Origin of the sequence: Nitrospira sp. (assembly GCA_030692565.1) — a bacterium.
GTDB lineage: Bacteria > Nitrospirota > Nitrospiria > Nitrospirales > Nitrospiraceae > Nitrospira_D.
In genome coordinates this window covers 1-57,671 of the sequence record JAUYAO010000041.1, presented here as the reverse complement: position 1 = coordinate 57,671, position 57,671 = coordinate 1, and the positions used below count along the sequence as shown (strand labels likewise).

52 protein-coding genes (1 of these 52 running past the window's edge) are annotated in these 57,671 nt (G+C 55.8%); 12 read left to right on the top strand and 40 right to left on the bottom strand.

Features of this window, described 5'->3' with window-relative positions; translation table 11 throughout:
- The 4 genes from Q8N04_10085 to Q8N04_10070 form a co-directional block, all read right to left on the bottom strand.
- On the bottom strand, positions 1–1,873 hold the 5' portion of the coding sequence (locus Q8N04_10085; protein MDP3091018.1) for a fused MFS/spermidine synthase. The gene continues 383 nt to the left of window position 1, outside the view; 1,873 of the gene's 2,256 nt are visible here — the first part of the coding sequence; its start codon is at positions 1,871–1,873; its stop codon lies off the left edge, out of view.
- 98 nt (positions 1,874–1,971) lie between these two features.
- Positions 1,972–3,408, bottom strand: coding sequence for a class II fumarate hydratase (locus tag Q8N04_10080; protein ID MDP3091017.1), 1,437 nt, complete (start codon positions 3,406–3,408; stop codon positions 1,972–1,974).
- 166 nt (positions 3,409–3,574) lie between these two features.
- On the bottom strand, positions 3,575–4,012 hold the full coding sequence (locus Q8N04_10075) for an Hsp20/alpha crystallin family protein (GenBank protein ID MDP3091016.1): 438 nt from the start codon (positions 4,010–4,012) through the stop codon (positions 3,575–3,577).
- Positions 4,013–4,154: 142 nt separating this feature from the next.
- Complete coding sequence (locus Q8N04_10070; protein ID MDP3091015.1) at positions 4,155–5,288, bottom strand: citrate synthase; 1,134 nt, start codon at positions 5,286–5,288, stop codon at positions 4,155–4,157.
- Between the two features lie 148 nt (positions 5,289–5,436).
- Between Q8N04_10070 and Q8N04_10065 the strand changes: the two genes are divergently transcribed.
- Entirely contained in the window at positions 5,437–5,685 is a 249-nt protein-coding gene (locus tag Q8N04_10065; GenBank protein MDP3091014.1) for a hypothetical protein, read from the top strand.
- A 10-nt stretch (positions 5,686–5,695) separates the two neighbouring features.
- On the top strand, positions 5,696–6,085 hold the full coding sequence (locus tag Q8N04_10060; GenBank protein MDP3091013.1) for a hypothetical protein: 390 nt from the start codon (positions 5,696–5,698) through the stop codon (positions 6,083–6,085).
- Between the two features lie 260 nt (positions 6,086–6,345).
- On the opposite strand, the gene Q8N04_10055 is transcribed toward Q8N04_10060, so the two are convergent.
- Positions 6,346–6,660 (bottom strand): hypothetical protein, encoded by a 315-nt coding sequence (locus Q8N04_10055; protein ID MDP3091012.1) that lies wholly within the window; start codon positions 6,658–6,660, stop codon positions 6,346–6,348.
- A gap of 149 nt (positions 6,661–6,809) precedes the next feature.
- Between Q8N04_10055 and arsC the strand changes: the two genes are divergently transcribed.
- Positions 6,810–7,160 (top strand): arsenate reductase (glutaredoxin), encoded by a 351-nt coding sequence (gene arsC, locus Q8N04_10050; protein ID MDP3091011.1) that lies wholly within the window; start codon positions 6,810–6,812, stop codon positions 7,158–7,160.
- Positions 7,161–7,163: 3 nt separating this feature from the next.
- Here the strand turns inward: arsC and Q8N04_10045 are convergent, their stop codons facing one another.
- The 4 genes from Q8N04_10045 to Q8N04_10030 all read right to left on the bottom strand — a co-directional run bounded on the left by Q8N04_10045 (position 7,164) and on the right by Q8N04_10030 (position 12,076).
- On the bottom strand, positions 7,164–8,480 hold the full coding sequence (locus Q8N04_10045; GenBank protein MDP3091010.1) for a GGDEF domain-containing protein: 1,317 nt from the start codon (positions 8,478–8,480) through the stop codon (positions 7,164–7,166).
- A gap of 212 nt (positions 8,481–8,692) precedes the next feature.
- Positions 8,693–9,871, bottom strand: a complete 1,179-nt coding sequence (gene rnd, locus Q8N04_10040) for a ribonuclease D (protein ID MDP3091009.1) — start codon at positions 9,869–9,871, stop codon at positions 8,693–8,695.
- A 14-nt stretch (positions 9,872–9,885) separates the two neighbouring features.
- Positions 9,886–10,542: a J domain-containing protein gene (locus Q8N04_10035; GenBank protein ID MDP3091008.1), complete on the bottom strand. Its 657-nt coding sequence runs from the start codon at positions 10,540–10,542 to the stop codon at positions 9,886–9,888.
- A 91-nt stretch (positions 10,543–10,633) separates the two neighbouring features.
- Positions 10,634–12,076 carry an NAD-dependent malic enzyme gene (locus Q8N04_10030; GenBank protein MDP3091007.1) on the bottom strand — a complete coding sequence of 481 codons (1,443 nt, stop codon included), beginning with the start codon at positions 12,074–12,076 and terminating at the stop codon, positions 10,634–10,636.
- Between the two features lie 472 nt (positions 12,077–12,548).
- Between Q8N04_10030 and Q8N04_10025 the strand changes: the two genes are divergently transcribed.
- From Q8N04_10025 to Q8N04_10015, 3 genes are all read left to right on the top strand, one after another.
- Positions 12,549–16,241 carry an aldo/keto reductase gene (locus Q8N04_10025; protein ID MDP3091006.1) on the top strand — a complete coding sequence of 1,231 codons (3,693 nt, stop codon included), beginning with the start codon at positions 12,549–12,551 and terminating at the stop codon, positions 16,239–16,241.
- Between the two features lie 142 nt (positions 16,242–16,383).
- Positions 16,384–16,956, top strand: a complete 573-nt coding sequence (locus Q8N04_10020) for an OmpA family protein (protein MDP3091005.1) — start codon at positions 16,384–16,386, stop codon at positions 16,954–16,956.
- 125 nt (positions 16,957–17,081) lie between these two features.
- Positions 17,082–18,638 (top strand): Ppx/GppA phosphatase family protein, encoded by a 1,557-nt coding sequence (locus Q8N04_10015; GenBank protein ID MDP3091004.1) that lies wholly within the window; start codon positions 17,082–17,084, stop codon positions 18,636–18,638.
- Between the two features lie 64 nt (positions 18,639–18,702).
- On the opposite strand, the gene sixA is transcribed toward Q8N04_10015, so the two are convergent.
- The 11 genes from sixA to Q8N04_09960 all read right to left on the bottom strand — a co-directional run bounded on the left by sixA (position 18,703) and on the right by Q8N04_09960 (position 32,909).
- Positions 18,703–19,227 (bottom strand): phosphohistidine phosphatase SixA, encoded by a 525-nt coding sequence (gene sixA, locus Q8N04_10010; GenBank protein MDP3091003.1) that lies wholly within the window; start codon positions 19,225–19,227, stop codon positions 18,703–18,705.
- Positions 19,228–19,310: 83 nt separating this feature from the next.
- Positions 19,311–20,030, bottom strand: a complete 720-nt coding sequence (locus tag Q8N04_10005; protein ID MDP3091002.1) for a response regulator transcription factor — start codon at positions 20,028–20,030, stop codon at positions 19,311–19,313.
- A 105-nt stretch (positions 20,031–20,135) separates the two neighbouring features.
- Complete coding sequence (locus tag Q8N04_10000) at positions 20,136–21,545, bottom strand: AAA family ATPase (protein ID MDP3091001.1); 1,410 nt, start codon at positions 21,543–21,545, stop codon at positions 20,136–20,138.
- A 6-nt stretch (positions 21,546–21,551) separates the two neighbouring features.
- The gene (locus tag Q8N04_09995) at positions 21,552–22,382 is read right to left on the bottom strand and encodes a CpsD/CapB family tyrosine-protein kinase (GenBank protein MDP3091000.1); all 831 of its coding nucleotides are present in this window, start codon (positions 22,380–22,382) and stop codon (positions 21,552–21,554) included.
- A 26-nt stretch (positions 22,383–22,408) separates the two neighbouring features.
- A complete protein-coding gene (locus Q8N04_09990; GenBank protein MDP3090999.1) occupies positions 22,409–24,163 on the bottom strand; it encodes a hypothetical protein in 1,755 nt (584 codons plus the stop codon).
- Between the two features lie 29 nt (positions 24,164–24,192).
- A complete protein-coding gene (locus tag Q8N04_09985) occupies positions 24,193–25,422 on the bottom strand; it encodes a hypothetical protein (GenBank protein MDP3090998.1) in 1,230 nt (409 codons plus the stop codon).
- 56 nt (positions 25,423–25,478) lie between these two features.
- Positions 25,479–26,087 carry a polysaccharide biosynthesis/export family protein gene (locus Q8N04_09980; protein ID MDP3090997.1) on the bottom strand — a complete coding sequence of 203 codons (609 nt, stop codon included), beginning with the start codon at positions 26,085–26,087 and terminating at the stop codon, positions 25,479–25,481.
- 10 nt (positions 26,088–26,097) lie between these two features.
- Entirely contained in the window at positions 26,098–28,479 is a 2,382-nt protein-coding gene (locus Q8N04_09975; GenBank protein ID MDP3090996.1) for a tetratricopeptide repeat protein, read from the bottom strand.
- A 53-nt stretch (positions 28,480–28,532) separates the two neighbouring features.
- A complete protein-coding gene (locus Q8N04_09970; GenBank protein ID MDP3090995.1) occupies positions 28,533–30,167 on the bottom strand; it encodes an MraY family glycosyltransferase in 1,635 nt (544 codons plus the stop codon).
- A 115-nt stretch (positions 30,168–30,282) separates the two neighbouring features.
- Positions 30,283–31,875, bottom strand: coding sequence for a VPLPA-CTERM-specific exosortase XrtD (gene xrtD / locus Q8N04_09965; GenBank protein MDP3090994.1), 1,593 nt, complete (start codon positions 31,873–31,875; stop codon positions 30,283–30,285).
- A gap of 353 nt (positions 31,876–32,228) precedes the next feature.
- Entirely contained in the window at positions 32,229–32,909 is a 681-nt protein-coding gene (locus Q8N04_09960; GenBank protein ID MDP3090993.1) for a hypothetical protein, read from the bottom strand.
- Positions 32,910–33,361: 452 nt separating this feature from the next.
- Between Q8N04_09960 and Q8N04_09955 the strand changes: the two genes are divergently transcribed.
- A complete protein-coding gene (locus Q8N04_09955) occupies positions 33,362–33,583 on the top strand; it encodes a type II toxin-antitoxin system VapB family antitoxin (protein MDP3090992.1) in 222 nt (73 codons plus the stop codon).
- Positions 33,570–33,983, top strand: coding sequence for a PIN domain-containing protein (locus Q8N04_09950; protein MDP3090991.1), 414 nt, complete (start codon positions 33,570–33,572; stop codon positions 33,981–33,983). Before Q8N04_09955 ends, Q8N04_09950 begins: the two co-directional genes overlap by 14 nt.
- 265 nt (positions 33,984–34,248) lie before the next feature.
- Here the strand turns inward: Q8N04_09950 and Q8N04_09945 are convergent, their stop codons facing one another.
- Entirely contained in the window at positions 34,249–34,908 is a 660-nt protein-coding gene (locus Q8N04_09945) for a hypothetical protein (GenBank protein MDP3090990.1), read from the bottom strand.
- Between the two features lie 154 nt (positions 34,909–35,062).
- On the opposite strand from Q8N04_09945, the gene Q8N04_09940 reads away from it, so the two are divergent.
- On the top strand, positions 35,063–35,605 hold the full coding sequence (locus Q8N04_09940) for a hypothetical protein (protein ID MDP3090989.1): 543 nt from the start codon (positions 35,063–35,065) through the stop codon (positions 35,603–35,605).
- Between the two features lie 633 nt (positions 35,606–36,238).
- Here the strand turns inward: Q8N04_09940 and Q8N04_09935 are convergent.
- Both Q8N04_09935 and Q8N04_09930 read right to left on the bottom strand, forming a co-directional pair.
- A complete protein-coding gene (locus tag Q8N04_09935; protein ID MDP3090988.1) occupies positions 36,239–36,556 on the bottom strand; it encodes a nucleotidyltransferase family protein in 318 nt (105 codons plus the stop codon).
- A 295-nt stretch (positions 36,557–36,851) separates the two neighbouring features.
- Positions 36,852–37,085 (bottom strand): hypothetical protein, encoded by a 234-nt coding sequence (locus tag Q8N04_09930; GenBank protein ID MDP3090987.1) that lies wholly within the window; start codon positions 37,083–37,085, stop codon positions 36,852–36,854.
- A gap of 267 nt (positions 37,086–37,352) precedes the next feature.
- On the opposite strand from Q8N04_09930, the gene Q8N04_09925 reads away from it, so the two are divergent.
- Together Q8N04_09925 and Q8N04_09920 are read left to right on the top strand one after the other, a co-directional pair.
- Positions 37,353–37,622: a hypothetical protein gene (locus tag Q8N04_09925; GenBank protein ID MDP3090986.1), complete on the top strand. Its 270-nt coding sequence runs from the start codon at positions 37,353–37,355 to the stop codon at positions 37,620–37,622.
- Positions 37,619–38,062 (top strand): type II toxin-antitoxin system VapC family toxin, encoded by a 444-nt coding sequence (locus Q8N04_09920; protein ID MDP3090985.1) that lies wholly within the window; start codon positions 37,619–37,621, stop codon positions 38,060–38,062. Before Q8N04_09925 ends, Q8N04_09920 begins: the two co-directional genes overlap by 4 nt.
- Before the next feature lie 442 nt (positions 38,063–38,504).
- Here Q8N04_09920 and Q8N04_09915 read toward each other — a convergent pair whose 3' ends face one another.
- From Q8N04_09915 to Q8N04_09905, 3 genes are all read right to left on the bottom strand, one after another.
- Positions 38,505–38,759: a DUF2442 domain-containing protein gene (locus tag Q8N04_09915; GenBank protein ID MDP3090984.1), complete on the bottom strand. Its 255-nt coding sequence runs from the start codon at positions 38,757–38,759 to the stop codon at positions 38,505–38,507.
- On the bottom strand, positions 38,752–39,012 hold the full coding sequence (locus Q8N04_09910; GenBank protein MDP3090983.1) for a DUF4160 domain-containing protein: 261 nt from the start codon (positions 39,010–39,012) through the stop codon (positions 38,752–38,754). The genes Q8N04_09915 and Q8N04_09910 overlap by 8 nt, the downstream gene beginning before the upstream one ends.
- A gap of 255 nt (positions 39,013–39,267) precedes the next feature.
- The gene (locus Q8N04_09905; protein ID MDP3090982.1) at positions 39,268–39,849 is read right to left on the bottom strand and encodes a glycosyltransferase family 4 protein; all 582 of its coding nucleotides are present in this window, start codon (positions 39,847–39,849) and stop codon (positions 39,268–39,270) included.
- Between the two features lie 145 nt (positions 39,850–39,994).
- Here Q8N04_09905 and Q8N04_09900 point away from each other — a divergent pair, with 145 nt between their 5' ends.
- Complete coding sequence (locus Q8N04_09900; protein ID MDP3090981.1) at positions 39,995–40,471, top strand: hypothetical protein; 477 nt, start codon at positions 39,995–39,997, stop codon at positions 40,469–40,471.
- 21 nt (positions 40,472–40,492) lie between these two features.
- Here Q8N04_09900 and Q8N04_09895 read toward each other — a convergent pair whose 3' ends face one another.
- From Q8N04_09895 to Q8N04_09830, 14 genes are all read right to left on the bottom strand, one after another.
- Positions 40,493–41,752 carry a glycosyltransferase family 4 protein gene (locus tag Q8N04_09895; protein MDP3090980.1) on the bottom strand — a complete coding sequence of 420 codons (1,260 nt, stop codon included), beginning with the start codon at positions 41,750–41,752 and terminating at the stop codon, positions 40,493–40,495.
- Positions 41,753–41,767: 15 nt separating this feature from the next.
- Positions 41,768–43,471 (bottom strand): alginate lyase family protein, encoded by a 1,704-nt coding sequence (locus tag Q8N04_09890; protein ID MDP3090979.1) that lies wholly within the window; start codon positions 43,469–43,471, stop codon positions 41,768–41,770.
- 212 nt (positions 43,472–43,683) lie between these two features.
- Positions 43,684–46,071, bottom strand: coding sequence for a hypothetical protein (locus Q8N04_09885; GenBank protein ID MDP3090978.1), 2,388 nt, complete (start codon positions 46,069–46,071; stop codon positions 43,684–43,686).
- 29 nt (positions 46,072–46,100) lie between these two features.
- Positions 46,101–47,468, bottom strand: coding sequence for a hypothetical protein (locus Q8N04_09880; protein MDP3090977.1), 1,368 nt, complete (start codon positions 47,466–47,468; stop codon positions 46,101–46,103).
- Complete coding sequence (locus tag Q8N04_09875; protein ID MDP3090976.1) at positions 47,469–48,515, bottom strand: glycosyltransferase; 1,047 nt, start codon at positions 48,513–48,515, stop codon at positions 47,469–47,471. It lies immediately after the preceding gene.
- 52 nt (positions 48,516–48,567) lie between these two features.
- Positions 48,568–49,044: a serine acetyltransferase gene (locus Q8N04_09870; GenBank protein MDP3090975.1), complete on the bottom strand. Its 477-nt coding sequence runs from the start codon at positions 49,042–49,044 to the stop codon at positions 48,568–48,570.
- 331 nt (positions 49,045–49,375) lie between these two features.
- Positions 49,376–50,455, bottom strand: coding sequence for a glycosyltransferase (locus Q8N04_09865; protein MDP3090974.1), 1,080 nt, complete (start codon positions 50,453–50,455; stop codon positions 49,376–49,378).
- Positions 50,456–50,559: 104 nt separating this feature from the next.
- Positions 50,560–51,777: a hypothetical protein gene (locus tag Q8N04_09860; protein ID MDP3090973.1), complete on the bottom strand. Its 1,218-nt coding sequence runs from the start codon at positions 51,775–51,777 to the stop codon at positions 50,560–50,562.
- Positions 51,778–51,790: 13 nt separating this feature from the next.
- Positions 51,791–52,912: a hypothetical protein gene (locus Q8N04_09855; GenBank protein ID MDP3090972.1), complete on the bottom strand. Its 1,122-nt coding sequence runs from the start codon at positions 52,910–52,912 to the stop codon at positions 51,791–51,793.
- Positions 52,905–54,179: a hypothetical protein gene (locus Q8N04_09850; GenBank protein MDP3090971.1), complete on the bottom strand. Its 1,275-nt coding sequence runs from the start codon at positions 54,177–54,179 to the stop codon at positions 52,905–52,907. The genes Q8N04_09855 and Q8N04_09850 overlap by 8 nt, the downstream gene beginning before the upstream one ends.
- Positions 54,169–55,788: a sugar phosphate nucleotidyltransferase gene (locus Q8N04_09845; GenBank protein ID MDP3090970.1), complete on the bottom strand. Its 1,620-nt coding sequence runs from the start codon at positions 55,786–55,788 to the stop codon at positions 54,169–54,171. Before Q8N04_09845 ends, Q8N04_09850 begins: the two co-directional genes overlap by 11 nt.
- The gene (locus Q8N04_09840; GenBank protein ID MDP3090969.1) at positions 55,785–56,510 is read right to left on the bottom strand and encodes a glycosyltransferase family 2 protein; all 726 of its coding nucleotides are present in this window, start codon (positions 56,508–56,510) and stop codon (positions 55,785–55,787) included. Before Q8N04_09840 ends, Q8N04_09845 begins: the two co-directional genes overlap by 4 nt.
- Complete coding sequence (locus tag Q8N04_09835) at positions 56,504–56,899, bottom strand: hypothetical protein (protein MDP3090968.1); 396 nt, start codon at positions 56,897–56,899, stop codon at positions 56,504–56,506. The genes Q8N04_09840 and Q8N04_09835 overlap by 7 nt, the downstream gene beginning before the upstream one ends.
- A 321-nt stretch (positions 56,900–57,220) precedes the next feature.
- The coding region (locus tag Q8N04_09830) for a UDP-N-acetylglucosamine 2-epimerase (GenBank protein ID MDP3090967.1) at positions 57,221–57,671 on the bottom strand (451 nt) is incomplete at its 5' end.

Sequence of the window (57,671 nt, the reverse complement as noted above, 5' to 3'; positions counted from 1 at the left end):
AGGCGCCGTCCGGAGCTTCCAGCATTTTCAGCCGGGCATCACCCACAACGACCCGCAGATCGACCCCGCGGCGGACGGCGTCGTCGTAATACGTAAACAACCTGGGAGTTTGCGCAATCTCTACCACCGCCGGATCGATTTCGTAAAATGTCAGCGACTGCCCCTGCTCGGCATAATTGGCCAATGCCGCGATGCCGAGGCCCGTGACGGCAATACGCTTCTTGGATTTGGTCCCGCTGAACGCGGCAAACACTTGTCCGTAGGGTCCGGCGGGATGAAAGTAGCTCACCGATTCTCGTCGCATCTCCGGCTGCATACGCTGCATGCCGTGGTTGATAGTGCCGTGCTTCAGCCGATGCACATCTCCATCCGCTTTGACCGTGAGCACGCCGAAGAATGAGCGTGTCCGGTACAGGACTGGATCATCGAACGCGTTACTGATGACGTTGGCGGTAATGAGCACCGCGCCGAGCGCCAATCCAAAGTGAAGCGGTTTCCGGATACAGGCATAACACAGCAGCAACGGAATACCGGCGAGGGCGGCGTCCAGGATGAGCGGCGGTTCATCCAACGAATAGCTGAGGGCCGTACAGAGCGCGGTGGTCAGTCCCGCTCCTGCCATCCACGGCAGATCTCCCGCGTTCCGCACGCGTGCGCCCCACCGGGAAGAGATCCAGTGCGACAGCCACAGCGGATCGGCGCCTTCTAGACGTGGCAGCACACAGGCGGCGAGCACGAGCATGATGTCGTATTCATAGATGTCGCTGAACACAACCGGCGCAATCAGGGCATTGAAGAGGCCTCCGAGCGCCCCGCCAATGGACATGAGTAAATAGAAGATCGTCAGCCGGTCTGTCGCGGGCCTCGTTCTGGCTAGTTCGCCATGACAGACCATCGCCACCAGACTCAACCCCACGAGAGGGAGCAGGAATTGAACGAGATATGTAAGTGATGGGGCAAAGGGGATGGCGTTGAATATCAGGAGCAGCAGTACGACCGGTAAGGTGATGACCATGGCTCGGTGATTGGCCGGAGACCATTTCGCGAACACGAGAATAAAACTCAGCAGATACAGCGCGAGAGGGACGACCCACAGCAATGGAATGGCTGCGACATTGAGCGTGAGGTGGGTCGTGGCCCCCAGTAACAGGCTCGAGGGAATGAAGGCCAGGAGGATCCAGCGCAGGCGAATGAGCATGGGAAGCGGCGAGAGCGGCGCAGTTGTCTGAGCCGTCGACCTGGGGGGCGTTGTCGCCGCTCCGTGCGCGTGTTCGCGCCTGAGGAGCCACGCGCATGTTCCAAGAAGGGCGACAAGGACTCCATACCCGATGCTCCAGAGCATCGTCTGCGACAATCCTTGTGTGCCTCTGAGGGGAACCCAGGGTTCGATCGCGAACGGATAGCCCAGTAATGCCACCATGCTGCCCGCATTACTTGCGGCATACAAGAAATAGGGATCTCGAGCAGACGGATGAGGGGTCCAAGAAAACCACTTCTGTAAGAGCGGGGCCGTCGTGGAGAGCATGAAGAAGGGAAGGCCGATCGACACGGTCAAGAGAAGGAGCACCCAGAGCACAGGGTTGGTCTGGTCGGGAGACGTCCATGCGGCTGGGATGCCGATGGGCAGGAGGAACAGCGGAACAGCCAGCAAGAGCAGATGGACGAATACCTGGCGACGAGGCGCGACCCATGAATTCAGGAGATGGACATACCCGTACCCCGCCAAGAGCGAGGTCTGAAAGAACAACATGCAGGCATTCCAGACCGCCGGGGTCCCCCCCAACATCGGGAGGATCATCTTTGCCATCATGGGCTGGACGAGAAACAGTAAGAAGGCGCTCAGGAAGATCGTCGCCGACCAGACTATGGCCAAGTCATGCTCCGTTGCGTCGTCACAATCGTTCCCCGATTCTCAGCTGGCGATTCTCGCGTGGATGCCGCTGCACCGACAGGATGGTTGACCGTCCGCCCTTATCCCCCCGCACTCCCTACCGGGCCGCCAGGCATGGTCATGCGCCAGGGATCGAGCAATTCGGTGAGGCGTTTGTCGGAGAGCACTTTCTGCTCCTTCGCGACTTCGCGTACGGTCTTGCCGGACTTATAGGCATCTTTGGCCAGCTTGGCGGCCGCCTCGTAACCGATTTCCGGCGCGAGCGCCGTACACATCGCCAGGCTTTCCTCGATCAGACTCTTGCAGCGCTCTTCATTGGCTTTGATGCCGTCGATACATTTAACGGCAAAGTTATTGGAGACGGAGGCGAGCAGCTCGATCGATTGCAGGAGATTGTAGGCCATGACCGGCAGCATGACGATCAATTCGAAGTTGGCCGCCTGTCCGCCGATCGTGACGGTGACATCGTTGCCGATGACCTGGGCGCAGACCATCGTCACGGATTCGGCAATCACGGGGTTCACTTTCCCCGGCATAATCGACGAGCCTGGCTGCGTTTCCGGCAGATTGATTTCTCCCAACCCGCAGCGCGGGCCTGAGCCGAGCCAGCGCACATCATTGGCGATCTTCATCAGGCTCACGGTCACTGTCCGCAACTCCCCGCTGGCTTCAACCAACGAATCCTGAGCCGACTGGGCCTCGAAATGATTCTTGGCTTCTGTGAAGGCGCAGCCGGTTTCTTTGGAAATGATGGCCATGACTTTCGAGGAAAATTTTGGATGACAGTTCAGTCCGGTACCCACCGCGGTGCCGCCGAGGGCGACTTCGCTGAGGGCATCTTGTGCGCGCTTCACGCGCTGAATACCAAGCTCAATCTGGCGCGCATAGCCGCCGAACTCCTGGCCCAGTCGCACCGGTGTGGCATCTTGCAAATGGGTACGGCCGATCTTGACGATCTTGTCGAACTCCTTGGCCTTGCGGTCGAGGGCTTTCTGCAAACGGGTCAGGGCCGGAATGAGCTGTTGCTGCATCAACTCCCCTGCGGCGATGTGAATCGCCGTGGGAATCACGTCGTTGCTGGATTGCCCCAAATTGACGTGATCGTTCGGGTGGACCAATTTGCTCCCGCGTGCGCCGCCGAGAAGCTCGGTGGCCCGGTTCGAAATCACTTCGTTGGTATTCATGTTGGTGGAGGTGCCGGATCCGGTTTGGAAAATGTCGACCGGAAATTCGGCGTCGAGTTTCCCCTCGACCACTTCGGTGGCCGCCGCCTTGATCGCGTCCGCGGGTTTCTTGTCCAGGAGACCCAGCGATTGATTGACACTGGCAGCGGCGCGCTTGATCAGCCCCATGGCCCGGATCACCGACCGCGGCATGCGGAGGGAGCTGATCGGGAAATTCTCGATGGCGCGCGCGGTTTGCACGCCGTAGTAGGCATCCGAGGGGACGGCCAATTCGCCCATCGTGTCGCGTTCAATGCGGGTGTTTGCGGGCTGTGTTCCTGATGACTTCTTCATGCGTGTATCTCCTCGCTAGGCAATCGTGTGGGTAAGGGAGCGCGCATCTTAAACGGTTGCGGCTAAGAAGCTCAAGAGTATGAGGGGAAGAGAATGATGCCGGCTGGTGGAAAAAGAAAGGCCCGCCTGGGCGGGCCTTTCATCTCGGTACGGATACCAGGAAGGGTTATGCGACTTTTACTTCGATGGCCCGCGGCTTAGCCTTTTCCGATTTCGGGATATGCAGATTCAACACCCCGTCTTTGAATTCGGCTTTCACCCCGCTCTCGTTCACTTGGTCCGGCAGTGAGAAGCTCCGGACGAATGTCCCATAGGACCGTTCGATCCGGTGATACTTCGTGGTCTTCTCATCCTTTTCCTGACGGCGTTGCCCTTGAATAGTCAGGACGCCTTCTTCCAGCGTGACTTTCACGTCGTCTTTCTTCACCTCAGGCAACTCTGCCTGGATCACGTATTCCCCGGCGGTTTCGCTGATATCGACGGTCGGCATCCAGTCCGCCACGGTCAACGCTTCCTTCCCGTTGGCTTTGGTTGCAGGACGGGCCACCATCCGATTCAGTCGATCTGACATCTCTTCGAGTTCGCGAAACGGATCCCAACGCATCAGTGCGGTTATGGCATACCTCCATACGGATTATGTGTTGTGTTCGTCGTGCCTGACGCCGGCGCCGCGCCTGTTCTGCTTACAACCACACAGATAATCGCGATGTGCAGGGAGTCAAGGGGGGACGCGCGAAGAGGCTCGATTAGCGTTGGGTCACGGGGGTATAGGGGCGATTGTGTTCCCCCGAGTAAATCTGGTCCGGGCGGAAGAGCTTGTTCTCCCGCAGCTGTTCCAGCCAGTGGGCCAGCCACCCTGACACGCGGGCCATGGCAAAGAGCGGCGTGAACAGATCCGTGTCGATGCTCATCTGGTCGTAGAGGATGCCGGAATAGAAATCGACATTGGGGTAAATGCCTTTCCCCTGCAGGACCTCTCCCGCCGTTCGTTCGACCTCCTGTGCCACGGCATAGAGGGGCGACGGCCCGCCTTCTTTAAAGAGCCGTTCGCAGAGTCCTTGAAGAATCGTGGCGCGAGGATCTTTTACTTTATAGACACGATGGCCGAATCCCATGAGCTTTTGCTTGCCCGCCAGCTTCTGCTTCACGTAGGCCTGCGCGCCTTCGGGGCTGCCGATCTCGCGAAGCATGTGGATCACTTCTTCGTTCGCTCCGCCATGGAGCGGGCCCTTCAGGGCGCCGATCGAGGAGGCAACGACGGTATAAGGATCGGCGAGCGTCGAAGCCGTGACGAGCCCTGTAAAGGTCGACGCGTTCATCGTATGTTCGGCGTGGAGGATGAGACAGTCATCAAAGATGTCTTTCCAGAGCGGATGCGGCGCGCGGTCCGTCAGCATGTACAGAAAGTTCTCGGAGAACTCGAGTGCGTCTTGTGGGGGGATCGGGTCGTTGCCGTGCCGAAGTCTGGCCCAGGCTGCAACGATCGTCGGAAGTTTGGCGATGAGCCGTACTGCCGACCAATAGTTGTTTTCCGCGTCTTTGACCTGACGGCCTGGATAGAACATGCCGAGTGCGGCGACCGCGGCTTGCAGCGCATCCATCGGATGTCCGGTTTCAGGCAGGCACTTCAAGAGGTCGTTGATGCGAAACTTGATGCGGCGGTGATGGGTGATGTCGCTGGTCCAGCGAGCGAGTTCTGTTTGCGTCGGCAGGCGGCCGAAGAGAAGCAGATACGAAGTTTCGAGGAAAGATGACTGGGAACAGAGTGTTTCGATTCTGATGCCGCGGTATTCGAGTATTCCCCGTTGGCCGTCTACGTCGCTGACGGAAGAGGTAGCAGCCGGTACGCCGTCCAGGCCGGGCATGAAATCGTGCGGCATAGTCGATCTCCCTGTTGAATCCGATCCCTCACTTCAAATCATCGTATCATGACCGGACTATCCGAGGGTGGCCATTCTTGAATTGGGAAATGCCGATTGGCATACTGTCGTTGAGTTGTGTGTCGCGCAGGAGGAATGAGGTGCGTTTGTGTTTCGCGTGATGTTGATTTTGGGTTTGTTGGTCCTGGTGCCTGCGGCGATTGTGTTTTGGCGCATGCGGGATCGTGCGGTTGCGGCTCCCCCACCGCCGTCGGTTCCGCAGAAGGTGATCGGCACCAGTACTCTGAATCATGGCGATCCCCGTCAAGAAAATGAGGTGATCGGCGCCAGCATTCTGCATCCTATCGATCCCCGTCCGGGGAAAGGGGTGGATCTATCGCCCAACCGGTCGGAATAGGAGGCCTTGCATGACACAGACTGTGGTCATCGCGGCGGTGGTGCTCATGGGAGTGATCGTGACGGGCGTCGGGAGCGTGCAGGCTCAGGAGGATCAGCTGGCCTACGCGGTGGTGAGCGAAGCGCCCAGAGACAAGTCGAGAATCTCGGCAAAGATTGCGATCGATGGGACCGTCACCGATACCAAACTGCTGGCCTCAGAGGCCATCGTCGGCAATCTGATTTGGAAGAAGCTTGAAATCTGTCATGCGATGCGACTTGAAGGTCAGCGGTCCGGCGAAGGCTTTCGAGTGACCTCGGTTCGGGTGGTCGACGGGAGTATGTTGCCGATGGTCCTGCAGGGGTTTGCCGGCGACTGCTTGCTCAAAAAGGCGTTGGAGATCGCGCCATTGGTCGATTAGCAGGCTGTTGATAAAGTCCACCAGCGGCGTTCTCGCTTCACTCAAGGGCTCAACGTATACAAGAGTCGACTTGAGGCGAAGGGCCTATCCGCTCGCATGTGATCGAAGCGAGCGGGTCAAGCGAAGCTTGGTATGTACCTCCTCGCCTTATCGCTTGCTGCGGCCTTGCTTGCGGAATAGCGCGTCTTGGCGCGCTGGGGTTGGGTGGGTGAGAAGAGCGGCCTTTCTGAACAGCCTGCGGGGGCAACTGTGAGTCTGACTTAGGTCCGGCAGCCCAGGCAGTCGGTGGGTTCGGTTTCAGCGTCTCGCTCGGCAATCGTCAGCGGAAAGAGAATGCCGCATTGGACACAGGGGCGAATTTCAAAGTAGGCCACACCCTTGTCGTCGATTTCCGTCGGCAGGAGAAGTTCCAGCGGATCGTAGCCGATGACGGCGCCATCCGGGAATTTGACCAGAGCGATCCGGTCATTGAAGACCTCGAAGGTGGCTTCCTGGCCTTTTCTGTCCAGCAGGTGGCCTAAGACGAAAACCGGCTGGCCCTTGCGCTTGGTGCGGAGCTCACGAAGTGTGTGCACAGTGCTCGCGGTGCAGGAGAATTGACCAGAAGAACTTGTTCCGACGAGTGGCATAGTATGGTGTGGTGCAGTGAACGTGTAACAACTCGGAATGGTCTACCATAGCAGAAAAAATGGCGTCAAGGCAGGTTTCTTCATAAGGAGCAAAAATGGCCCACATCACGATTTATCATAAGCCGACATGTACCACGTGCCGACAAGCAGTCCTGCTGTTGAAGGACAGCGGGACGCCGTTTACGGCGGTGAATTACTATGAGCAGACGTTTACGAAAGATCAGTTGAAGAAGATTTTGAAACAGGCCGGGCTTTCTCCGAAGGACGTGCTCAGGACGAAAGAGGATATCTACAAGGAACTGGGCCTGGCTAAGAAGGAACTGTCAGAGGAGGCGCTGCTGGATTTGATGGTCAAGCATCCGGACCTGATCCAGCGTCCTCTTGTGGTCAAAGATGACCGGGCGGTTCTGGCCAGACCGGCGGAGACGGTGAAAACCCTTCTGTGAGGGTCAGGGCTCGAATTCACTATAGGCGACGATGCGGCCGGTCTGGTTTGGAGCGGTGTGAGCCGAATTCATCTGAATGGTCCCGCGTCTGAGCATGTTGCCCCCCTCCCCTTTCGCCTCGTAGAGCGCGCGATAGGCGGCTTTTGTCACCACGGTGAGTGAGAGGTGCGGGGCTGTCGGTTCTGCGACGCCAATACTGAGCGTGACGGGAAGCTCGATGTCCGCCGATCCGGATCTGGACGAGCGGCTGCCTTCCCAGACGCGCGTCTGTTTGCGAAGCCGCAGCGTCGTCTGTGCAACGGCTTTGCGAATCTGTTCAAGCGCGGCGAGGGTGTCCATCGCCGTCCTGGAATAGAACACCACGGTAAACTCGTCGCCGGTAAGCCGAAAGACTTTTCCTCTCCCTGCCGCTGCCATGATCTTCGGGGCCACCAGGCGCAGCACTTGTTCCGAGACGGTCTTCCCGTACTGGTTCCGATACTGTGTGAGTTGATCCACCCCGACGATGGCCACCACGTATTTCCCTCCCAGTCTCGCTACCGTTTCGTCGTAGGCCAGGCGGCCAAGGGCGCCGGTCAGGTCATCGCGATAGGTCCGTTGGTGGGACGCATGCACGAGGGAGAGGAAGAGCGTCAGGCCGGCGGCAGCGAAGAAATTTGTGGGGTTCCACCCATACTGGATGCCGTGAGCGGCGAGGAATGTCGTCAAGATCGCCCAGCCCGCTCCGCCGTCGAGCGGGTCGTGATAGAGCAGGAACTTGACGGTCAATAACAACAGGGCACTGGCGAATGCCAGCACGGCCGGTTGTGACAGCGGTGTCCATTCGGAGGTCGAGAGAGGTAGGAGCGGAAGTTGGAACGGAGTGGTCAGCAGGCTGGTCAGATTCGTTTCCCCGGACAGACAGAGCCACAAGACAAGCAGGGGCTGACACAAAATGAGGAGCAGGCTCACGAGTCCTCTCCAGCTCGAGACACTGCCTTCTTTAACCAGCGAGAGCGCGAGCAAGTTCACCGGTGTCAGGAATGTGGCGACGGCAAATAGGACCGGGCCCGGCACTCCGGGGCTCGCATCGGTTGGCGGAAACCAGAAGATTCCACGGTCGAGGCAGACGAGGACCAAGAGGGACAGGATCAGGCGGCTGCTGGAGAGATACCAGCCGAAGACGATGCCGAATCCCAGCACGATGACGGGAAATGCAGAGATCGGTCCCTGGGCCCATGCCGGGAGGCCGTGCGGCCGAAGAAAGCCGATGGCTAAGAGCAGAACGAGTCCTCCGGGAGCGAGCCATTGCCAGGACCGTTTGAACGTTGAGGTGGCCATTCGGGTGTTCTCACAGCATGAACCCGAACAGGAGTGAGCGAGAATCGTACCAGCGGAGGCCGATGTATGGGTGAGGTCCCCTGAAAAACGTCCGTACTTCTGAGGTTTTAGGAGTACGAGAATTGGCGGGACGCCGTCATCCTCTTTCTCAGCTGGTGACAGCCATCAGGCTGTTCTGAATTGGACGCCGCGGCAGGTCTGAGGCGTTCAGCCTAAGACCAGGTGAGCCTTCCCGAGGTCGAGTCGATTTTTACGGCGACCTCCCCATTCAACACTTGGAGCAACAGATTTCCCAGCAGGGTTCTCCGCCAGCCTCGCAACAGAGGAAGATCAGGCGTGGTGCCCTGAGCCCGCGCGTCGACCAGCGCCTGAATATCGGCAGTCGTCGCGAGCAAGGTGGGGGCGATTTCCTGATCGGCGGATTGGGCCTTCATCACGGCTTGAAGTAACTCCACCAATCCGGTCGATTCCGGTTCAGGCTTGCGGTCCTTGGGGACCTCCGGCCAGGCGGAAGCGGGAAGCGCGTTGGCGGCGTGAATCGTTTTCAGGATCGTCTCGCCGTGCCGGTCTGCTTCCGACCCATGGAGCCCGCGTACGGCGCGCAATTCATCGACCGATCGTGGCGGATGACGGGCGAGCTGCAGGAGGACTTCGTCTCGCATGACGCGGCCGCGGGGCACATTGCGGCGTTTGGCTTCGCTCTCGCGCCAGGCGGCCAGTTCTCGCAAGACGGCGGCAGACTTCGGTTTCAAGCTATCCCAACCGCGGATACGCTGGTAACGCTCTTGCGGCTCGCGGCGTGTATCGCCGACGACCGTTTCCAGTCTGGAAAATTCTTCGTTCGCCCATTCGCTTCGCCCGAGTTTGTCGAGGCGCGTGCGCAGATGGTCGTGAATGGCCAGCAGGAATTCCACATCCTCCAGGGCATAGGCCAGTTGATCGGGCGACAGCGGCCGCGCGCTCCAATTGGTGAAGGTGTGGGCCTTCGCGAGCTTTCTCCCGTGGACGCGCAAGACCAGGTTGGCATAGGCGACTTGCGCGCCGTACCCCACCATGGCGGCGGCGATTTGAGTGTCGAAAAACGGCTTGGGAATCGTGCCTGCGTGGGTGGCAAAGAGATCGAGGTCCTGCCGGCCGGCATGGACGATTTTCTCCACGTCCGGATTGCGAACGATGTCCCAGAACGGTTGAAGTGCCGAAGACTGCTGGATCGCCGGAAAGTCGATGATGGCGGATTGGCTTTCGGTGGCCACCTGAATCAGTTCAAGGCGCGGGACAAAACTTTCCTCTCCCACGAATTCCGTGTCGAGGGCCAGGCGCGAGGCGGTGGCCAGGTGATCGCACAAACGTTCAAGCCCGTCTGCGGTCGTAATATATTGTTGTGAGTCCACGTAGATGTCCTCTCCTACTCGGTCGGACGATAGGGGTGATCGGCTTGGGGCATCGGTTCGACGTTGCTCAAGCTCAGATATTCCTTCAGGAACTGATAGGCCTCCAGCATTCGGCGTAATGCCGGCTCGGAACTTCGATCGCCGTGGTTCGAATCGGGATGGAGCTGCTTCGCTTTCTGTCTGAATGCGGCGGTGACATCCGCGAGGGAACTGCCGAACTCGACGCCCATGATCGCATAAGCGTCCATCGCGTTGTTGACGCCGGTGCCGCCTTGGGAAAGATCCCCGCTCCCGCTGGCGGCTTTCAGCATGTCGGCGAGGCTGACCTTCTTGCGCCGCCGCCGCGGCCGTTCTCGAATCTCACTGTCGAACTCATCCCAGCGGTCTTCGACAAATTCGAGACGAGATTCAAGGCGCATGGCGCCGGAGAGATCGCGGACGACGCCGAGCTCATCGTCGATCTCAATCAGCGACCGAATGACTTCTTCCAGCCCTTGTTCGACCCGGAAGAAACTATCGACGCGCGATTCCATCATGGTATCGACGGCGAGTTCGAGGCTGGTTTCGGTCTTGAGACGCAGCGAATCGATCCGCTGGCGCATTCCCTGCTGAAACTTGATGAATTTGCTTTGTGTAAAGGGCATGGTCGGCCGGTCTACCGGCCGCGGCATTGTAGCACAGTGTGATTCCCGGCCAGTAGAGGGTCCTTCCGGCTCGCGACCGGGTCTCTGTGCGCTGAAGAGGAAGAAGCGAGAGTACGGCCTATTTGGTGAAGGAGTCAGTCGTTCCCTGGGCTCGTCTGCGCGCCACGCCGCTGTCGCGTGCGGCGGCTGCCACAGCCCGGGCGACCTGGGGGACGACGGTTTTATCGAAGAGGCTGGGAATGATGTAGTCCTCGCTGAGCGCGCTTTTAGGAATCACGTCGGCAATCGCCTTGGCGGCGGCCAGTTTCATGGCCTCATTGATCTGGCTGGCTTGAACGTCGAGTGCCCCGCGGAAGAGGCCGGGGAAGGCCAGCGCGTTATTGATCTGATTGGGGAAATCGGATCGCCCGGTGGCAAAGATTCGACAATGGGAGGCGGCGAGTTCCGGCGATACTTCCGGATCCGGGTTCGCCATGGCAAAGACGATACGATCGGGAGCCATCAGCTCAAGGTCTTCGGCGGTCAGAATATTGCCGACCGAGAGCCCGATAAAGACGTCGGCGCCTCTCAGCGCATCGCGCAACGTTCCCGTCGGTGCTTCACGGGTCAGGCAGGTCGCCAGGTCGGTCCGACAGGCACGGAGTTCTTCCGGGTTGCCGGACAGGATAATGCCTTCTTTGTCGCACCCCAGCAGATGCGAGACGCCGGCCGCCAATAACATCCGGCAGCAGGCCGTGCCGGCGGCGCCCAGGCCGTTGACGACGACGCGGATCTCTTCGATCCGTTTTCCTGTGACGAGCAGCGCGTTGGTCAGGGCGGCGAGAATCACGACCGCCGTGCCGTGCTGATCGTCGTGCATCACCGGGATTTCGAGCGACGCCTTCAAGCGGCGCTCGATGTCAAAGCAGCGGGGCGCACCGATGTCTTCCAGATTGATCGCGCCGAATCCCGGCGCAATGCCTTGGACAATGCGGACGATCTCGTCCGGATCCTGCGTATTCAGGCACAGCGGCCAGGCGTCGATCCCGGCCAGTTCCTTGAACAGCATCACTTTGCCTTCCATCACCGGCAAGGCCGCTTCGGGGCCGAGGTTCCCGAGTCCCAACACGGCGGACCCATCCGTCACGACCGCGACGCTATTACTCTTGCTCGTGAACGCATAGACCTTGGACTTATCCCGTGCAATGGCCTGGGAGACTCGCCCGACCCCCGGGGTGTAGACCATCGAGAGGACGTTTCTGGTGTTGATCGGGATTTTGCCTTCGACGCGAATCTTGCCGCCGAGGTGGAGGAGAAATATCCGGTCGGAGGCCGACAGCACGGTCACGTCAGGCAGGGCGCTCAGCCGGGCCAACACCTTCTCGCCATGGGCTTCATTGTGCACATCGAAAGTAACATCCCGAACCATTTGGATTTTGGTCGCTGAGACAATATCGACGGCGCCGAGATTGGCCCCCTCATCGGCCAGCAAGGCGGCCACGCGGGCGAAAATTCCGGGTGTATTGGCCAGTTCCAGTCTGACGGTGAGCCGATAGTTGGAATAGGGGCCGATTTCAGCCATCGAGGCACCTCCGTGAAGTCTCATTGGATAGCCTATCACATCTATTGTTGGACCTCGGAGGGTAAGGCTCATTCGGCCGGCAGTGGACCGGGGGTGACGCGCTCATTTTTTTGACCGAAGGAGTTGACTTTCTCCATATCTTTGGAATACCGTGCACGAAATTTGCCTGATCGTGACAGGCACTCATTCCAAACTTTCAAAACCTTTCAGGGGGAGAACAGTTATGAAGAGCATGTTGATGGCAGTCATGGCAGTCGCAATTGCAGTGACGTTCAGCGCGCCTTCCTTCGCCGGCGAAGAGAAGAAGAAGGAAGAGAAGAAGGGCGGTCACTGATCGACAGACACCATTGAGGTGTCGTCCATGTGTGCCTCCGACTGAATATGTCAAAAGGCCTACGATCTTCATGGTCGTAGGCCTTTTTTCTTTCCCGCGACGTTGACCCTCCTCAAGCGGCGATGCTACGGTGCAATCATGTCATCCACATCTGATCGCCGGCCGAATCGCCTGCATACCGAGACCAGTCCCTATCTTCTGCAGCATGCCTCCAACCCGGTGGATTGGTATCCCTGGGGCCCGGAGGCGCTGACCGCCGCCAGGTCATTGAACAAACCGATCCTCTTGTCGATCGGCTACTCGGCCTGCCACTGGTGCCATGTGATGGAGCGGGAGTCGTTTGAAAACGAGGCGATTGCCGCCGTCATGAATCGCTACTTTATCTGTATCAAAGTGGACCGGGAGGAACGGCCGGATCTCGATGAGATCTACATGGCGGCCACGGTGGCCATGAACAACGGTCAGGGCGGCTGGCCGATGACCGTATTTCTCACGCCGGATCAAGAGCCATTTTTTGCCGGCACCTATTTCCCTCCGGAAGACCGCTGGGGCCGGCCCGGGTTCGGCACGTTGCTGAAGAAGATCGCCGACTACTGGGAGAAGGATGCGGCGGGTGTGCGGACGCAAGCGAAAGACATGACGGAGCGGTTAAAGGGCGAAGGCCGGATCCCCTCCCCGATTTCTGTGAGTGCATCCGTGTTGGATGACGCCGTCACGCAATTCACAGAAGATTTCGATAAGACCTATGGCGGGTTCGGCGGAGCCCCGAAGTTCCCTCCGGCGGCCGGCCTGTCGTTGTTGCTGCGGTGCTATCGGCGAACCGGCGACGCGCACACGTTGGCGATGGTGACGAAGACGCTCGATATGATGGCGGCAGGGGGCATCTATGACCACATCGGCGGCGGATTTGCCCGCTATTCCACCGATGCGCGCTGGCTCGTGCCTCACTTTGAAAAGATGCTCTACGACAATGCGCTGTTGGCCCGCGTCTATGTTGAAGCCTACCAGCTCACCAAGAATCCGGACTATCGGCGCGTGGCCTGCGAGGTGTTGGACTATGTGCTGAGAGAAATGACCGGGCCGACCGGCGGGTTCTATTCCGCGACCGATGCGGACTCCGAAGGTGTCGAAGGGAAATTCTTCGTGTGGCAACCGGCTGAGGTGCGAGCCGCAGCGGGGAATCCGGAAGACGCCCGGCGATATTGCGCGCTCTTCGACATTACGGAGAAAGGCAATTGGGAGCATGCCAGTATTCCGAATCGCCTGCGGCCTTTGTCCGAGGTCGCGATGGAACTCAATCTGACCAGCGACGAGTTGTCGGAGACCGCTGCCCGGGTAACTCCCCTCCTCTATCGCGCGCGCCTGCAACGTGTGCCTCCCGGCCTCGACGATAAAATTCTGACGGCATGGAACGGCATGATGTTGTCGGCGATGGCGGAAGCGGCCCGGGTGTTCGGCGACGCGCGTTATCGCGACGCGGCGATGCAAACGGCTGACTTTCTCCTGAAGACGCATGTGCGCTCCGATGGACGGCTTCTGCGGACGTCGCGCGCAGGCCGGGCTCATCTCGAAGCGTATTTGGAAGATTACGCCTATCTGGCCGAAGGACTGATCGATCTCTACGAGGCCGGGGCTTCCGAGAGCTACCTGCGGGCAGCTGCAGGATTGGCTGATCGGCTCCTGTCCGATTTTATCGATGGCGAAAACGGGGGATTTTTCACCACGGCGAAACACCACGAGGCGCTCATTCTTCGCAGCCGTGAAGGTGCCGATGGGGCGACACCCAGCGGGAATGCCGTGGCGGCGTCGGCCTTGGCACGGTTGGCGTGCCATTTCGACCGGCAGGATTGGCGAGATGCGGCGGTCGGCGCGATCCGGGCCTACGGGAGACAGATCACGCGTTATCCCCGCGCCTTTGCGAAAAGTCTGGCGGTGGTCGATTTCCTGACCGACGGTCCGGTGGAATTAGCCTTCGTCGGCGATAGTCAGCCTGCCGCTACGCGGGCACTCTATCGAGCGGTGGCGGAGGTCTATCTCCCCAATCGGATCATCGCGTGGACCGAGTCGAACGCGGGCTCCGTGCTCCCCTTACTGCGAGGAAAGTCGGTCGTTGCCGGGCAGCCTGCTTTGTATATCTGTCGAAACTTCAGCTGTCAGAGCCCCGTCACTGATCCGCAAGCCGTAGCCGAGGCGCTCCGCGTCCATCGGTCTGGGGCCGGCACAGCCGCCGATCGAACGGAGACGTTGCTGCGCGGCGCGCAGCTCTCCGGTCATGCGACGGTGCAAGGCACGGCGGCCTATGCGGCAAACATGGTGGGGGTGTCCCCGTCCGGTTCTCTCGCCCATGGATACACGGCCGGGGGATCGACCGGGCTCACGGTGTCCCGGCTGGGGTTTGGCACATACCGCGTCGATACCAAAACTCCTGAGCATCGGCAGGCCTTCAAGGAGGCCGTGGCGGCGGGCTGCAATCTCATCGACACGTCGACCAATTATATGGACGGGGACAGCGAACGTCTCGTGGGTGGGGTGTTGTCCGAGCTCGTGAAAGCGGGGCAACTGGCGCGGGAACAGGTCGTGGTCGTCTCCAAAATCGGCTACGTCCAGAGCCAGAATCTGAAGGTTGCGGAGGCCCGGGAGAAATCCGGCCGCCCCTACCCTGACATGGTCAAGTACGGAGACGGGATTTGGCACTGCCTCCACCCGGAATTCCTGGCCGATCAACTCGCGCTGTCGCTCGATCGATTGGAGCTTGCGACGCTCGATGTGTGCTTGCTGCACAATCCGGAATACTTTTTGTCGGAAGCCGCACATCGGAAGGAACGCGATGTGGTGGCCGTGCGCGAGGCCTTCTATGACCGGCTGCAACGCGCGTTCGTGTATTTCGAAACGCAAGTCGCGGCCGGCCGGCTGCAATACTACGGGGTCTCGTCGAATACGGTGACCGCGTCTGCCGATCATCCCGAAGCCACCTCGCTGAGTCGCATGCTCGATGCGGCGAGCGCCGCAGCGCGCGAGGTGAATCAGTCGGCGCATCATTTCCGCTGGTTGCAGTGTCCGATGAATCTCTTCGAGTCCGGTGCGCTGCTGACGGCAAATACCGGAGCCGGCGGCGTCCAGACGGTGCTCGATCTGGCCCGGCGGGAAGGGGTTGCCGTGCTGGTGAATCGTCCGCTCAACGCGATGCCCGGCCAAGGCGGAGGGATCCTTCGTCTTGCCGACTTCCCCTTGGAGGATCAGCCGGTGGATTTTGCCCGGCAACGGGAGCGCGTGGCCGCACTGGAGGAGGAGTATCGCCGCACGATTGCGCCGTCGGTTCCGCAGAGCGGCCAGGGCACAGCCCCGGCTGAATTTTTCAATTGGGCGCACGAGTTGGACCGCGTCAGGCCTCAGCTGCAAGGATTGGAACATTGGGAACAGATCGAACACCAGATGATTGCGCCGCACGTGAATCAGGTAATGCAAGCCTTGTCGCGGACGCTTACGGCGGCGGAGCAATGGGAGGCCTGGCGTGACCGGTATGTGCCTGAATTGCTGACATTGCTGCGGGGATTGCGGCGCGAAGCCACGGAGCGGAGTCGTCGACGGACCGCGGCGGTGGCGAGCGCGCTTGATGCGGCGCTTCCGCAGGGGCGGCGATCCGAATCCCTCTCTCGAAAAGCGCTCTGGGTGTTGACCAGCACGCCAGGCGTCACGAGCGTGCTGAACGGCATGCGGACGCCGGCCTATGTCGAAGACTCAGTAGCGGTACTGCATTGGCCCGCGCTGGAGTCGGTGCGAACGGCCTATGAGATCGCCAAGACTATCGCCTTTCCTAAAGACTTGGGGTAATCTCCCTACAGGCTGTTGAGAAAGTCCATCACCGGCGTTCCCTGCCTTCGCCGAAGCGCCTCGTCTCTGCGCTTGCGGCGGCCTTGCCGGACGGGTTTTCTGAACAGCGTGCGGAAGAATACGAATGGAAGGAGGCGATCTTATGTACACGCCATTACATCGACTCATACCGGGCTGCCTTGCACTGTTGCTGACCATTGGCGCATCGGGGTGCGCCACCAAGTCTGTCTACGGGACAGGCGATGAATTGATTGCCAGTGAAGAGCGGATTCCCGAACCGGCCATCCGCGAGCGCACTCCGCGCGAGCCGGGCACTCCGGTCACGCGCACGAGTCCCGGCATGCGCGCCGAGCTATCCGCCAGAAATGCGACCGGCGCCGAACGTAGCATCCTCCCGGATGTTTTATTTGACTTTGATCGAGCCACGCTCCGGCTCGATGCCTTGCCGATTTTAGATGCCAATGCGAAAAAACTGACGGACGAGGGGACCAAGCGGGTTCTCCTCGAAGGGCGCGGGGATGAAATGGGGACCTCTGCCTACAACTTGGTCCTGGGTGAGCGTCGGGCGAAGGCGGTGCGTTCCTATCTCAAGCAGCTGGGGCTCGACATCGACTTGCGCACGACCAGTTACGGGAAAGATCGTCCGCTCTGTTTTGAGCATCAGCAGGAATGCTGGCAGAAAAACCGCAGTGTCCACTTTGTGGTGAAAGAGTAGTTTCGCACAGGCGCGTTGTTCGGCCATCCCGTCTGGTCCATCCGCAATCTCTGATGTCATGTGATGGCGCAGGGAATCCTGTCGTCGAACCTGCCACGCTTTTGTGCGTCCTGAGGGGCTCTTCCATGGCCAAACTTGCCGTCATTGATATCGGAACCAACTCCATTCATATGGTGCTGGCTGAAATACTGCCCGACGCCAGTTACAAGATTCTGGACCGATTCAAAGACATGACCCGGTTGGGCAATGGGGCCTTCGCCGCGAAGCGACTCTCCGATGAAGCCATCGGCCGCGGGGTCGGTGTGTTGAAGACGCTGGTGACATTGGCGAAGAACAAGGGGTTTGAGCGGATTACCGCCGTGGCGACCAGCGCCGTGCGTGAGGTGAAGAACGGAGGCGATTTCGTCGATCTGGTCGAGGAACAGACCGGCATCAAGATTCGCGTGATCAGTGGGATTGAAGAAGCCCGGCTGATTTTTCTCGGCGTCCGTCACAGCATGGCGTTATCTCAAAAGCCGACGCTGGTGGTGGATGTGGGCGGGGGATCGGTTGAGCTCATCGTCGGGACGCGCGACGGGTTACAACATGCCAAGAGCCTGAGGCTCGGCGCGATTCGCATGTCCGATCAATATGTGACGAAAACCCCGCCCACCGAAGCCATGGTCAAGCAGTTGAACGAGGCCGTCTCGATGGCCTTGAAGGGTGCTCTCGATACATTCAAGGCGAAAAAGTTCGAGGCCGTGGTCGCCACGTCCGGCATGGCCGGCAATGTGGCGGAGATTGTCCATATGCGACAGACCGGCCGGCCGTTGCCGCAGCTTAACTTGGCGAAGGTGCGGCTGAAAGATCTGCGACTGGTCGAGGCCGAACTCAGCAAGTCGTCCGTCAAAGCGCGATTGGGCATTCCCGGGCTCGATCCGAAACGGGTGGATACGCTGTTTCCCGCGGTGGTGGTCTTGCGTCGTCTGTTGGAATTATCCGGCGCCGACGAGATGACGATCTGCGATAAGGCCATTCGTGAAGGGGTGATCTACGATTTCATCGACCGGCATCGCGACGGGCTGAAGGCGGAGCGCGAGATTCCGGATGTCCGGCGACGCAATGTGATCGGATTGGCGCGACGTTGCCAAGTCCCCGAGGTGCATTCCCTGCACGTGGCCGGTCTGGCGCTGAAGCTGTTCGATCAAACGAAGCGCTTGCACCAGCTGGGTGACGTGGAGCGCAGCTGGCTGGAGTATGCCGCGGTGTTGCATGATATCGGCTATCTGATCAATCCGAGGCAGCATCATAAACATGCCTACTATCTGATCAAGAACAGCGACATCGGCGGATTGACGGCGGAAGAAATCGAAGTCGTGGCCAACATTGCGCGCTATCACCGCCGGTCCATGCCGGCAGCCAAGCACGAGGGCTATGCCGATTTGTCCGTGAAGCTCAAACGGACGGTCCGGATCCTGTCGGCCCTTCTGCGGGTGGCCGATGCGTTGGACCGGACGCATTTCTCTGCCGTGCAGACGGTGGATGTGAAGATCGCCCCGACCTTGTTGACGATCGTGGCCACGGTCAGCGGCGATGCGGCGATGGAGATCTGGTCGGCCTCGCAGCGGACGGATTTGCTTGAGCAGGTTTTTCGACGGCGCGTGCAGTTTAGCGAAGTGCCGCAGGAAGCAGAGAAGTCATGACGGGAGCCTTTTCCTCTCGCCAAGGGTCTTCGAGAACGCAGCCGGCCTGACCGCGCTGTCCGGATCATTCTTTATCCTTCTCCTTCTTGAAGTGTCCCAGCGCGCGGAGCTGTGTCGGGGTGCACCACCAATGGAGCAGCCCCTCCCCTGCTCGCGCCGGCCCGGGCAGATGAATCATTCCAGCCCCGGCCTTCTTCATCGGATAATTCCGTGACGCCTCCCCGCTGAGCAGATAACCGCCCATTGCCCCCAGCAGCGGTTCGTGTCCGACACAGAGGACGACGGCGCGATCCGGAAGCGTCCGAAGGAAGGTCGTCAGGAATTGAGGCGTGGATCCCGGTTCCAAGGCCTTGCACAAGGATATCGTGAGGGAAGGACAGAGAATGGCATTGACGATCGCGGCGGTTTCCCTGGCCCTGGTGAGGGGGCTGGTGAAGAGGTGCGTGGGCGCGAGTCCCATTGCGGCGAGGCCTTTGGCCGCCTGGCGGACTTTCTTCTTGCCTTCATCGGTCAAGGGACGGGTCTCGTCAAGGTCGGACCATTCCGCCGTTTCGACAGCGATGCCATGCCGCATCAACAGACAATCCATGCACGAACCTCCTTGGTGCAGGAAGTACGCTAGCATAATTGTGGAGTAGTGTGAACGAATGAGCGCGGGTGTTGTGTGGCCGATCAGGCGCTGAGAGGTAGGGCCTGCTCTTTTCTGAGAAGCCGGTAGCCGGTTTCGGCGACCTTGACAATGAGGGCCGCGCCGCCGTCTCGGGTTGCAAGTTTCTGATTGAGCGAAGCGACGAGTTGATCCAGCTCCCGGTCGTGGGAGAGGGTATCGTCGCCCCACAACAGACTGCGGAGTTCCTCTCGCGGCACCACCTTCCCCGTTGTCTTGGCCAAACGCAGCAGGCTTTGCCATTCCGGCTTGGTCAGGACCAGCTGGCGTCCCCGGAAGGTGGCGACGTATTGGGTGGCGTCGAGTGCGAGATCATCATCGAGATCGTCGAGATTTTCCGGCATGCTGGCGGCGAGGCGCCGCAGCACGGCATGCACCCGAGCAACCAGCTCGCGAGGGCTGTACGGCTTCGTCAGAATATCATCGGCTCCGCTTTCCAGCCCCGCCACACGCGAGTCTTCCGAGGTCACGGCTGTGACGAGAATGATGCCCATCGATTTTGTTTGCGGATCCTCGCGCAGCCGCCGGCACAAGTCTTTGCCGCCGATACCCGGCACCATGAGATCCAGCACGACTAAGGCGGGCCGGTTCTTCCAGATATCCTGAATCCCGGTCGGTCCGTCAAAGGCAATATTGGTGCGAAACGAGGCCTTGCGGAGAACCTGGTCGACAGCCCGGGCCTGGTCTTGATCGGCTTCGATGATTTGGATGACTTCAAGGCTCATAGATGTGCTCGTGTCCTATGTCTATCGGCAGGAACGGAGAAAATCTTGAGCTGGAGAAAACTGTTGGAGGGTGTTGCCTCAAACCTCGAACGGCCTGCCTGGCGGTCAGGGCCGGTGCGTGCCGATCAAGCGATGGAGGCTGTCGAAAGCCTGGCTGACCCAGGAGTCGGAGGTGCCTGGTTTGGGACCGCCGTTCGTCCGTCCGGCGGTGGAAGCGGCCAGCTGTTTGATCCGGCCGGCAACATCGCGATAATCCGGCTGGGTGCGCGCGAGTTGGCGATAGACTGTCAGCGCTTCCTTATTCTGGAGGGAGGATTGGAGCGACCGAGCGAGCATGTATTGCACATCGAGGATTTCTTTGGGCGAGGCTGAGGAATCGTTCAGGGCGACGCGGAAGGCTTGGATGGCTGCCCGCAAGTTCCCCATGGTTCTGCAGCAGATGCCGATTTGAGCGTGGGCTTTCAGCCACAACGCGGGATTCTTGCTCGCCTCTTCGAAGAGGGCCATGGCCTCCTCAAGACGGTTCTCATTTTTCATGCGCAACCCGTCCTGATACAGGGCCTCGGAATTCTGCTCTTTGGAGGCGGTGCGAGGCAGATCCGCTGCCTGGGGGGCGGCCTTGGGTTGGGGGATGGCGGCATCGATCTCGGTCGTATCTTCGGGCGCGGCCGCCAGAACAGCCAGCTCCTCACGTCCCGCGAGCGGCAGAATACCGCCTTTGCTCCGGTCCAGCGCCGCCTGCGCAACCAGCTTGGACGTGATCACTCTCGCCTGTTCGGCAAATCCGTAAGTCAGGGCGATCTCGCAGACTTGATTGATGAGGCGAGGATTGCCCTTCGTCAGCCGATGAATGAGAGCGCAGGACTTGTTCGTGAAGAGCGAGGGAGATCCGCCGGCGACCCGCAACCGGTGGCGAATGCAATGCCCCGTTTCCGTTTCGGTGAGCGGTTCGAGATGATAGTCTACGACGATACGCTGGGCGAACTGCGTCATGTCGATCCGCTGGAGCAGCGCATGAAGGTCAGGCTGGCCGGACAGAATTATCTGCAACTTTAGGATTTTGCCGTCGTTGAGATTGGACAGCAGTCGAAGTTCTTCGAGCAGCTCGACGCCGAGACTTTGCGCTTCATCGACAATAAGGATGACCCGGCGGTGTTGTTTCGACTCTTGTACCAGGAATTGCGTGAAGACGTGATAGGCCTCGACCGGATCGAGTTGCTTGGTGCTCAGCCCGAGGGAGAGCAGAATCCAGGGTAACAGATGCTCAATGTCGTAGCGCGCGTTGGTGATGAGCCCGATCGAATGTTTCTGCCCGTGTTCGGCGATGAGTTTTTGCAACAGCGAGGTTTTGCCCATGCCGGGGTCGCCGGTGAGGACCATGAACGGGGCCTGGCTAAGGATGCCGTATTCCAGCAGGCCATAGGCGGCCCGATGCACCGACCCGGCATAGAGAAAGTCGCTATCCGGAAGGAGCGCGAAGGGCTTGGCGCGAAGATTGTAAAAAGTTTCGTACATAACCCGTTAGTTCCCCAAGAGCTTTCTCATGGTCGCCGGTGTGGCGGCCAGTTGTCCGGCCTTATTGAGGACGGTGCCAAGCACCGGCCGCGAGTCCTTCACCAGTGAGAATGCCCGTTGAACATCTTCTGCGGAGGTCTTTCCTTCTTCCACCACCAGAAGCAGCGCATCGGTATAGGGAGCAAAGGCCAGCACATCGGCGGTCTGCAACAGCGGAGGCAAGTCGAAGATCACAATCCGCGAGGGATAGCGGTGTTTGAATTCCTCGACCAGCGCCAGCATCTTCGGGGATGTCAGGATTTCGGTGGAATTCTGAATCGCCCTTCCTCCTGGGAGCAGCACGAACCGGCCGATTCCTGGATGGACCAGTAGATTTTCGACGGGCACGTCATCGAGAAGATAATCGGCCAGACCGGCGCAGTCCTTCAATCCGAAGACGTCATGGATGCTGGGATTGCGCAGGTTGGCATCGACCAGCAAGACGGTCTGTGTGGATTCCATGGCCAGACTGATAGCCAGATTCACCGCTGTGAGCGTCTTGCCTTCGCCGTCGCCGGGACTCGTGATCCCGAGCACGTTCCAGCCCTTTTCACGGAGCCGGTGCATCACCTGCGTGCGGAGGATCTTGAACGCGTCGACGAAGGGGCCTTTGTCGTAGGCCGCCATGACGCGCCGCTGGCGGAGGACCGAAAGAGGGACATCCAGCGATTTGGTTCTGGTATAGACAATCGGAGGCGGCACCGCTTGAGGGCCGCCGGATCGTCCTCCGGGAGTCTGATTGGAAGACCCGCTCTGTTGGTCCTTATACAGTTGTACCGCAGTGCGAAATCGGTCCATGGGATCTCCTACAACACGTCAATGACTTACTCTATGCCAAATCGCCTAAGGGCTGCAAACCAGAGCACATCGAGCGGCACGACGAACGCATGCAGCAGCAACAGGATCATCGCCAATGCGCCGACGCCGGCTCCCCTGACAAGCCGCCGGCGTTTGACGGCCTTCGAGAGATCCTGCTCGTTGGGCATGAAGGGCACCACGGCCAACGGGAACATGTGAGTCAGTTGCGCGAGCTGTTCCGGTGTGCGGATAGAATGGTCCAGCGATTCCGCCGCAGCGCCCGATCCGAGTCCCCCGCCGACGGCCAGGATGAAGCCGAGCAGCACGATCGCAAGGCGATTGGGTTTATCCGGCTTCTCCGGAAGGCTGGGCGGATCGATGAGCGAGAATCGTTCGCCCTTGCGCTGCACTTCCAAGCCCTCCGATACCTTGGCCTCTAATAGCCTGGAGCGAATGTCCTGATACTTCTGACCTGAGGTGTCCCGGTCCCGAATCAAGACGAGATATTCCGGCTCGAGTTCCGGTGTCTTTTCCAAACGCGTCGCATAGGATTGGAGGCGTTGCTTCACATCGGCTTTAGTTTTGCGAAGCGCATCCAGGGAAGACGTGGCGGAGTTCAGTTGTGCCTGGAGGTTGATATAGGCAGGGTTCTCCGGCCGCTGCATCGGGTTCTTGCGCGGCGGTACAGCCCTGAGCTTCCGTACTTCCTGCTCAAGAGCCGCGATGCGCCGCCTGGCCTGCACCACGTCCGGATGTTCATTGCCCAGTCGCTCTGAAATAGTTGCGAGCGAGGCCCGGGCATCGACGAGTTGTTTCGAGGCCTCCTCGACCTCGGGAAGGTGGCCGGTCTCTTTCTCCAGAGCCTCAATTTCCTGTTTCATCTTCACAATATCGGGATGGTCTGGGGCCAGATTGCCCGAAGCGCCCGCATATTCCGCACGGAGGGCCCGGAGGCGATCGGCTGAGTCTAAAATGCGTTCGCCGCTGGCAGAAATCATCGGGCTGTTCGGCTTGATCGTGGCCAGCTCGCCCTCCAGATAATTCTTGCGCTCCTCGAGCGTGCGGATCTGCTGGTCGACATCCATCAATTCCCGGTCGGATTGATTCATGAGCTGTTGATTGAGCTGCATCAGCTCCGGCAGAGCGCCTTGCGCCCGTTGTTTGAATGCCGCGATTTTGTCGTCGATCTCACCGATATGTTTGGCGAGATTATCGGCTTCCTGTTGGAGAAACGACGTGGCCTCCTGGGCTTGCCGTTCGCGGCTCTTGAGATTCTGTCCAAGGAACAAACTCGTCAGCTCGTTCGCCACCTTTTGCGCAAGGTCTGGAGACTTGCTCTGGTAGGCGACGGTGAAGGCAATGGTAGCCTTGGTGGCATGTTGAGTGCGCTTGTCGACCACGTCGGCGCTGATCACTTCCACCTGGATATCCTTGATGAAGCGCTTGACGACTTCTTCGGCCGGACTGGCCTCGCGCTGTTCCGGATAGAGGTTGAATTGCTCGACGACTTTCCAAAGCGTCGTGCGGCTCATGACCTGCTGTTTGATGGTCTCGATGCGCTGGTCGGCATAACTGGTAATGGTCGATCGAACAAGGTCGGTCGGAATCTCCTGCTCCTCAATCAGAATCGTAGCCATGGACTTGTAGGTCGGCGGCCAGAGGAATGCGGCTGCGAGGCTGAGGAGCAATAGAATTCCCCCCGTTGTCAGAATGAGCGTCCTGCGCCGGGCAAAGACCGCAACATAGTCCTGAAGGCTTTGTGTGGAATCAGTTGAGGTCATGTGAGATTGAGGTCCCATAATCAGTTCGCTCAGTTTGAAAGCGCGAGTTTCGGTGGATAATAGGTCAACATCAGCATCGCGGCGTTGGACGTCGCCGGGGTTAGGAAGTTTTCCACATCTCGCCAGCCGTAGGTATAGGAGGCTTCGAGCCTCCACCATTCGAGAAACTTCCAGGCCAGTTTTGGAGATAAAGAAGCATACCGCTGTTCGGGAAACGAGCCTCCCGATGATCTCTGCGTCGCGCCAGTGACAAGATATCCGTTGGCATCCAGCGAGGCCAGGAGGGTCTCAGAAACCTTGTAGGAACCGGAGAGTGTCACCCGGTCGGTTTGGATCAGCAAGCCGAACCCGCTGGGAATGATATCGCGGGCTACGTTGAGCTGGATAGAGCCGCTCTCGAATTGTCTTGTGAGGCTCGCGCCATAGACCCATACCGTTTCTTTAGCCTTGAGATCCCCGGCTGGTCCCTGAGTCGTCGAGCCGATAAATCGAGGCCCGCCGAATGCGGTGCCAGTGAGAGACTCCGTGAAGGCGTGAGTCACAGTCATCATTGCTCCAGGAAATGTTGCGCGGAAGCCGAACGGAGCGTTTGTCGTATTGAAACTCGTGTAGATCCCTGCCAATTGCACCTGATCCTGCTCGGTGACTTGATACAGCAAGCCGCCGGACCCACCCAAGAGCTGATAGTTCACTAAGCCGAGACGAAGACCACTTTCATAAGTGGTGTCGGAAAACTGAAAGGAGGACTGCAACGATAATTTCTCGGTTAAGCTCCTGGTCCATGTTGGATTGGCATTCCATTGGTTCCGTTGCGTAAATCGCACCACAACTCCGGTCGTCAGAAGTTCGCTCATCAATGTGTTATCACGGGTAAAGCCGCCGGTAAACCCCAGAAGGTCCTTTTCCGTCTTATAGCGCATCGAGAGAGGCAGGAAGATATTCGTAAAAGTCGTCTCCTCGCCTCCATAATATGTGACGAAATCCGCAGCCACTTTGCCGCTCACTTCCAGCCGTTCTGTTTTTCCGGCAAATTCGGCTGCCGGCGAGATCCAGTACCCATAGGTCTCATCGTGCGGCAGCGGAGTGAGAAGCAGGTTGTCGTTGTACACGCCTTTGACTCCGATGGACGGAAGTATCGACCACTCTGCGGCCCAGATCCCTGTTGGCAGCACGGCATAGAACAACACAGCAAGAAGCAGCTTCCCAAGAAGGCCGAGGCTGAGGTTAAGGCTGAGTGAAGAGGAGCGCAAAGCTTGCAACCTGAGCCTCAACCTAGACCTTCACGACAATGCTAGTGTGCCGTTTCAACATAGTCCTACGGCACCATCACGGTGTCGCCGCGTTGGAGGAGAATATTCTGCTCCAGGTCCTGCCCCTTGCGGAGATCGCCGTAGCGCACCGGGAAGACCTGCTGCTGTCCCCTCACCCGCCGGATCACCTTGATGTCGTTTTCCGCGGCGAAGGGCGTCAGCCCTCCAGCCAGACTCAATGCTTGCAGAACATCGGTATAGTGGCCGATCAGGTATTCTCCCGGCTTGTTGACCCGTCCGACGACATAGATCTTGTAGCTGAGCACCTTCATGACTGCGACGGACACATTCGGGTTCGGGATATATTTGACCAGTCGTTTGACTAGATCTGTCCGAATCTCCTCTACCGTCCGGTCCTCGGCCTGGATATCCCCGACTAGAGGAAACGAGAACATACCGTCGGGACGAACCACGACTTCTCGCGTCAGCTGCTCATCCTTCCAGACCGAAATCAGCATGACATCTTCCGCTCCGAGGCGATACCCGGGATCGACTTGAGGCACAACCGGCGGCGCAGCCATGGCGGGCGATCCAATCAACAGTGATTCGATTATCACGATGCCGATCATCGCGAGTGGCCTCAGGTATTGCAAAAGCAAATGATGGTCAAACATACGTCGTCTCCTACCCTTTCATCTGAGACAGGATCTGTTCCGCTTCCTGTCTCCCCTGGAACGATTCAGTGCTCTTCAGTGCCTTGGCGAGGTAGGTCCTGGCTTCGGATGTCTTGCCCGTCTGGAAGTAGGCCATTCCAAGATGATAGTTCAGCGTCGGGACATCCGGGGCTTTCGTGACGGCATCCTTCATGATCCGCAACGCCTCTTCCTGCTGTCCCATCTTGAGACGCACCCATCCCAGCGTATCCAGAAAGAGCGGGTGCGGCGCGTCTTTTTCGAAGTCGCGGCTCAACGCGAAGGCCTTTTGCAAACTCTGAGGGTCCCCTTTGGAATCGACGAGCATCACCGCGAGATTGTTCGCCGCCAGTACGTTGCGAGGATTCAAGCGCAATGCTCCATCGTAGGCCGCGATGGCCGGATCGATCTGCCCCTGGGCTGTATGGGCCAAGGCCAGCAGCATGTATAACTCTTCGCTGTCCTGGTTGGCCGTCAGACCGGCCTGGATGACCTGGACCGCCTGATCCGGCTGCTTCTGGGCGAGCCAGAGGCTTCCCCAATCGAGCCAGGGCGTGATCCACTGGGAGTTGACCCTGGTCGCTTCTTTGAACTGGCTGTCGGCTTCGTTGGGGTGGCCGGTCATGGCGAGGACTTCGCCCAGTAGGCCGTGGCCGAACAAATGATTCGGTTGCGCGGCCACCAGCGTTTCCAGCCGGGCTCTGGTCTTGGCGGTATGGCCTTGCGCGATATCCAGCTTGATGAGCGACAGGAGCGGCTCCGGCTCGTTCGGAACCAGCGCGGTCGCCCGCTCATAGGCCATACCGGCCTGATCGAGCTGTCCCTGCGCCTCCCGCAGCCGGCCTTCTGCCATAGCCGCGACGACGCTGTCCTTGGAAACGGACTTGAGCCGTTCGAGCGTGCGTTCTGCGTCAGTCCAATTTTTCGTCACAAGATCGAGGTTCATCAGCATGTCGAGCGCAGCCAGGTCGTCGGGCCGTTGCTTCAAGAGGTCGTCGAGCCTGGCGCGGGCCTGCTGAGGTCTGCCGCTCTGACTTTCGAGCGCGGCCAGAGAGCGGCGGGCATCCACCTGTCCCGGATAGAGGGCGACTGCCCGTTCGAAACTTTCCTTCGCCAGGTTGATCTCTCCGGTGATCTGATAGGACTGACCGAGCAGAAAATGGACGGTCGCCAATTCAGGCTGGTCGTGCAAGACAGTTCGGAAGGCCTGCACGGCGTCTTTGCCGTTGCGTTTTGCCAGGGCCATGCGTCCGGAGAGCACCAACGCCTCGGTCGATCGAGGATTGATCTTCAAGACTTCTGTGATTTGCCGGCTCGCGTCCACCTGTTTTCCTGCATACAGGTCCAGCTCTGCCAGCTTAACCGTGGCGTCCAAACCGGCCGCCTTGTCCTTATGCTCTTTGATCAGGGCTTGATATTGTTCGCGGGCCTGAGGCTCCTGTCCGTTCTTGAGATAGAACTCCGCCAGGCCGAAGCGAAGTTTAGTCGAATGGGACAAGTGGCTCGCCGCGTCCAGGAGCACCTGCTCCGCAGCGCGAGCGTTCTTCCTGGTCTGGAGAAAATCGGCCAGCAGAAGCCGGCGCTCTTCACTCTGTGGGTCGAGCGCGATCGCCTCGCGCAAGACGGTCTCCGCCTTCTCGGGGGCACCCTGTCCGTCGTAGAGCCGGGCCAGTCTCAACCGGTGATCGAACACCGTCGGTTCTGCATCGATCATGCGGCGGGCCACAGATTCCGCGCCGGCGAGATCCTTGGCCTGGAGCAGAATCGCATTCAAATTATTGAGGAGATCCATGTCCTTCGGATGGGCATCCAACGCCGGCCGAAGAACGGCGACGGCATCCGCAGTTCGCCGTTGCTGGCCATAGAGCGTCGCCAGCAGGATCGCGACGTCCGGCTCTGTGGGAAACTCCTTGGCGAGGGCTTCCCCTTTGAGGGTGGCCTCCGGCAGCGATCCCTCCAGCGCCAGGACGGCGATTTTCAGTGCCTGGGCTTGTGGATTCCGGGGATCGTTTGCGAGAACTTTGTCGGCGGTCGCGACCACCTGGTCGCTCAGACGGGCTTCCAGATAATACTTGGCCAGGGTAATCAGCGCGGCGCTGTGGGTGGGAACGAGTTCGATCACTTCCTGATAAAGACCCACGGCGTTGCGCCAGTTCTTTTCCTTTTCCTCGACTTGCGCAAAGAGGAAGTAGGCATCGGCGTCTTTCGGGTCGATCTTCAGCACATTGCGCAAGGCCACCCGCGCCTTCGGATAGTTCCCGGCCGTGAGATAGTCTTGAGCCTTGGCCCGGTACTTGGCCTTGCGCTCTTCCGGCCCGCCGCAGGCGACGAGGCCGACCGCCACAATCACGATGATGATGTTTCTGTAGTTCATGGTGTTACCTTTGTGTTGCGCGCTTCCCCTAACCTCCAACGGTTTGCCTTCGCTCACAGCCACATTTTGATCCCCAAGCCGAACAGTACCCAGAGGGAGACCAGCCCGAGTTGCTTGACTCGATCAGAAAATGCGTGGAGGAGCAACTCAAAGGAAAAAAACAGCACGATCAGTTTACCTGCGAACAGACCGAGTGACGAGATGTCCGCATGGAGTTCCGGAAGGAACGGGAAAACGACGGCGAGGCAGACCATCAGGTAGTCCAGAGGAGTGGTCTGGAACCGGCTTTGGCTGTCGAAGCGCATGGTCAGCAGGACCATGATCGCCATGGCGCCGAACAGGAGATGATAGGTCGCGGGAATAGGAAACACCGCCTTCAACCAGGAGGCGTCGCTGACATACAGCAGGCAGGTGCTGCCGAGATAGAGCCCTCCGCGCACAAAATAGGGCGCCAGCCGGGGAATGAATGCGAGCCCGAGCAGGACGAGGAGAAACAGTCCGGTCGACAGGTAGCCGATATCGTGCGGGACCTCGGCCGGAAGAAACACCGTCGCAATCAGAAACAGAGGGACTACGATGGCCAGGAAGCGAATGGGCAAATCATGGAGCCAGTGACGATTCAGGACTTCTTCGAGCCATTGCTCGGAACGGACCAGCGCCCCCTCCGGAGCCGGTTTGGCAAAGAAGCCCCGGCCTGCGGCGATAAACAGAGCCAGGACGATGCCGGCCAGTCCGAGGTACAGGGGGATGATCAAGATATCCGATTGCCAGCGCAGGAAATAGGCCGATGCCACCATGAGCCCCTGGATGCCATAAATGGCCGTGACGGCTTCGTAGTGGCGCAGGCCCATCGCCATGAGTTTATGGTGAATATGGGTGCGGTCTCCGACGAACGGCGATCGTCCTTCGGACAACCGTTGCGCCGAGACCCCCAGAGTATCCAGAAACGGCAAGCCCAGCAGAAAGAGCGAGAGAGAAGCGCTGAATGGGCCCCTGGCCGAGTCGGTCAGAAGAATCGCCAGGACTCCCATCATGAATCCGAGCAGTTGGCTGCCGCCGTCTCCCATGAAAATTCTGGCCGGATAGGTGTTGTATCGCAGGAAGCCCAGAAGCCCTCCCATGAAGGGAACGGCCAGCAAGAGCACCAGCGAGTCGTTCGAGAGATGTGCAAGATACGCGATTCCGCAGAGCGTGAGGAAAGACAGTCCCCCGGCCAATCCGTCGAGGCCGTCGGTCAGATTGACGGCGTTTGAGACCGCCGCAAGGAAGAGAATCGTGACGGGGATGCTGACCCACAGCGTGAGATCCGCGTCGAGCAGGAACGGCAGGCTCTCGAAACGGATGCCTCCGATGAGGATGACCGCGAGGGCGGCGAGGATTTGTCCTGCCAGTTTAACGCGGTAGCCCAGATTCACCCGGTCGTCCCAGACGCCGAATCCCAGGATGATCAATCCGCCCAGGAGCACCGACAGTGTGGTGATATCCTTCGGCGCCCACCAGGCAATGCTGGCGCAGGCCCCGAGCGCGAAGGCAATGCCCCCCACTCTGGGGACCGGATGGTGATGTACCTTGCGTTCGCCCGGTTGATCCATGAAATGAAACCGCTCGGCCAGCATCCGCAACGGCGGGATCAGCGCCATGCAAATGAGCAGCGAGGTCATGAAGCTGAAAAATAGTTCGCTCGTCATCGGTGAACTCGTAAATCGTCAATGGTCATTCGTCAACCGTCATAGCTAACACGCGTGAGGTTATAGGTCCGAGGCAACTACCTCGCGCCTCTCACCTCTAGCCTCTTGCCCTGCCTTAGTCAGGCACATACCGGTTCAACTCGGGTTGCAGGGCTGATACGAACTGCCGCATCCGTTGATCGACGAGCTCTTCGGTTTCGCCCGGCCCGACAAGAGAGGCGATACGCACCAGCGCTCCGTCGGTTCGCGCGCGCAGGAGGGCATCCCAGAATAAATAGAATTTCACCAGGTACTCGCTGGTGAGAATGCGGTCCCGCTGTTTAAACCAGTACAGGACGATTTGTTTCTGATTGCCCTTCTCGATGACGGCGCGGTTGGCATGGAGCTGCTGCGCCATGCCGGGCACCGGAGCGAACGCCAAGTTTGTGATCGAGGAGATTTCCCATCCGCCGCCGGGGAGGCAGCTCTGCGGAGAATGGGCCGATTGCCCTTTTCGTTGCGATCGGTAGTAGGCCGAGTAGAACGTCACCGGCTGGCTGCCGCCATGGCGATATTCCGCCAACACGTAGTCGTCGAACCGCAGCGCGTCGATGTACTGCTGCTCCAGCGACAAGGATGTGCCGGTCCATTCTTCGATGTGCATAGGGAAATCGACGAACAACGCTCTGTCAGGCGGAACTTCTACTCTCTGGCCGAGGAAGGAGGAGGCGAATGCCGCGGGAATCAAGAGCGCCACGCTGAAGAGGTAGGCGGGTCCGAGCAATACAGTGTTGGAGGTATAAGGCTGAAGGTTAGAGGCAGTTGCCTCAGACCTCATACCTCTAACCTCAACCGTGTCTGCACTCCACGTGAATCGGTCTTGAAGAGATACGGATCGACCATCCGATCCGATTCTGGTCAGGATCCACATTTCCAGAATCAGCAGGCCAAGACTCGCCATGAACAGGACCCAGCCCTCGAAGAGATGGGCGAAGCCTTCGGATGCCTCCTGCCCGTACCATTCGACGAGGACGCCGATCATGCCGATGCGAAACCCGTTCACCAGGATCGAGATCGGGATCGACGAGAGGACCAGGATGACGCGTTTCCACATCCGGTCCTTGAACAGATAGGCGCAGAGCAAGGCCAGCGAGGTCAGGGGGAGCAGGTAGCGGATTCCGCTGCAGGCCTCCACGACTTGGAGCTGCACCGGGCCCAGATCGATCACATTCCCTTCACGGAAAGCCGTGACGCCGACGAGTTGCAGACAGCCGACCCCGAGCGCCGATGACCACAACTGCAGTTGGCTCGACAGACCGGCGTATAAGAACGTGGGCAGCGGAATACTGGTCAGCAAATAGCCAAGAGGAAAGGCGATCGTACGACTGGCCTGAAGGCCGATCCCGCCGATCACGAGTCCCACGAGCACAATCCAGAGGGAGAAGTGCTGGAGCACATAGAGCGTGGCGAGTTCCCCGGCCAGATAGAGGAAGAGCCCCGCGATGACAATGGCCATGCCCCACCACGAACCGGCGATGCCCGCGGCAGCGATGCGGTGCCGCGATTGCCAGATGAGAAAGAGGCTGATGAAAGGAACGAACATGCCGTGGCTGTAGTCGTCGCTGCCGATCCAATGGCTGAACAGAAACACCAGGCTCTCAAAGTAGAGGTAGCCCAGTGAAACTGTGGCAAGAACTCCGCTGAAGCCTAGTAAAAGCTTGCTGCTCATAACGATGCGCCCGATGTGATGGATCTACAGCAGAGTGACCGCGTAGAGGATATGTATCTGGATACCAGATTGACCGTAGTAAGGCAACCTTCTTACTAGAATTGTATGGGGCATTTACGTAGCCTCACGGTCATGGGTTGTAGCAACGATCAGCAGTGATTCAATGCAACCATTCGCCTGCATAGCTGAAGAGTTGAGGCTGAAGGTTGGAATGACTTGCCCAATCCGGCTCGACCATCTTTGCCTCAAGCCATTCCCCGCCTTCAACCTCGAGCCTGCTTCGGATAGACAAAGGGCTTGGCGTATCCCTGTGACGGGGCGCCAAGCCCATATCTGTGCTCATGGCTGTGAGCCTAGGCCTGCTGAGTGCCGCGGAGGTTTCTTAAGCCTCCTGCACCGAGACCGACCAGCGAGATGAGCCCCGCTCCAAAGAGGAACACAGCGGCCGGCAACGGCACGGCGGTCAGGCTGTTGATCGCACCGCGCACCGTCACGATGTGCCCGTCGGCGTTCTCAAAGATGAGGCGCCATCTGGTGGCCGTGAGGGAGCTCAAACTCGGCGGATTTTGCAGGGTGGTATTGCCGAACAACCCGCCGCCTTCCCGATCCAGATGGAGATCGAAGCTGAGCGGGGTATAGCCGTTCACCGGCAGGCCCATCGCCGCAGTCACGAGCTTCCAACGGTCTCCGGTGAGTCCGCCGCCCAGATTGCCGCTCTGAGAAATGGTGACAGCATTGGCCCCGGGGGCGAACGACGAGCTATAGCCGCCGATGGCGACAGTCATAGCTTTCACGGCGCCGGGATAATTGCCGCTTCCCCCGCCCGTGGCATTGTCGAATTGGAACGATCCGGTCACGGGTGAAGTCAGGTTCATCGTGGGCGAGAGCAGCGCTCCGCTGATGCTGCTGACTCCTCCTGTGAAGGAATAGCTCACCAGCGCTGCTTGAGCCACGTTCCCTGAGAGGACCAGGGAACACAGCGCGATCGCCGGCAGGAAAAGCCCTTTGATCGTCGACTGTTTGTTCTTCTGCATAAAGTCAGACTCCTTGTAGAGGTGGTACATGCGCACAGCCAGGGGGTTCAGCAAGAGCCAGGCCATCGCTGGAAGGAGCTAACGTATTGGAAATGCAGAGGGTGAAAATGAGCCGCTTGGAACCGTTGTGTGCAGAAGCCTACGAGGAGGGTGCAATTCTGAATCAGGCCACAACCGGCACGGAATGTACGCAGATCGACAATGACTATGCACATGTGCGGTGATATCCTCTCACGCGTCTCTGTCTGCGAATCTCAACGATTCCCCTCCTTCGTAAGGAGGGGGCAGGGGAGGTCGAAGCTTGGCTTCTTGCTCGATATCCGGATGCGGCCGTCGCGTGCTTTATTTCTGAAAGTTATCACGCTTTGATATGGGTATTTCTTCAATTGACACCCATATAGGTGCAGGTTAATGTATGGGCAGTCATCGCCTGGGAACGGAGGGACGTCGATATGAAGACCACGGTTGAGATTGATCAGCAACTCTTACGTGAAGCACAGAAGATGCTAGGCACAGATACGATCAAAGGCACGGTGGAGGCGAGTCTTCGCACGGTCATTCAGCGCAGCCAGCTGGAGAAGTTAGCCAATGCGCTGGGCACCATTCCGCTCGACCTGACGCCGGGCCAACTCCGCTCCCAGCGGCATAAACGAACGCCCCATGTATCTCGTTGACAGCTCCATCTGGATCCATGCCCTTCGTCCGGCGGGGAATGCCGAGATCCAGGCCCGACTCAAACCGTTGATCGTCGAGGGGCAGACGGCCGTCACGGAGTGGATCCTTCTTGAACTGATGACAGGGCTGGTCAAGTCCCAGCAGCCCGCTACTCTCCTCCAGTGGTTTGCGCCGGTGCCACGGCTCCCTTTCAACCAGGAGTGGTGGGAGACCGCGTGGGACCTGGCCGGGCGTCTCAGAAGACACGGCGTGTCTCCTTCAGCAGCAGATTGTCTGATCGCGACCATCGCGGTGAAACACGAGGTGACGTTGATTCACTGCGATACGGACTTCGAGGCAATGAAACCGACTCTTCCCTTGAAGACTCTCGATTGGACCAAGTATCTCCGCACATCCTGAGTCGGGATGGTTGGCGCGTACTTCCACCCCTCACTCGCCACTTCCCTAAATGGGAATCTTGAGGCTAAGGCTGAGGTCGGACGACTTGGAACCGTTGTGTGCAGAAGCCTACGAGGAAGGTTCAATCCTGAATCAGGCCACAACCGGCATGGAATGTGCGCAAATCGTCAATAGATATGCACATGTGCGGTGAGATGAGGGGGCGTGAAACAGAACAGCCGGCGCTTTCGCGCCGGCTGTTCCATGAAACCTACCCTGATGCGGTTTAGGCGATGCTGTTCTTCCGTTGCCGCCAACTCCCCGCTCCGAGACCGGCCAAGGCCACCAGCCCGGCTCCGAACAAAACGACCGCCGCCGGCAACGGCACTGCTGTCATGGCCAGTACTGTTCCCGCAACTACTCTTCCCCCAGGCCCAAATACCAGGCGCCACTGATTGAAGTTGCTGAAAGCAGAGATGCTCGGGGAGGTCGTCGGCGTTGGCAGTGCATTGCTGCCAAACACACTTGCAGGCCCGCGAAGTTGAATCTCAAATATGCTTGGGGCCAGTTGATTCACAGTTGAACCAATAGGAGCGTTTACTGTCACGTTCAGTCTGTCTAGGCCGTTTAACCTGTCTCTGATTTCTACTTGGCCGGAAGGTCCCATTGTCGCGGTATACCCGCCGATATTCAGGCTGAAAGTTTCGATCGTATAGATGCCAGTGCCGGGGTGGCTAATCGGGCCTGACGGGTTGACGGTCATGGTGCCGGACATCGTTTGGCCCGTATTAAATTGCGCTGCCAATCTGGGTGCTACGCGATCCACATCGCCGGTGAAATTGAATATGACGGGCGCGGCCGTGGCCGGAGCAGCCGCAATCCCCGTCAAGGCCAGCAGGCCGGCGATGGAAAGAAGCTGACGGAACGATGAGTGGATGTTATTCATGATACCTCCTCTTGTTACTCTATGGATGATCCTGCGCGGTTATATGCTTTAGACCGATTGGCTCGTTCGCTGGCGACGACTCCCCGCTCCAAGGCCTGCCAAGGCTACGAAACCTGCTCCAAAGAGCACGACCGCCGCCGGCAAGGGGACCGCCGTGAGGGAGGTCAATGTCCCGATCACCTTTGGATTTCCGTTCCCACTGAATACGATGCGCCAGTGGTTGGACACAAAGGATCCGATTCCCGGGGGTGAGGACGTGTTTGCATTCCCGTCGAATTCAAAGCTCACGGGGAAGCGGGAATTCACCGATGATCCGGTTAAGGGACCGAGAGCCGTGTACTGTACAAGCGGACCACCCGTGGTCTTCACGGTTAAAGAATTATCTGCGCTCCCGAGTGCGGCGGTCATGACAGCCGGCCCTCCGAGCGGGCCTAAGCTGAGGGTCATGTTCTTAAAGATGTTGGTGTATTGCGTAGTGTTTGCTCCCGCCGGCGTTCCGGAAGTCGTGGACTCAATAGTAAAGAATCCGGAGAGCTTGTGGGTATTATCAAGCGTCGGTTGCAGTGCACCAGCGACAGAGTTTACGGCACCCTCGAATGAGAACTGTAGAAGCGCGGCCGAGGCCGGTGCGCTGGGTAATGAAAACGTAAGGAGGCTCGCTGCGATTACGGCCAGGATAGTCAGTCTCTTGGGGTAATTCATCATGTTCTCCTTACGGTGTTACACAAAAAACAATGCAGTTGCTATGTAATGCGGCCTCTGCGCTGACGCCCTGATGGGGTATCTGAGGAGAGAGACCAGCTATGTAAGTTTTTCTCTGCCGAACGAAGAAGCCGGAAACCCTTGTAGGGGATAAAGCAGCTCACTTCACGACGTTCCTAGGCACCATAGCCTAATAGGGAAAGCTGCGCAAGAAAAAAGTTCGTTTAGCGAAATGCGTGGATTGGAGGAGATTGTAAAGCTGGAGGGAGGAGGAAGGGTTGGGGAAGAGGTTGAGGCGGAAAGCTGAGAAGTGATTTCTCGATGGGCGAATGACAATCGACCATCGGACTGGGGGAGTTTACGCTCAGACGTCGACCCTACGATGTCATAATCCATACCGAAGTAGCCGTGTATCAGGCGATCTCTCATCCCGGCCGCTGATCGCCAATCGACGTCCGGATAACGCTGTGTGACCCAAGGCGGCGCCTTCTTAATCGCTTCTCCTATAATTTCGAGGCTGCGCACGAAGGCCCGCTTCAACGTCTCATCGCGTGTGAACTGTTCCCGACCAACCCCCTGGAGGTGGGCCGCTAGATAATCCGCCTCATCCAATATATGGCGAAGATGCTCAAGCGGCGAGAGCGGCATATTCCACTTCACCCATAATATGCGGACCAATGTAGGGACCGAGCGCGTCTGTTGTCACGAGCTCAACCCGTCTGTGCAAGAGGTCCTCCAGCAAGACAGCGAGGTTCATGAAATGATCGAATGTCTTTTGGCCGGGTTCGAATTCGACGAGAAAATCGATGTCGCTGTCCTCGCGTTGTTCTCCCCTCACGAACGAACCGAAGAGTCCCAGTCGTCGCACACCAAAGGACCTGAGTCGAACGCGGTTATCGCGAAGGATGGCCAGTACGTCTTGTTTAGTTGCGGGTTGCATACTCATCGACTCTTCTCGCCTCCGGCGGCTTGAGGCTGGAGGTTTGTGGTTCGAGGCCTGAGGAGGCTTGAGGCCGGACTAGAATTCAGCCTTCTTCATAGGGTGGAGCCTAGTTGAAAGCGCCTGTGGGGTCAAGCTCTGGCGGCTTGAGGTCCAAGGCGAGAGGCCTGAGGCCGGTCGGAAGGTTCAGGTCGAGGTTAAGGTTGAACGCTGAGACGTGAGAAGTTTGAGGTCAGAGGTCACTGCCTCCAACATGAAACCGGAAACGTGAAACCCGAAACGATCCCTCCACCCTCTCCCCTCAAACCTCCAACGTCCTCTTCCGCTCAGCCCCGGTTGCGCTCACGACTCGCTGCATGACATCGGTCAGCTTCCTCGCCAGGACCTGGCGATCGACGTGCGCCAGCACATAGCGCCTGCCGCTCGCGCCGAGTGCGCGACATCGAGCGGGATCTTGAGACAATTTCAATACCTGGTCCGCGAGGTCTTTCCCGTTCTCCGGTTCGATGCAGACTCCCCCGCCTGACGACATCACGAGTTCGGCGCTCTCCCCTTCGAAGGGGGCAGGGAACGTCGGGAGTCTAGTATCGACAGGCTCCCGGCGCGCGCACGAGAAGTTCCGTTATGGCTCGACGCCTGCAGCCGTGCGGCCGGAGCCCTCGCCTACCATCATGAAAAAAGACCCTTTCCTCTTCTGCCCGATGCGGCATCACCTCGTTTGATATTCTCCGTGAATCTTGATATCTTTCTTGGCATATCTTTCGGTATGTAGCGCTATACTATTTGAAGAATGAGAGGGCGTATGGCACGCACTGTCAAGCAGGACACGAAAGACACGGCAAAACTATTTTTTTCCGGCCGCAGCCAAGCCGTCAGACTGCCCTTGCGATATCGTATTGACAGTGCTGAAGTGTTCATCCGGAGAGATGACAGCACCGGCGATATTATTCTCTCGCGGGTGCCCAAAAATTCGTGGAAAGAATTTTGCGCTCTGGTCGATCGGACTGAACTGCCCGACGACTTTCTGAGCGATCGTGACACCAGGCCGGCAGAAGAACGGGATCGCTCGTGAGTCTGTTCCTGCTTGATACGAACATGGCGAGTTTTGCGATGAAGCGGCACTATCCGCAGGTCCGGACTCACCTTGCGAGAGCGGCCAAGAAACATGGCATCGGTATTTCTGCCGTGACGCAGGGAGAATTAATCTACGGGTTGCATCGAAAGGATGCGCCCAACGAGCTGGTTGAGCTGATCCGAGGCTTTCTCATCCGCGTGGAGGTGTTACCGTGGGATGCGCACGTGGCCGACACCTACGGGCAGGTGCGGGCCTGGTGCGCCAAGAAAGGGATTGTCTTCTCGGCCTTGGATCTGATGATTGCCGCTCATGCCATCCATCTCCGCGCCACGTTGGTCACGAACGATCAGACATTCCATCGGCTCGCGTTCCCCATGCTAAACCACACGCCATTTGAGTTGCGCATTCAAGATTGGACCAACGCGGACATCCTCTGACGAGCGGGATTCCCCCCCCCAGTGAGCCTTGGGGATTTCAGGCGGCTGGTTTCCGGCAGAGAAACCCTCGCCGATCCGGATTGTATCGCTGCGGAGATCAGGAACGAGCCCATGGCATTGAAGTGGTACCCGGGCACCGCGCTCGGGAAGAAACCTGGTCGTGCATCGGGAAGACCGCGCGGATAGATTCGTCAGAGAAAAGAATCCCGACCCCTTCGCTTGCCCCCTTGCCACTGCCCCCTGCCCCCTTACTACTCACCAATTCTAAGCCCTTCGGCCTCAGCGATCATGAGCGGGCGGCGTTGTCCAGCACCGCACACATCATAGAGAGTTCGGTGTGGTCGAAGATTTCAGCGGATCGCGTGGCGAGCGTCATTGCGAGCCAATCGACATCGGCATCGGACAAGGTGGCAGGCGGAAACGAGTGAGCGGGAGCACCTCGTTAGGCACAGGCTTTCTTGCTCGGTTCGTGTCGAATACCCAGCAACCCGTCAACTGATAGATCCTCGTCGATGAGCGGCCAACGAATGCCGTATCCCGATGGACTCACCTCAAATACGTGCTGCTGTTCCGGTGTCGATGCCGCGAGCCGATCCGACAACTCCGTGAGTGGAAAGGAAAGCCGTCTCCCGTCCACTTCAAGGCGCAATCGACCCTCTTCGACGACAACCTCTGTCACATTGTGATAGTTACCCATTCTTCTTCCTCCGCTCAAACTCATCCCACTGTTGGAGAATGTAGTCGAAATGTTCAAACACAATCTTTCTCACCTCACGCGTGTCTCGTGCAGTCATCTGATAAGAAAACGCCTCTTCAAGGTCATACCCATCCCGATCCAGCCAATACTTGCATTCCTTCTCGGCTTTGCGCACATGCACATGCGGAGGCTCATTTCCTTCGTTTGCGTAGAAAAATAAGCGCCAACCGAGAATCTGGAGAATTGTCGGCATAACCGTCCTGCGATCATCTAACGACAATGTGACATCCCCGCCCTTCCTGCAATGCCGTCACGCAACATTCCCATACTCCATGGGATGCGTCAAGCGCGGCCAGTCACGTGAGCAGAGGTTGAGAGGAGAGGTCCAGGTTGAGGGGCAGAGTGCTTGTGGTTGGAGGCCGATGGCGGAAAGCTGAGAAGTGATTTCTCGATGGGCGAATGACAATTGGCTAACGGACCGGGAGAGCTTATGCTCAGACGTCGAACCTCAAACCTCCAACGTCCTTTTCCGCTCAGCCCCGGTTGCGCTCACGACTTGCTGCATGACATCGGTCAGCTTCCTCGCCAGGACCTGGCGGTCGAAATGCGCCAGCACATAGTGTCTGCCGCTCGTGCCGAGTGCGCGACATCGCGCGGGATCTTGAGACAGTTTCAATACCTGGTCCGCGAGGTCTTTCCCATTCTCCGGCTCGATACAGACTCCCCCGCCTGACGACATCACGAGTTCGGCGCTCTCCCCTTCCACTCCCAGGATAATGGGCTTCTCCATCGCCATGCTCTCGAAGATCTTGGAGGGAATGACAGTTTTGAAGAGGTCCGATCTCTTGAGGAGGACAAGGCTCACACTCGACAGAGACCACAAGTCCGGCATGCGCTCTTTCGGCTGCTGATCAAGCATGACCACATTCTGAAGCTTCATCTCATCCCGCATGGCAAGAAGGCGGTTTCGTTCGGCGCCGTCTCCAACGAGCAGAAATACGATGTGCTTCCATTCGGCCAGTTCCCGAGCCGCTTCCAGTACCGTTTCCAGATGGTGCGCCATGCCATGGGTGCCGACGCAGGAGGCCACAAACTTCCCCTCCAGCCCCAGAAGAAAGAGAAAAGACTCCCGACCCCTTTTCTGTTCTCCCGCCTCCGACCTCTCCGAGATCGCATTGACTTCGGTCCCGAACGAACTTAGAATCGCTCACCTTCGGCATATGGAGTACGGCGAAATGGATGCTGAATCGCTCTCGCAGATTGAACGCATCGTCACAGCGGCCACGGATGGCCTGCGCCTGGAAATGGCGAAGAACACCGGTGGCCTGCGCCTGGAAATGGCCGGGATCGCCGACGGGCTGCGCCAGGAGATGGCGGAGAACACTGACGGGCTGCGCCAGGAGATGATCGGGATCGCCGGTGGCCTGCGCCTGGAAATGGGCCAGATCGAATTCCGCCTTGGTGACCGTCTTGAAGAGACCAAGCGCCACATGGGTGTTCTTGCCGAAGGGCTCCGGCACGATGTGCAGCTTGTGGCCGAAGCGGGGCAGCTCCACAGTGAACGTCTTGCAGATATTCGCAGGGAAGTCGAAATGCAGGCTCGCGAAACAAGAGCCCTGCTCCAACTCTCGTATGAGCAAATCCAGCAACGCGTTGAGATTCTGGAACGACGGGTTCAGCTTATTGAGCAGCGCCTCGGACTTTCAGTGTGACCTCTTGCCTCATCTTCGCTGTCAGGCGTTCGGCTGCTGACTGGGCACCTTCCCGGTTGCACTCACGACTTGCTGCATGACATCGGTCAGCTTCCTTGCCAGGACCTGGCGATCGAAGTGCGCCAGCACATAGTGCCTGCCGCTCGTGCCGAGGGCGCGACATCGAGTGGGATCTTGAGACAATTTCAATACCTGGTCCGCGAGGTCTTTCCCATTCTCCGGCTCGATACAGACTCCCCCGCCTGACGACATCACGAGTTCGGCGCTCTCCCCTTCCACTCCCAGGATGATGGGCTTCTCCATCGCCATGCTTTCGAAGATCTTGGAGGGAATGACCGTTTTGAAGAGGTCCGATCTCTTGAGGAGGACAAGGCTCACACTCGACAGAGACCACAAGTCCGGCATGCGGTCTTTCGGCTGCTGATCGAGCATGACCACATTCTGAAGCTTCATCTCATCCCGCATGGCAAGAAGGCGGCTTCGTTCGGCGCCGTCTCCGACGAGCAGAAATACGATGTCCTTCCATTCGGCCAATATCCGGGCGGCCTCCAAGACCGTTTCCAGATGATGCGCCATGCCATGAGTGCCGACGTATGAGGCGACGAACTTTCCCTCAAGCTTCAATTGCCGGGACAGTTCTGAGGAATCTGCCAACGGCTTTTTGTAGAGGGAAAAGTCCACGCCATTCTTGACTACCGTCACCTTCTGCTCCGGGATTCCTCTGGTCAGCATGTGGGTCTTAAAGGCGTCGGTGACGACGACCAGGTGATCCGCTTTGCGATAGGCAAAGAGTTCAAGGCCCTCAAGGATGCGGATGATCGGGCGATTGGTGATGGCGCCTACGGCGACGATCGATTCAGGCCAAAGGTCGCGAATCTCCAGGATCCAGGGGGCTCGCTTCATGCGGCTGACGAGATAGCCGGCCAGTCCGTTAAAAAACTGGGGAGATGTGGAGAGCACGACGTCACACTGTGAGAGAAACGGCGCCACGAATATCGCGGCTGCCATATACGAAAGATAATTCAGCGTCCGCTTTAGAAATCCTTCATTGGCGGTGACGTAGGTCCAGACCCGCACGACCTGAATGCCGTCACGGTTTTCCCGCTGGAAGAATTTGTTACGATAGCCTTCATAGACCGTTCCGCGCGGATGGTTCGGCGCGCAGGTCACGACCGTGACTTCGTGCCCGTCTTTGATCCACTGTTTGCAGTGTTCGTAGGTGCGGGAGGCCGGCGCGTTCACTTCAGGGGGAAAGTAATGGGAGAGAAAGAGAATACGCATGGTGTCCTTACTGGTTTAGCAACTCTGAGTCGGTCGTTTTCTGATTCGATAGCTCAGAGTCAGAGGAATGGTCCCGGAGCAGATGAAGACCATCACATCGTTTTCATATTGCCGGCCGAATTCCGGGAAATACGATCCCCTTTCCATCCGCACCTCGGTAGCCTCAACAGCCTCGATCATCGCGATGCTCTTCCCGTTTGCTTCAGTGATGCGAAAGGAGGTTCCGTTCTTCACGACATGGTAGTCCGGGTGGATATGCAAGTAGCTTTCCATCCGGTGAGCTCCGTTTCCTTCAAGCCGGTCTTCAATAATCCAGGTTTCTTCACCATCATACGTAATGGTCCGCTTGTGGATCGGCCTCCCCTGGAGCCTTGAGTATCCATTATGGGCGCCGGTGAACCAAACTGATCCATCAGGCCGCTGCTCGATCCGGGCTTCAAGCGGTCTGGCCCTCCGTGCCACGCGAAAGACTCCCCAGATTTCCGATTGCTCTTCTCCATCCACTGCTACCGTATTGTGGGCTTTGGTGCTTCGCGCATAGGCGCGTTCCTGGCTCGGTTCGTAGTCGTGCACACCGCTGTCGACGATGACTCGCCGTCCGTCAATCGCCAATTCAAAGCTGAGGGTATCGCAGTGCGCGTGCCCCGGTTGATAATCTGGGCCAATGGATCCGCAGTCGATAATGATGGCATCATCACCGTTGCGGCAGACAAAGTAGCCGCTTGCTGCGTGGCTGTGAGTCGCCAGGCTCGATGGTTTCACGGGGGGCTCATACCCGATCACCTTCTCTGCGTAGTCGAAGATGTGCTTGGGAGTGGGGGCGATTCCGAAAGCGGAATCGTTGAAAAGAGGAATCTCATTGTCGGGCAAACACACGTCGTTAAGAAAATTAAGGCTTCTCGTGATCTTCTGCGCGAATGTGGCCTGATCCTCCGGGGACAGCACCCCCTGTGAGTGCCGGGCGAGATTCAACACGTCGAGATAATCCGTCACGCAAATCGAGTGGTACATGGGGCTTCGCTCATAGTGGCCTCCGTCTGCGAGGAACTGCTCGTCCAATTCCTCTCGCAGGATCTCCATACCTTTTTTGAACCACCTGTCCGCATCCACTCCCTGGAAATACGCCCCGGCAAAGAATAGCGCCACGCCATTCTTGAGATAGTGATTGGCCAGAATGTGATACTCGATATTCTGTTCGAGCCACAGCGCTTGCAAGTAAAGACTCTTGAGCCATTCGGGTTTCAGCCCTGCATGAAGCTCCCCATTTGTGCCTCCCGCGTCTCCTGTGTTGTTCTTCAGTGAAGCCGCCGACAGCGAGAGAAAGAATTTCACCCAATTCACGATCCTGAGAGAGGCGGTGTAGGGCTCCCAGGCATCTACTGTTCCTTGAGGATTGTGCTCGATCCAGTCAGAGATCATGTGAGACTTATTTGTGAATGAGCGCTGAGGGTGCTGGAGGTAGTCAAAATAGTGCAGGTTATATCGCCAAAGCTTTGACATACCCTTGCTGGCCCAATCAATGGCACCATTGAGAAACGCTCTTTCTTGATTTAGGAACTGAAAAGAGTGATTTCTACTTTCTAGGCGAGCATGTGGAAACCATTGGCTGATTCCTGCTCCAGGGCTAATTCTGAATCCTCGTATAGCAGAAGGCTGAGTGGAAAACGCCAAAATACGCCTGAAGATCTGTGCGAGAGCTTGGTTTGGCCGCAGATGCATCAGCGTTCTCGCATAAAGGAGCAATCGTTTCATGGATGAAGCCTGGTTCAGTGGATCCATTATCTTGACATTTGTCAGTCGCAAGATCTCTTGCGTTCGAATTGAGATGGGCTGGATTTCCTAGCAAATGGTGGAGACAAGGGTGAGTGGCAAACAGTTCGTGTCTTACATCGCGGGATGCTAACCGAGCTCGTCTTATGGAAACGGGTGTTTCATCTCGATGCAATCTGAAGAAGCCATCGTCGATTGGATTGAAATCTTGGATGATCATCCGGATTTGCAATCGTTGCGTCAACTATCTCCGTGAGCATTGATTTCTCTGCTTGGCTCCGGATGCTCGCTTTTGCTTTAATCAATAATTCGAAGTCCTCAACCCCCTCACGCCAAGCTTCCCATCTTTTGCTTGATACGATCATATGCTTGCTCTCATAGATCACAGCGAAGTCTGGTCTTAGATCATCTAAATCATCCCACCCGCTGCCTGAGCGACCGGTGTCGGCGTAAGCCCAGAACCCGATTCCGTCTAATCCCCTTTGAAACGCCTTCCATGCTTGCATGCGATAGAAGCTTATGGGGCTAGCTGCTTTCCCTCCCCCTTCGGCAGTATAGGTCCAAACTGATTTGCCTAGGCCTCGCAAAATATCTACGCTAGGATTGGGAAGGTCGGATGTCAGCACTTGAAATATATCGACAAATTTCACTGCACGAAGTAGGTCGCCACTCGAGAGAGTCCCAATGGTGGTGTAGACCTGAAGCCTCGGGTCTACTGTTTTGATCAGGGTAGCTGTGTCGATCAGGATTGATGCCTCGGCCACCGTTCTTGGCTCGTCGATAGGATAGAGAGCAAACTGATCGAGGGTAAGCCCAAGAGCAGTGGCATGAGACACCCACATATTCAGCCATTTCAGAAAAACAGCTTTCCACTCTAGGCTCATGAAAATTACATTGCCATCAAACGATCTAATCCTATCATCATTAAAGTGCATAAAGAACAGGAGTGATTTATGCACGTCCTTATGATACTGAACAAAACGGTCGAATTTGTCGAAGTTTACTGTAAACGAAGTGCCACCTAGGGTTGTGAACTTAGGCCAGGGAACTTCAGAAGGATGAAGTACGAACGTGTTGGTGTGGTGCTCGGTCAGGTCCCGAACTGCTTCCGCAGGCATGTCTGCAATCGGCCGCCAATTCAAGTATGACCAAGTTACGGTATGAACATTCGGTTTTGTTGGAAGGCTAAAGGGCCATACTCGAATGTCAAGAGTTATGGATTGAGAAGAATTCTGTTTAGTTATGGGACTTAGGTGTATTTCACCTGAGTACTGGCCAGGATCTGCATTATCGGCAAAGATTGTAATCCAAAGTTGTTTCGACTCTCCAGGTAGAACCGTGATCTTGTCGTGGCTGAGCTCAATAAGCGGGTCCCCTCGAAGTGTGTTGTCAGCTAGAAGAATGGGAAGAACTTCCCTTATCAGGAATCTTATGGCGGGATTTTGCAGAGCGTTTATCCGGGTACTTACCTCTAGCGTAACTGGCTCTTTGGTGCTATTTGTTAACACATAGGCTTCTGATCCTGAGCCATTTCTCGCCAAATCAATGCGCGCACTAGTGTTAGATGCAATATATGAAGTCGGGGTATCAAGTGGCGTCTGAATAGTCCAAGGGTCTTTATGCCATAAGAGAAATGAGTCAGGAAATTGCCTGGAGATAATCTTCTGATGCAAGTTGAAGAGCATTCTCTCATTTGCCGCCGGCGATAGAGTATCCAACTTAGATGGGGTCGTGCTGATGAATTCTCTTAATTGGCCGCGAAGTTTCTCGATCTCTGAATCCCTAATTCCTGCTTGCGTGGTTGTATCGAGCAGTTGTCTAGCCATCCATTTTTGACTTCTAGTTCTTACTCCTTGCTTAAATAAGTTGGATTGAAACTCACGAAGGTTGCTTCGAGCGATTGGGTATACGAGGGTATTGGCCTCTAAAGAGCGATCTCGTTTCCCGATGACTTCAATCTCATCAGTAAATGCGTAGCGTCCTCGTGGTGTAAGTACAATTAACGCGTATCTTCCGGCGTCATTTGCTTGGCCGCAAAATCTCTTGACGAAATAATCACCGTCCGAGTGATCCTGGTTATTCAGAATATCGCCGACGTACGTGTACGTTTGTTGGTCGTTGCTCAAGAAGACATCGATCCGCTCTGGGAAGGAGACGTCCGCCTTGCTGCTGCGGGCTGTATTGACACAGACACGGTTTATCGCGGAGGTGGCGCCGAGATCAATTTCTACCGAGATCGGTCCAGAAAGCACCCACCCCATGGTGGCTTTCCTGGAGGTCCAAAAAAACCCATCAGCAAATGCTCCGTCTGTTAGTTTGCTCGTATCTCGTGGGTCTCGTGTGTACTGATACGTGGCGGCCGGGGTAAACGAATAGGTTGCGTGGAGTGCCAGATTGGCTGATTCCACATTAGAGGAGAAGGCTGCGAGCGTGCTCGTCAATGCGAGTAGCAGGGCTCCTTCTCGCCAACTCGTATTGGCCAGCCATGACATCCTATTAAGGATCCGCGAGGGTAGCCCAACATTTCTTCTTGGAAGCTGCTGTTTCATAGAATAGGACAGCCTTCTGGAGTGAAACGTCAAATACTGGTTTTGAGTTTCTGAATAAGGAACATCTGCTTTCCTCTTGGCGTAAGTTCAATCTGATCAACCGTTCGGATTGCAATGTCGAGTTCTTCCCCTACTTTGTTGCTGAATGCCTGGTATATTCTTCTCTCATCATTCTCTTTCTGAAAGTTTCCAGAGACGACTATTCGTAACTCTGCTCGGCCTGGGGCGTCTTGGTAAAACTGAAATCTTTCAACATTTGTGAAGATTTCTGAGTGCATATTGAGTGCAGTAACTGAGATCAATGCCCCATTTTTACCGATCAGCATTTCCTGCCGCCATCTCCCCTGTACCTCTGTTAGGCGGGGGAAGGCCAGCACGCCATGAGATTCGGCGGGGCCTTTGCTAAGCCGTGCGTGGTCACCAGTCCGGTACCGAAGAAGTGGCTGCGCCCGATTAAGAAAACCTGTTCCAATCAATTCCCCGTCAATTGTTTCGGCTAGGCCGTACCGAGGATCGACTAGCAAGCCTTCTGCGTGAGGGGCTGTTCCGGCAAAAATTAAGCGCTCGCTGTGTCCATAAAATGTAAAAACAGGACATCCGAAGGCTTTTTCAATTAACTCATGTTGATGTGGATAAAGTGTCTCGGATATTGCTAGAACTCCCTTTAATTTGAGCCTCATGCCCCAGCCACCCTGCAGTGCGACTTTGGCAAACAGAGTAATTGATGATGGATAGCCGTGAATGTAGCCTGGCTTAAAGTATTCAATTTCTGGCAGGATCTGAGTGACAATCGATTCGGTAAGGTGAAAAGGTGACACCTGAAGCTCCCTGTAAATCGGGTTGATCTGTGTGAACCTTCCTCGTTTCGATTGATTGAAGCTCACCCCTCGCAATCCAATCTTGCGATCGCTCGGCACGATCCCATAGCGGGCCAGAAGGTTATGCACAAAAGCCCACTCCCGCGCATAGGCATCCGAAGACATCCAAAACCCCAAGGGGACACCGGTTGTACCTCCGGTAGTTACCTTGTAACGAGATCTGGCTGGAACCGCCTCAGAAAGCATTTTCTCTCCTTGGCGTCGAATAGTTTCCTTGTCAATTGGCGGTATTGAGAGAAATTGTTCCATTGATGATAACCTTGCGGGCAAACGCAGTTCCCTGAACAGTTCCCTGTAATACGGGACGGTATTAGCTGCGAACTCCGCAATCTCAAACAAACGTTGTCGTTGGTACTCCAGCAGGCGTTCAGTAGGCCACGAATCCGAGCTTTCAAGAAACTTCAGATGGCTACGATATTGTCTTCCTAAAATGAGGCTTGGTGGAACACTGGCAAGGAGAACTTTAGCCCATGAAGGCGAATGGGTGTAAGCGTCCTTTAAGATCTTCAGGAAGAGCATCTATTCCTCCGCTCCTTGGACATCTAAACCGATCCTGGAAAAATAACGAGAGAGTACAACGTCCTTTCTGAAAGTGGAAAAGTGATACTTTGCGGCCGTTCTTTTATCTGAATATTGGACTTCTACTTTCTGCATTGCCTTAAGAACGGCCTCTCTATCAGGAAACTCTAGTAGCTCACCGCATGAAGGGGCGACCATTTCTCGAATTGTTGGTAGGTTGGTCACAATCACTGGTAATCCGACACTGAAAGCTTCGATCAAGACTCCTGGATACCCTTCTCTGGTTGAGAACAGCAGTAGGCCGTTGTATTGAGACAAGATACGGGGTACGCAAGATGGTTCAACCGTTCCCTTGTAATGAATCTGGACGCCAGGAAAAGAGTTTTGTGAGTAACCCATTAGAGGGCCATATACATCGATTGTCCAGCCTTCCGGCAAATGCCCGTCTAGGGAAAGCACTTCCTCAATCCCCTTTTCTTTTCTGACCTGGCCGAGGTAAACGAAGCGCCCTGTAAAAGTGTTTGGTGTGAGATAAGAGGAATCTGGGCGATAGTTTGGAAACCACTCTGTTCGTGGGTTGAACTCCGAGAAATATTGTGTAAGGTGCTGAGTCTCAAAGAAGTTGACATCACTTCTTCGAAGGTAGTGGCGAGTCGTCCAACGCCAGAATTTTGGCAAGGCTTCATAAAACTTGTCGAAATCTCCAGCAAACTTTCTTGTATGATACCGCAGTCCAAAAAGTAGACTGAATGCCAGAAGAATTAACCCAAGATACTGAAAATCTCTGGCTGTCCCATGAAGGGCGACAGTTTTCCCCCTCAATGCAGCTTTTATGCAACTCAGTACGAAGCGCAGTGTCATTGCCACTTGGTGGGAGTAGTTCTTAGCATTCGTGTCTATGGTTGCTACGTTCGGCATCTCTCGGCACAGGTCTTCAAACAGAACGACCACTCCCCCCATCCCCGATCTATCCTGTCTTGGCCCTGCTAGCACAATGGATGGGCGGTCACGGCGACCACGAGTTTCGCAAAGTGTCTTACCAATCATTCGAGTATTCCTCTCGTTTCTGGTAAGGGTAGTAGTTCCATGAAGAGAGAGTTCATGTTGTCTGTTTGCTCGATGATGAAAGGTGATACAGGAAAGATGTGGGGTCGATGTCGTGACGGATTACTCGGGCGGGAACTCCCACTGCGACGGAGTTCGAAGGAAGGTCTGTAATCACAACGGCATTTGCTCCAATAACTGTATGGCTTCCAATGACAACTGGACCGAGAATTTTGGCTCCTGCACCGATATACACGCCATTGCCGATGGTTGGCACACCAAGCTCAGTAACATTACCGCCTATTGAGACACATTGGTCAATATGAACATCATTACCAATGACCGCATCTCCGTGAATTACACCGCCTAACCCGCCATAGCCGATCACGACGCGTTGACCCAATGTGGAGGTATGAGGTAGCCAGCACGCGAATATAAATCGAATCATGTAGTCTATTAATTGTGGCAACAAAGGCACGTGCCGCCGAGAAAAATATGAGGCGGCTCGGTGGAAGGTCACGGCGCTTAACATGCTAAAACCTCCGCTGAAACCAATCGCCTGGGAAAAGCAAATGTGTAAGCCTCTGCCTCAAGGAGATAGCTAGAGGCAGCATCTCCCGTCGTCATATAGGGATTGTGCCGATTGGGTAGATTGCATTCATGCTCAATCAGTTCCGCCGATTCACGTCTGTCGATTGGCACAGGGTGCAGACCGTAAGCACCAGGCTAGCACATCCTCATGGTCTTGTTGCCAAGGCAGGGCTGGCCACCCTTCCGTATCGACGAGATCAAGAGTGCGATATGCTTCTCTTGTAATTCGCAATGCAAAGGTATTGGTGACCAGTATGTCCTCTTTTCATCGCTTATCTTTCTTGGAGGGTTGCAAACACTCTTGCTCGAGTGTGTTGCCACAACCTCTGGAGGTTGTGAGGCGATTCTATGAGTTTTGCCAAGGCGTATCCGAGATCCTCTGCATCGCCCGGAGTAACAAGAATCCCTGTAGTGCCGTCAGCCACCAGCTGATCGAGTGCTCCAACCCTTGATGCCACAATCGGGATACCATAGGCAGCGCCCATCATTCCGACACCGGACTGCGTAGCCGATATATAAGGAAGAACTAGGACGTCAAGATCGGCCATAAGTTGATGGAACTGCTCGTCCAGTATGAAGTCATTGTGGAATTCGACAACGCACCCCAACTTGTTCCATCTTATTTCATCAATATGCCCTCGACCGGCAATAACGATCTCAATCTGGGTAGGCTTGATACGGCCGGAATAGAGGCTTTGAGTAACTGCGTCGCAGAATACATCCAGACCTTTGTAAGGCTCTATACGTCCCAGAAATCCCAGACGAATAGGATAAGTCACATCAGTTGTAGCGATCTCGCGGCGCATGCGGCTTGCTACCCTAGACGGCAATGGATGAGGCATCTCAAGGACATTCTCGATCCGCTGAAAAATCGTTTCACGGAGTAACCGTCTGTCATGCACGTGCATGAAGACATTGGGACGTTGGTCTAAGCTTGCAGACCATAGATAATCGCGATGTTTTAGCCACCCCCCGATTTTGGAAATGCGCTCTTCATGCCACTGTGGGTCATGTAGCGTATGTATGAATGAGATACCGTGGAATTTGGTTGAGAGTGCATCAAGCAAATATGCTGTGAATGCTGATCGGTCTACGAAGTGAACTGCTGCGGGGTTAAATGCGCTGATGTGGGCAGATATCTTTCTCACCAGGCTACTCGCGGGTGGTAAGTTGAGCAGGCTGGCAATGCTTAAGGCGCGATATAAGCGCGCTCCGGTAGTCCTTGTGCCATTTATCAGAAAGCGATGCACCTCTTGAGGAAGTGTCGCTGTAAGTTCGTTGGTTGCGCAGATACCTACCTCCCATTGGCGGCGTAGTAATAGGGCCACCCACGCTCTCGCATACTCTGCCATGCCTCCATTCACATCAAACGTACCGCTCAGGACCAATAAAATCCGTTTTCTTGACACGAGTGCACTCGCGTCGGCACTAGTTCGAGCCACCCCTTCTTGTTTCCTTATTTCCAAGAGACTACCGCCTCTGGTAAATGAATGCTGCTAATTTGGCTTTGCGGTTTTGACTCGTTCCCTAGCAATCCCATGACAAAGTAGAACGTCATATTTTCGAACACCCGACTGAACGACCATGGGAACAGGGGTATTTCTGCCACGATTGCTAAGATTGGTAGAAACAAAACAATCCCTGGAGCCGTACGTATATGTTTGAAAATAAAATATGCCATCAACACAACGCCACACAGCAGGCCAATAATGCCACCGCTCAACACCAGGTGAAGGTAACTATTGTGTGCAGTGGTGATCGTCCCTGTTTCAGTCCTGACGAGAGGGTAGTCAAAGAATCCCCCCCCTAATAATAAGTCCTGCTTCTCTATCCTACTTACCGCAGCCTTCCATATCGTCGATCGACCGGTGTCTAAGGAATGTTCGTAACGATTCAAGAGCCCTTCGCTTCCGGTGAGAGCATTTGTATTGAAATATAAGTAGGCAATCATCGCTGCGAGTGCACCGAATAGGGCCATCCGTTTAACTACTTGGGTTGGAGATCCCATGGCAGTCCAAAACAGTATCCAGCCCAATACCGTTCGAGTGCCGGACATTACGCTAGTTACTAGGACAGGAATCGCAACCGTCGCGCGCATCCACCACCGTAGCTGGTTATCGACTTTCGCCAGCCAATATAGGAAAAAGGGGAGCATTATATTTGACCAGCCATATCCGCGGGCTTGAAACAGGTACTGATGCTGCAAGACTTGTGCGAGTCCCCATACCATCCCAAGGCTGATTAGCAACGATATGACAGCGGTAACTCTGGAGCCTTGAGAGAAAAACTGCGTGCCAATCAGGTAAGAGGAAATTGATGCTCCGAGGATCGCGAGGAGCTTAAGTATTCGACGCAGGTCAACTTGCTCGGGAATGGTTTGAAATACAACAGTCGATAAGAGAAAAATACATGTCAGCATACACAGCAGTGTCATCCCCCAATCCCATCGTATCCTTCGGCCCCCCCAAAGATGATAGCTTGTGAGAATTACTGCTGACGCTAAGCTTACATAAATGAGGAAGAAGCCGCGCACGTCAATCTTGTGGCTAACAATATCGGATGTAAATGGGTTGAGGATGAAAAACAGTACAATGGGGGCCAGGAATGTGAAATAAAGGACTTCTTCAATGATTGTTTTCCTGGGCAATGAATTTGATGGAGTCGTTTGTGCCATGGAGAGGGTGAGCCTATTCAAATCTCCGAGAAACTAATCGCTTCTCGATTGCGGTTGCGAGTTTCCTCGGCATAACTCCGGGGTGTTTTAAGTAGGATGTGTTCATCACCAGTTTGGAGGTCTGCGATTGACACTCGATCTCGAATAAATAGTCGATGAGAAACCCTTCAAAATAGAGCCGTCCACACATCTCGAGATCTTCGCCTTCGCCCCAGGCAATATATTTATTGTAGGGGCTTTCCTTTATCCTCCGCTTGTCAAAAAAGGTAATACCTCCGTCGGCGTAGGGCACGCGTCTACGAAAGAAATATAAGTACTCCGTCCCAAAATCTTGTGACCCGATCGCCAATGCGGGATTGGGCCTCGCAGTGTCATATGACCCCATTAACCCGAAGTCTAGGTATGGCCGTTTTTCCCCTTCATGCACGTAAACAACTCTTGGTGCGGCTACTTCAAATTGTCGGCGGTCTAACCACGAAAGGAGGTCTTTAGGATAGACAATCCTGGTGTGTGAGATAGCGACAATATCTTGGTGTGCCAGGCGATAGGCTAGATCCTTCTTTCTACAAACCATAAATCGCCCGTGATCTTCCACATCGTCTAAAATCTCATAGCGTAATGTCAGGTTTGGATACCGCGAAAATAGCCGAGCTTGCTCGTAGGCTGAGCTACCTATAATAATTACTTCGGAATTTTCAGAGGTGGCTCCTTCAATGCTTACAATGCTGTCTAGTGCTCTGAAAAGAAGAGGCTCTTCGCTCAGGTTTCCTGAGAAAACGATGCCAAACGTGATTCGACTGGTGGGAGCTAGCTGTTTTCGTTTGCGAAGTACAATTGCTCCTTCCTTGTCGCTAATCTCCACTGTATCCACGTCATCGCGCAGAACCTTCATAACTTCGTTTCGAACTTGCCAAAACGCAACCCTCCGAGTCGAGAACCCGTATCCAGATATTGGTGGGCAGTGCATTCTAAGTAGCCCGTGTTCTTTGATCAGAAAAAATCCATACTTAATGGCGTGCCTTAGGAGTCCAACCTCCTTCAACTCGCCTAAACGCAGGTAGACTTCATCATAGTATCCATGGTCGAGTCTTGCGGAATATAGGTCTTTGATTGATGAAATGACCAGATTAGGCATTCCGTGCTCTCCCCAGGGTTTTATTGACAACAAATGCATGAAACCCGGCGCTACACGCATATGCGCAGGATGTTGCTACAAGAGACATTCCCAGCTGGCGGGTTATGTGCAGCGTGCCCAGGAATGAGCCTAATACTCCTACTGTAGCTACAGTACTAATGTTTCGTAGAATGCGAAAATGTTCGCCTATCGAGACCAAGAATGTACCCATAACGTGTTGTAGCGCATTTGCGCATAGGAATGTGCCAAGTCCTACAAACATCAGAGTATCAAAGGAATATTTTCCAGAGACCCAGAAGGTCATGAAGGAATCATGTAATACCACAAACGTAAGGGTTAGGCCTGCGGCAAAACCTACGCTTAGCCATGCAGACTTGATTAGTAGTCTTTGTGCCATAGAAACGTTTCCATTGAAAAAATATTGAGTAATCGCATGTATGGTGATGTCACTCACAGCGCGCGTGATAAGAGTCATCCCGGAGTATATGCGCATCCAAACTCCAAAAATGATCACGCCTTGATAATCCAAGTATGCCGGAACTATTAAATAGCCGCCGTTGTAAAGCAATGTCTCATTAACCATGAATGCTAGGTAGTTCTTGGTATCAGGCCAATACCGACGAAATGTTTCTGATGCATGCGATACACTTAGCCCAACCAGATCTCTTAGCTCACCGTTACTCGCTCGCAGAGTCCGCCACACCACATGAGCATAAATCATCACAAATATTAGTGCCTGTGTTGTAACTGTCATGAAAAGCGAGGAATCTATGATTACTAAAGAGGTGGCAGCAATGTTTGCTCCTCGCCTTAGCAGTTCTGTCTTCTCGAAGTATTCGTACTGATCAACTGCCCTCAGAACATCCCTGAAGAAGTTTGTGCTAGTACCTGTGGCGAGGGACAAACTAAATAGTGTCACTACTGATAGGGATAGCTTATTGGGGATAGCCAGGGACAGGATCAATGTCGCAATACTGAATAAGGCAATGACAACGACAGTAAGAAGAAGGTATGAAGTCAGAATGCCCCGGAGTTTGTGAGTTTGATCGAGCCTTTGAATAAATCCTGCCCTGAGATCAGCATAGGCGGGCTTACTCAGGCCAGCATCTACAAGATTAAGGAAGACCCCATAACCAGAAATCAAAACGACAAAGGCAAGGTTCTCCGGGGTAAGGTACCGAACAAACCAATAGATTTGTACAAACCCAGATATTACTCCTAAAGATATGGTTGCGTATCGAAGTAATGCGTAACGCTTAGATATCAATGTCCAAACTCTCGTTCAGCAACTCAATGCCTCGGCAATACATCACTAGCTGTCTGCTTTGGCTGTCGGCATGCAGAGGAAGCATACTCAAGAAAAGGACGCCCTCAATCAGTTTGATTTGCCTCAAGCTATAATCTTGCGCTGCAATCGCCTGGTCAAATTCATTTCCGACGGTTTTGTGGTGCGGTTGGCTGAAAATCTCGTACGTAATAGATGATCCATCGTTCTGAACAACAAAAAGGTCATTTACGATGAAGTCATAGAGCCCACAGACAGAGTGTCTGAGTTTCGCTAGGTCATAACGGATATCTCCACCAGGCCCGTTCCCCCAGCTTCCGCGCGGGTCCAGCAGTCTGATAATACCCCCGTTCACGTCATACAGAATGTTCGAAAAGCAGAAGTCACCGTGGATTAGGCAATTATATTCTTCCGAGTACAGGCTGCTAAGATGGGACATTACCTCGCTCCGAATCTTTCGCCAATTCTTGTAAGTTCTGCCGTTGATGGTGACTTCATCCTCTTCAAGGATTTGTGCAAATGTTGGGTTAGTAGAGATTAAAAGGCGAATGCGTTCGTCTGTTTTTCTCTGGTACATTCCAACGTACGCTTCTGGCTTAACGAATGCTGGGACTTCTCGAAATAATTTCAGGATGCGCAAGAGCCGGTTGAGCAGTGAAATGAGACTTCTTACTTCAAGAGAGGAGAACAACCAAATCTCAGCTACTGACTGGTAGCTATAGTACTCCATGGTGATGAATGGATGTTTGGAGTAAATCTCATAATTTACTATGCGGGGGAACAGAATTTTAAGCTTGGGTGGGAGTTCAAGCTGCCAGCGAATTTCCTCAACAAACTTTGCTATGTCCTGACTTCGCTTAGTGACCGTCCCGAGCAAATTGTCAAATTCCAGTGAATTAAAGAAGCGAGCAGCAAGCATTTCTTTCTTTGCAGACTGGTATTTATCTATGTGCCCAAAATCAAGCCAAGTGCTGGTTTCTTGTGCAGTAACCCTGGCTGATTGAGTTCTGAAGGTGAGAAGGTCAGAAATCTGCGTGCGCTTTGTCTGTGGTCGCAGTCCCTCAAAGCTGCTGACGTCAGAAAAGTAGTAAATTCCGACGAGGACATTCTTGGGGGCTTGATGAGGTTCTTTATCGTAAAATCTACTGATCGTTCTTGTTTCTGGATCTATCTCGGCAGTGCACCATCGCTCTGAACTTTCGATGTCCTGTGACACCAAGACGGTGTCGACGTCACAGAAGTCTGTTGCGGTGAATTTTACGTAAGAGTCAGCTAAGTTAACGACAGCTGCCCCTTTACCAATTTCTTTGAAGACAGTGAGAAGGGTATCTCCTGGTCCCTTATTTGCGTCGGCCTTCACAAAATGCAGGCTCGCTTTCCGACTGAAGTATGTTCTCGTGATGCGCTCAAGATAATCGGCCTGTAGGCCGACACCAATAAATATATCGGTGATGTGATTTTCGAGAAAGTGCTCGATTATGAAAAAGAGTATAGGTTTCCCGTTTATTGGCACAAGTCCAGTCGGTATTTCGCCGAACAGTGGGACCAAGCTCGAGTCGACTCTGCCTGCAGTCAGAATTACGCCGTTCATTTTAGCCAGCCCTTTGCAGTTTCTATATCCTCCGGCGTTCCTAGTGGAATGAATTCGTCAACAGGGTCAAGCACGAATTTCCTGCCAGATTGAATTAGGGCATTGTACATTGGCGCAATATAGAACTCAGAACCTGTTGTGATGCCTCGGTCTATAGCCTCACTCGCCACTGTGACGAAGTCGCTGCCTTTGGTGAAGTGATAAAATCCTGTAAGCGCATTATCGGAAATTCGGACTTTCTCGGTCGTTCGCGTTACGAAACCAGTCTCGTTAGTTTCTGCAAAGCTCCACTTCACTCCAAGAGCATACGCAGAGCCAAGGAAGCCGTCATACCTAGGTATCTTTCCACTTAACAGGTCGCGCTGTCTGTGTGATTTGTAGTATGTATCTATGTTGAAAATGACTAAGTCATCGGATGTATCGATATAGCGTCGACACACTAGAACAGTCTCAGCCTGGCCTCTGGTTACTGCAGGGACAGTGAGCAGCTCAAATTTCCGATCTCCGAGTGCTTTCGATATTACGGTGGAGAGATCGTATTGGACTACATGGTCACGAAGGGCTACAAAATAAATTTCATCTGCAAGATCTAGCGGTAAGCCTGAAAGACTATGCTCGAGAAGGCTCTTCCCGGATACCTCAATTAGGTATTTCGGTCGTTGATGGCCAGCGTTTGTAAATCGTGAGCCGGCACCAGCCATTGGTATCACGATCTTTAGCATGAGTGCTTTCCACTTTGCATTTTACGATTCTCTGCCGATAGCCCGAATGTTGACCCGTCTCCATTAATCGCTTCCCAACCTGTAAAGCGGTGAGCATTATCATCAAGATATACATCAGCCCATGGCTTCCCAAATGTGATTTCGTCATACGGGATTTCATAGCGATGTAACCAGTCGAGAGTTGCTTTCCCCTGTCTCGCTAGGACCGCACCTACGTTTCCGTTACACGTCTTCATATGTCTCGCGGTGAAGATAATAATGTAATGGCCACTTGCTTTTAGTTGCTTCAGCTTCTCGATAGCCCCAGGTACCGGTTTTAATTCACCATAGCTCTGACCCGGTTCTCGAAGCTGCGTAATGACACCGTCAAGGTCGATACAGATGCGCATAAAAACTCCTATGAGCTAGTTCAAATTCTGTTGACGCCGGACAACGGCGAATGGGTACATGGCACATATGATTAACTGCATCGCCCTATGTCTGATTTCAAGGTTTGGATTTCGATCAGCGACTCTATAAATGAGTAGTAGATCTTGTGATCCGCATTGGCCATCATGCTTCATTAGCCAAACCCGCGATCCGAGTCAATCTATAATCCGAATCCACAAACATTGGGAAGGTCTTGCAATCGCACATTTCCCCCTTCTTCTTCGACCGACCTGGCGTATTACCGATGGCAATTTAGGTCTTCGGTATTGAAAGGTCTTTTACTATCTCGCCAGTACTCGTTCAAGAGTCTCCACGATCCGCGCTGCCGCCTTGCCGTCCCATTTCGATGGGATCGCGCCTTTCTTCCACTGCCCTGCCATTAATCGCGCTAAGGCCGGAGGCAGTTTGCTCGGATCGGTCCCGATGAGTTCGTTTGTTCCGATGGTGATGGTCTCCGGGCGTTCGGTGTTGTCGCGCAGAGTTAGGCATGGGATGCCGAGCACCGTTGTCTCCTCAGTAATGCCGCCTGAATCGGTAATCACGCCTTTGGCGTGTTTCACCAGATAGTTGAATTCCAGGTAGCCCAGCGGGTCGACGTAGTTGAGTTGCGGGGTCTTGCTGTCGAGGTCGCGCAGGTTCTTGGCCGTCCTGGGATGGACCGGGAACACCACCGGCAAGCCGCGCGTGCCTTCGGCAATGGCTTGCAAGAGTCGCAGTAACTGCTGCTCCCCA

What these genes read in the sequence shown, in the direction of transcription:
- Q8N04_10080 (MDP3091017.1), bottom strand. Translation starts at nt 3,408, where the DNA reads ATGAAGAAGTCATCAGGAACACAGCCCGCAAACACCCGCATTGAACGC.
- Q8N04_10075 (MDP3091016.1), bottom strand. Translation starts at nt 4,012, where the DNA reads ATGCGTTGGGATCCGTTTCGCGAACTCGAAGAGATGTCAGATCGACTG.
- Q8N04_10070 (MDP3091015.1), bottom strand. Translation starts at nt 5,288, where the DNA reads ATGCCGCACGATTTCATGCCCGGCCTGGACGGCGTACCGGCTGCTACC.
- Q8N04_10060 (MDP3091013.1), top strand. Translation starts at nt 5,696, where the DNA reads ATGACACAGACTGTGGTCATCGCGGCGGTGGTGCTCATGGGAGTGATC.
- arsC (MDP3091011.1), top strand. Translation starts at nt 6,810, where the DNA reads ATGGCCCACATCACGATTTATCATAAGCCGACATGTACCACGTGCCGA.
- Q8N04_10045 (MDP3091010.1), bottom strand. Translation starts at nt 8,480, where the DNA reads ATGGCCACCTCAACGTTCAAACGGTCCTGGCAATGGCTCGCTCCCGGA.
- Q8N04_10035 (MDP3091008.1), bottom strand. Translation starts at nt 10,542, where the DNA reads ATGCCGCGGCCGGTAGACCGGCCGACCATGCCCTTTACACAAAGCAAA.
- Q8N04_10030 (MDP3091007.1), bottom strand. Translation starts at nt 12,076, where the DNA reads ATGGCTGAAATCGGCCCCTATTCCAACTATCGGCTCACCGTCAGACTG.
- Q8N04_10025 (MDP3091006.1), top strand. Translation starts at nt 12,549, where the DNA reads ATGTCATCCACATCTGATCGCCGGCCGAATCGCCTGCATACCGAGACC.
- Q8N04_10020 (MDP3091005.1), top strand. Translation starts at nt 16,384, where the DNA reads ATGTACACGCCATTACATCGACTCATACCGGGCTGCCTTGCACTGTTG.
- Q8N04_10015 (MDP3091004.1), top strand. Translation starts at nt 17,082, where the DNA reads ATGGCCAAACTTGCCGTCATTGATATCGGAACCAACTCCATTCATATG.
- sixA (MDP3091003.1), bottom strand. Translation starts at nt 19,227, where the DNA reads ATGGATTGTCTGTTGATGCGGCATGGCATCGCTGTCGAAACGGCGGAA.
- Q8N04_10005 (MDP3091002.1), bottom strand. Translation starts at nt 20,030, where the DNA reads ATGAGCCTTGAAGTCATCCAAATCATCGAAGCCGATCAAGACCAGGCC.
- Q8N04_10000 (MDP3091001.1), bottom strand. Translation starts at nt 21,545, where the DNA reads ATGTACGAAACTTTTTACAATCTTCGCGCCAAGCCCTTCGCGCTCCTT.
- Q8N04_09995 (MDP3091000.1), bottom strand. Translation starts at nt 22,382, where the DNA reads ATGGACCGATTTCGCACTGCGGTACAACTGTATAAGGACCAACAGAGC.
- Q8N04_09990 (MDP3090999.1), bottom strand. Translation starts at nt 24,163, where the DNA reads ATGACCTCAACTGATTCCACACAAAGCCTTCAGGACTATGTTGCGGTC.
- Q8N04_09980 (MDP3090997.1), bottom strand. Translation starts at nt 26,087, where the DNA reads ATGTTTGACCATCATTTGCTTTTGCAATACCTGAGGCCACTCGCGATG.
- Q8N04_09975 (MDP3090996.1), bottom strand. Translation starts at nt 28,479, where the DNA reads ATGAACTACAGAAACATCATCATCGTGATTGTGGCGGTCGGCCTCGTC.
- Q8N04_09970 (MDP3090995.1), bottom strand. Translation starts at nt 30,167, where the DNA reads ATGACGAGCGAACTATTTTTCAGCTTCATGACCTCGCTGCTCATTTGC.
- xrtD (MDP3090994.1), bottom strand. Translation starts at nt 31,875, where the DNA reads ATGAGCAGCAAGCTTTTACTAGGCTTCAGCGGAGTTCTTGCCACAGTT.
- Q8N04_09960 (MDP3090993.1), bottom strand. Translation starts at nt 32,909, where the DNA reads ATGCAGAAGAACAAACAGTCGACGATCAAAGGGCTTTTCCTGCCGGCG.
- Q8N04_09955 (MDP3090992.1), top strand. Translation starts at nt 33,362, where the DNA reads ATGAAGACCACGGTTGAGATTGATCAGCAACTCTTACGTGAAGCACAG.
- Q8N04_09950 (MDP3090991.1), top strand. Translation starts at nt 33,570, where the DNA reads ATGTATCTCGTTGACAGCTCCATCTGGATCCATGCCCTTCGTCCGGCG.
- Q8N04_09945 (MDP3090990.1), bottom strand. Translation starts at nt 34,908, where the DNA reads ATGAATAACATCCACTCATCGTTCCGTCAGCTTCTTTCCATCGCCGGC.
- Q8N04_09935 (MDP3090988.1), bottom strand. Translation starts at nt 36,556, where the DNA reads ATGAGTATGCAACCCGCAACTAAACAAGACGTACTGGCCATCCTTCGC.
- Q8N04_09925 (MDP3090986.1), top strand. Translation starts at nt 37,353, where the DNA reads ATGGCACGCACTGTCAAGCAGGACACGAAAGACACGGCAAAACTATTT.
- Q8N04_09915 (MDP3090984.1), bottom strand. Translation starts at nt 38,759, where the DNA reads ATGGGTAACTATCACAATGTGACAGAGGTTGTCGTCGAAGAGGGTCGA.
- Q8N04_09910 (MDP3090983.1), bottom strand. Translation starts at nt 39,012, where the DNA reads ATGCCGACAATTCTCCAGATTCTCGGTTGGCGCTTATTTTTCTACGCA.
- Q8N04_09900 (MDP3090981.1), top strand. Translation starts at nt 39,995, where the DNA reads ATGGATGCTGAATCGCTCTCGCAGATTGAACGCATCGTCACAGCGGCC.
- Q8N04_09895 (MDP3090980.1), bottom strand. Translation starts at nt 41,752, where the DNA reads ATGCGTATTCTCTTTCTCTCCCATTACTTTCCCCCTGAAGTGAACGCG.
- Q8N04_09890 (MDP3090979.1), bottom strand. Translation starts at nt 43,471, where the DNA reads ATGCATCTGCGGCCAAACCAAGCTCTCGCACAGATCTTCAGGCGTATT.
- Q8N04_09885 (MDP3090978.1), bottom strand. Translation starts at nt 46,071, where the DNA reads ATGAAACAGCAGCTTCCAAGAAGAAATGTTGGGCTACCCTCGCGGATC.
- Q8N04_09880 (MDP3090977.1), bottom strand. Translation starts at nt 47,468, where the DNA reads ATGCTCTTCCTGAAGATCTTAAAGGACGCTTACACCCATTCGCCTTCA.
- Q8N04_09875 (MDP3090976.1), bottom strand. Translation starts at nt 48,515, where the DNA reads ATGATTGGTAAGACACTTTGCGAAACTCGTGGTCGCCGTGACCGCCCA.
- Q8N04_09870 (MDP3090975.1), bottom strand. Translation starts at nt 49,044, where the DNA reads ATGTTAAGCGCCGTGACCTTCCACCGAGCCGCCTCATATTTTTCTCGG.
- Q8N04_09865 (MDP3090974.1), bottom strand. Translation starts at nt 50,455, where the DNA reads ATGGCAGAGTATGCGAGAGCGTGGGTGGCCCTATTACTACGCCGCCAA.
- Q8N04_09860 (MDP3090973.1), bottom strand. Translation starts at nt 51,777, where the DNA reads ATGGCACAAACGACTCCATCAAATTCATTGCCCAGGAAAACAATCATT.
- Q8N04_09855 (MDP3090972.1), bottom strand. Translation starts at nt 52,912, where the DNA reads ATGCCTAATCTGGTCATTTCATCAATCAAAGACCTATATTCCGCAAGA.
- Q8N04_09845 (MDP3090970.1), bottom strand. Translation starts at nt 55,788, where the DNA reads ATGAACGGCGTAATTCTGACTGCAGGCAGAGTCGACTCGAGCTTGGTC.
- Q8N04_09840 (MDP3090969.1), bottom strand. Translation starts at nt 56,510, where the DNA reads ATGCTAAAGATCGTGATACCAATGGCTGGTGCCGGCTCACGATTTACA.
- Q8N04_09835 (MDP3090968.1), bottom strand. Translation starts at nt 56,899, where the DNA reads ATGCGCATCTGTATCGACCTTGACGGTGTCATTACGCAGCTTCGAGAA.